This window comes from Enterococcus sp. DIV1767 (assembly GCF_050542585.1).
In the GTDB taxonomy this organism is placed as follows: domain Bacteria; phylum Bacillota; class Bacilli; order Lactobacillales; family Enterococcaceae; genus Enterococcus_D; species Enterococcus_D innesii.
The window spans coordinates 1,152,672-1,209,130 of record NZ_CP172936.1; the positions used below are offsets into that span (position 1 = coordinate 1,152,672).

60 protein-coding genes and 1 other annotated feature (2 of these 61 cut by a window edge) are annotated in these 56,459 nt (G+C 42.7%); of the genes, 45 read left to right on the forward strand and 15 right to left on the reverse strand.

Translation table 11 applies throughout. From position 1 onward, the window contains the following. The 3 genes from IGI78_RS05580 to IGI78_RS05590 form a co-directional block, all read left to right on the forward strand. Window positions 1-588: the 3' end of a CCA tRNA nucleotidyltransferase gene (locus tag IGI78_RS05580; protein WP_081118780.1), read on the forward strand. It extends 627 nt beyond the left edge of the window; only the last 588 of its 1,215 coding nucleotides appear in the window; its start codon lies off the left edge, out of view; the stop codon is at window positions 586-588. 7 nt (window positions 589-595) lie between these two features. Continuing rightward, window positions 596-964 (forward strand): thioesterase family protein, encoded by a 369-nt coding sequence (locus IGI78_RS05585; RefSeq protein ID WP_077452636.1) that lies wholly within the window; start codon window positions 596-598, stop codon window positions 962-964. 67 nt (window positions 965-1,031) lie between these two features. Further along, window positions 1,032-1,490 (forward strand): hypothetical protein, encoded by a 459-nt coding sequence (locus IGI78_RS05590; protein ID WP_008381061.1) that lies wholly within the window; start codon window positions 1,032-1,034, stop codon window positions 1,488-1,490. 33 nt (window positions 1,491-1,523) lie between these two features. Here IGI78_RS05590 and IGI78_RS05595 read toward each other — a convergent pair whose 3' ends face one another. The 6 genes from IGI78_RS05595 to IGI78_RS05620 all read right to left on the reverse strand — a co-directional run bounded on the left by IGI78_RS05595 (window position 1,524) and on the right by IGI78_RS05620 (window position 6,350). Next, window positions 1,524-1,799, reverse strand: a complete 276-nt coding sequence (locus IGI78_RS05595) for a hypothetical protein (protein ID WP_074933093.1) — start codon at window positions 1,797-1,799, stop codon at window positions 1,524-1,526. 142 nt (window positions 1,800-1,941) lie between these two features. Next, entirely contained in the window at window positions 1,942-3,336 is a 1,395-nt protein-coding gene (locus IGI78_RS05600; RefSeq protein ID WP_081118779.1) for a Y-family DNA polymerase, read from the reverse strand. Window positions 3,337-3,590: 254 nt separating this feature from the next. Continuing rightward, entirely contained in the window at window positions 3,591-3,977 is a 387-nt protein-coding gene (locus tag IGI78_RS05605) for a VOC family protein (RefSeq protein WP_077452634.1), read from the reverse strand. Window positions 3,978-4,041: 64 nt separating this feature from the next. Then, the gene (gene fosX, locus IGI78_RS05610; protein WP_081118778.1) at window positions 4,042-4,452 is read right to left on the reverse strand and encodes a FosX/FosE/FosI family fosfomycin resistance hydrolase; all 411 of its coding nucleotides are present in this window, start codon (window positions 4,450-4,452) and stop codon (window positions 4,042-4,044) included. 651 nt (window positions 4,453-5,103) lie between these two features. Beyond that, window positions 5,104-5,253: a 50S ribosomal protein L33 gene (rpmG, locus tag IGI78_RS05615; protein WP_005229384.1), complete on the reverse strand. Its 150-nt coding sequence runs from the start codon at window positions 5,251-5,253 to the stop codon at window positions 5,104-5,106. A gap of 137 nt (window positions 5,254-5,390) precedes the next feature. After that, window positions 5,391-6,350, reverse strand: coding sequence for an ABC transporter substrate-binding protein (locus tag IGI78_RS05620; protein ID WP_081118777.1), 960 nt, complete (start codon window positions 6,348-6,350; stop codon window positions 5,391-5,393). Window positions 6,351-6,552: 202 nt separating this feature from the next. Here IGI78_RS05620 and IGI78_RS05625 point away from each other — a divergent pair, with 202 nt between their 5' ends. The 9 genes from IGI78_RS05625 to IGI78_RS05665 all read left to right on the forward strand — a co-directional run bounded on the left by IGI78_RS05625 (window position 6,553) and on the right by IGI78_RS05665 (window position 12,813). Continuing rightward, window positions 6,553-7,344 carry an ABC transporter ATP-binding protein gene (locus IGI78_RS05625; RefSeq protein ID WP_081118776.1) on the forward strand — a complete coding sequence of 264 codons (792 nt, stop codon included), beginning with the start codon at window positions 6,553-6,555 and terminating at the stop codon, window positions 7,342-7,344. Next, the gene (locus IGI78_RS05630) at window positions 7,341-8,321 is read left to right on the forward strand and encodes a FecCD family ABC transporter permease (RefSeq protein ID WP_077452629.1); all 981 of its coding nucleotides are present in this window, start codon (window positions 7,341-7,343) and stop codon (window positions 8,319-8,321) included. The genes IGI78_RS05625 and IGI78_RS05630 overlap by 4 nt, the downstream gene beginning before the upstream one ends. After that, window positions 8,321-9,298, forward strand: a complete 978-nt coding sequence (locus tag IGI78_RS05635) for a FecCD family ABC transporter permease (RefSeq protein WP_081118775.1) — start codon at window positions 8,321-8,323, stop codon at window positions 9,296-9,298. The genes IGI78_RS05630 and IGI78_RS05635 overlap by 1 nt, the downstream gene beginning before the upstream one ends. A 90-nt stretch (window positions 9,299-9,388) precedes the next feature. Next, a complete protein-coding gene (locus tag IGI78_RS05640; RefSeq protein WP_081118774.1) occupies window positions 9,389-9,928 on the forward strand; it encodes a 5-formyltetrahydrofolate cyclo-ligase in 540 nt (179 codons plus the stop codon). Window positions 9,929-9,940: 12 nt separating this feature from the next. Beyond that, a complete protein-coding gene (locus IGI78_RS05645) occupies window positions 9,941-10,609 on the forward strand; it encodes a rhomboid family intramembrane serine protease (protein WP_005229393.1) in 669 nt (222 codons plus the stop codon). Window positions 10,610-10,639: 30 nt separating this feature from the next. Further along, window positions 10,640-10,849: a YqgQ family protein gene (locus tag IGI78_RS05650; RefSeq protein WP_005229394.1), complete on the forward strand. Its 210-nt coding sequence runs from the start codon at window positions 10,640-10,642 to the stop codon at window positions 10,847-10,849. After that, complete coding sequence (locus tag IGI78_RS05655) at window positions 10,849-11,820, forward strand: ROK family glucokinase (protein WP_005229395.1); 972 nt, start codon at window positions 10,849-10,851, stop codon at window positions 11,818-11,820. Before IGI78_RS05650 ends, IGI78_RS05655 begins: the two co-directional genes overlap by 1 nt. Window positions 11,821-11,903: 83 nt before the next feature. Continuing rightward, window positions 11,904-12,305, forward strand: coding sequence for a rhodanese-like domain-containing protein (locus IGI78_RS05660; RefSeq protein ID WP_016613157.1), 402 nt, complete (start codon window positions 11,904-11,906; stop codon window positions 12,303-12,305). Window positions 12,306-12,456: 151 nt separating this feature from the next. Beyond that, complete coding sequence (locus IGI78_RS05665; protein WP_077452625.1) at window positions 12,457-12,813, forward strand: DUF488 domain-containing protein; 357 nt, start codon at window positions 12,457-12,459, stop codon at window positions 12,811-12,813. A 55-nt stretch (window positions 12,814-12,868) separates the two neighbouring features. Here IGI78_RS05665 and IGI78_RS05670 read toward each other — a convergent pair whose 3' ends face one another. Next, complete coding sequence (locus IGI78_RS05670) at window positions 12,869-13,036, reverse strand: DUF3042 family protein (protein WP_017144401.1); 168 nt, start codon at window positions 13,034-13,036, stop codon at window positions 12,869-12,871. Window positions 13,037-13,186: 150 nt separating this feature from the next. Here IGI78_RS05670 and IGI78_RS05675 point away from each other — a divergent pair, with 150 nt between their 5' ends. The 10 genes from IGI78_RS05675 to argS all read left to right on the forward strand — a co-directional run bounded on the left by IGI78_RS05675 (window position 13,187) and on the right by argS (window position 24,120). Then, window positions 13,187-14,344: a galactokinase gene (locus IGI78_RS05675; protein WP_081118773.1), complete on the forward strand. Its 1,158-nt coding sequence runs from the start codon at window positions 13,187-13,189 to the stop codon at window positions 14,342-14,344. A 41-nt stretch (window positions 14,345-14,385) separates the two neighbouring features. Beyond that, complete coding sequence (gene galE, locus IGI78_RS05680; protein WP_081118772.1) at window positions 14,386-15,384, forward strand: UDP-glucose 4-epimerase GalE; 999 nt, start codon at window positions 14,386-14,388, stop codon at window positions 15,382-15,384. Window positions 15,385-15,387: 3 nt separating this feature from the next. Then, window positions 15,388-16,872, forward strand: a complete 1,485-nt coding sequence (gene galT, locus IGI78_RS05685) for a UDP-glucose--hexose-1-phosphate uridylyltransferase (RefSeq protein WP_081118771.1) — start codon at window positions 15,388-15,390, stop codon at window positions 16,870-16,872. Between the two features lie 32 nt (window positions 16,873-16,904). After that, window positions 16,905-17,885, forward strand: a complete 981-nt coding sequence (locus IGI78_RS05690; protein ID WP_081118770.1) for a LacI family DNA-binding transcriptional regulator — start codon at window positions 16,905-16,907, stop codon at window positions 17,883-17,885. Between the two features lie 263 nt (window positions 17,886-18,148). Beyond that, the gene (gene tsaB / locus IGI78_RS05695; RefSeq protein WP_081118769.1) at window positions 18,149-18,874 is read left to right on the forward strand and encodes a tRNA (adenosine(37)-N6)-threonylcarbamoyltransferase complex dimerization subunit type 1 TsaB; all 726 of its coding nucleotides are present in this window, start codon (window positions 18,149-18,151) and stop codon (window positions 18,872-18,874) included. Further along, window positions 18,858-19,400, forward strand: a complete 543-nt coding sequence (gene rimI / locus IGI78_RS05700) for a ribosomal protein S18-alanine N-acetyltransferase (protein WP_005237007.1) — start codon at window positions 18,858-18,860, stop codon at window positions 19,398-19,400. The genes tsaB and rimI (IGI78_RS05700) overlap by 17 nt, the downstream gene beginning before the upstream one ends. Next, window positions 19,393-19,866, forward strand: coding sequence for a ribosomal protein S18-alanine N-acetyltransferase (rimI, locus tag IGI78_RS05705; RefSeq protein ID WP_081118768.1), 474 nt, complete (start codon window positions 19,393-19,395; stop codon window positions 19,864-19,866). The genes rimI (IGI78_RS05700) and rimI (IGI78_RS05705) overlap by 8 nt, the downstream gene beginning before the upstream one ends. Beyond that, entirely contained in the window at window positions 19,859-20,878 is a 1,020-nt protein-coding gene (gene tsaD / locus IGI78_RS05710) for a tRNA (adenosine(37)-N6)-threonylcarbamoyltransferase complex transferase subunit TsaD (protein WP_077452619.1), read from the forward strand. The genes rimI (IGI78_RS05705) and tsaD overlap by 8 nt, the downstream gene beginning before the upstream one ends. Before the next feature lie 135 nt (window positions 20,879-21,013). Beyond that, window positions 21,014-22,027 (forward strand): ornithine carbamoyltransferase, encoded by a 1,014-nt coding sequence (argF, locus tag IGI78_RS05715; protein WP_077452618.1) that lies wholly within the window; start codon window positions 21,014-21,016, stop codon window positions 22,025-22,027. A gap of 79 nt (window positions 22,028-22,106) precedes the next feature. After that, window positions 22,107-22,300 (forward strand) — a binding site (T-box leader). A 128-nt stretch (window positions 22,301-22,428) separates the two neighbouring features. After that, window positions 22,429-24,120 carry an arginine--tRNA ligase gene (argS, locus tag IGI78_RS05720; protein ID WP_081118767.1) on the forward strand — a complete coding sequence of 564 codons (1,692 nt, stop codon included), beginning with the start codon at window positions 22,429-22,431 and terminating at the stop codon, window positions 24,118-24,120. Window positions 24,121-24,201: 81 nt separating this feature from the next. Here argS and IGI78_RS05725 read toward each other — a convergent pair whose 3' ends face one another. Continuing rightward, on the reverse strand, window positions 24,202-24,672 hold the full coding sequence (locus tag IGI78_RS05725; RefSeq protein ID WP_005236999.1) for an arginine repressor: 471 nt from the start codon (window positions 24,670-24,672) through the stop codon (window positions 24,202-24,204). A 301-nt stretch (window positions 24,673-24,973) separates the two neighbouring features. Between IGI78_RS05725 and rpsB the strand changes: the two genes are divergently transcribed. The 9 genes from rpsB (at window position 24,974) to IGI78_RS05770 (ending at window position 37,634) form a co-directional block, all read left to right on the forward strand. Further along, the gene (rpsB, locus tag IGI78_RS05730; RefSeq protein ID WP_005229426.1) at window positions 24,974-25,762 is read left to right on the forward strand and encodes a 30S ribosomal protein S2; all 789 of its coding nucleotides are present in this window, start codon (window positions 24,974-24,976) and stop codon (window positions 25,760-25,762) included. A 110-nt stretch (window positions 25,763-25,872) separates the two neighbouring features. Beyond that, window positions 25,873-26,754 carry a translation elongation factor Ts gene (tsf, locus tag IGI78_RS05735; protein ID WP_005229432.1) on the forward strand — a complete coding sequence of 294 codons (882 nt, stop codon included), beginning with the start codon at window positions 25,873-25,875 and terminating at the stop codon, window positions 26,752-26,754. A gap of 147 nt (window positions 26,755-26,901) precedes the next feature. Beyond that, a complete protein-coding gene (gene pyrH / locus IGI78_RS05740; protein WP_005229433.1) occupies window positions 26,902-27,624 on the forward strand; it encodes a UMP kinase in 723 nt (240 codons plus the stop codon). Window position 27,625: 1 nt separating this feature from the next. Continuing rightward, complete coding sequence (frr, locus tag IGI78_RS05745; protein WP_077452616.1) at window positions 27,626-28,183, forward strand: ribosome recycling factor; 558 nt, start codon at window positions 27,626-27,628, stop codon at window positions 28,181-28,183. Window positions 28,184-28,374: 191 nt separating this feature from the next. Then, window positions 28,375-29,175 carry an isoprenyl transferase gene (locus IGI78_RS05750; protein ID WP_081118766.1) on the forward strand — a complete coding sequence of 267 codons (801 nt, stop codon included), beginning with the start codon at window positions 28,375-28,377 and terminating at the stop codon, window positions 29,173-29,175. Beyond that, window positions 29,172-29,978 carry a phosphatidate cytidylyltransferase gene (locus tag IGI78_RS05755; protein WP_077452615.1) on the forward strand — a complete coding sequence of 269 codons (807 nt, stop codon included), beginning with the start codon at window positions 29,172-29,174 and terminating at the stop codon, window positions 29,976-29,978. The genes IGI78_RS05750 and IGI78_RS05755 overlap by 4 nt, the downstream gene beginning before the upstream one ends. Window positions 29,979-30,128: 150 nt before the next feature. Next, window positions 30,129-31,397: an RIP metalloprotease RseP gene (rseP, locus tag IGI78_RS05760; protein WP_081118765.1), complete on the forward strand. Its 1,269-nt coding sequence runs from the start codon at window positions 30,129-30,131 to the stop codon at window positions 31,395-31,397. 69 nt (window positions 31,398-31,466) lie between these two features. After that, on the forward strand, window positions 31,467-33,176 hold the full coding sequence (locus IGI78_RS05765; protein WP_081118764.1) for a proline--tRNA ligase: 1,710 nt from the start codon (window positions 31,467-31,469) through the stop codon (window positions 33,174-33,176). 108 nt (window positions 33,177-33,284) lie between these two features. Continuing rightward, window positions 33,285-37,634, forward strand: a complete 4,350-nt coding sequence (locus IGI78_RS05770; protein ID WP_081118763.1) for a PolC-type DNA polymerase III — start codon at window positions 33,285-33,287, stop codon at window positions 37,632-37,634. A gap of 286 nt (window positions 37,635-37,920) precedes the next feature. Here IGI78_RS05770 and IGI78_RS05775 read toward each other — a convergent pair whose 3' ends face one another. The 3 genes from IGI78_RS05775 to IGI78_RS05785 form a co-directional block, all read right to left on the reverse strand. Beyond that, a complete protein-coding gene (locus IGI78_RS05775) occupies window positions 37,921-38,862 on the reverse strand; it encodes an AEC family transporter (protein WP_077452611.1) in 942 nt (313 codons plus the stop codon). Between the two features lie 106 nt (window positions 38,863-38,968). After that, window positions 38,969-39,898 (reverse strand): membrane protein insertase YidC, encoded by a 930-nt coding sequence (yidC, locus tag IGI78_RS05780; RefSeq protein ID WP_010749323.1) that lies wholly within the window; start codon window positions 39,896-39,898, stop codon window positions 38,969-38,971. A gap of 124 nt (window positions 39,899-40,022) precedes the next feature. Next, a complete protein-coding gene (locus IGI78_RS05785; protein ID WP_005236969.1) occupies window positions 40,023-40,301 on the reverse strand; it encodes an acylphosphatase in 279 nt (92 codons plus the stop codon). Between the two features lie 95 nt (window positions 40,302-40,396). Here IGI78_RS05785 and IGI78_RS05790 point away from each other — a divergent pair, with 95 nt between their 5' ends. Beyond that, window positions 40,397-41,158 (forward strand): TrmH family RNA methyltransferase, encoded by a 762-nt coding sequence (locus tag IGI78_RS05790; protein WP_195265704.1) that lies wholly within the window; start codon window positions 40,397-40,399, stop codon window positions 41,156-41,158. Window positions 41,159-41,282: 124 nt separating this feature from the next. Next, window positions 41,283-41,792, forward strand: a complete 510-nt coding sequence (locus tag IGI78_RS05795) for an HD domain-containing protein (RefSeq protein WP_077452608.1) — start codon at window positions 41,283-41,285, stop codon at window positions 41,790-41,792. A gap of 48 nt (window positions 41,793-41,840) precedes the next feature. Here the strand turns inward: IGI78_RS05795 and IGI78_RS05800 are convergent, their stop codons facing one another. Next, window positions 41,841-43,040, reverse strand: a complete 1,200-nt coding sequence (locus tag IGI78_RS05800) for a YdcF family protein (protein ID WP_195265706.1) — start codon at window positions 43,038-43,040, stop codon at window positions 41,841-41,843. 124 nt (window positions 43,041-43,164) lie between these two features. Between IGI78_RS05800 and IGI78_RS05805 the strand changes: the two genes are divergently transcribed. Next, complete coding sequence (locus tag IGI78_RS05805) at window positions 43,165-43,677, forward strand: GyrI-like domain-containing protein (RefSeq protein ID WP_195265708.1); 513 nt, start codon at window positions 43,165-43,167, stop codon at window positions 43,675-43,677. Window positions 43,678-43,733: 56 nt separating this feature from the next. Here the strand turns inward: IGI78_RS05805 and IGI78_RS05810 are convergent, their stop codons facing one another. From IGI78_RS05810 to IGI78_RS05820, 3 genes are all read right to left on the reverse strand, one after another. Then, window positions 43,734-45,068, reverse strand: a complete 1,335-nt coding sequence (locus IGI78_RS05810; protein WP_081118758.1) for a serine hydrolase — start codon at window positions 45,066-45,068, stop codon at window positions 43,734-43,736. Between the two features lie 238 nt (window positions 45,069-45,306). After that, on the reverse strand, window positions 45,307-45,471 hold the full coding sequence (locus IGI78_RS05815) for a hypothetical protein (RefSeq protein WP_170920150.1): 165 nt from the start codon (window positions 45,469-45,471) through the stop codon (window positions 45,307-45,309). 214 nt (window positions 45,472-45,685) lie between these two features. Continuing rightward, window positions 45,686-46,030: a DUF4828 domain-containing protein gene (locus IGI78_RS05820; protein WP_077452604.1), complete on the reverse strand. Its 345-nt coding sequence runs from the start codon at window positions 46,028-46,030 to the stop codon at window positions 45,686-45,688. A 182-nt stretch (window positions 46,031-46,212) separates the two neighbouring features. On the opposite strand from IGI78_RS05820, the gene sfsA reads away from it, so the two are divergent. The 11 genes from sfsA to IGI78_RS05875 form a co-directional block, all read left to right on the forward strand. After that, entirely contained in the window at window positions 46,213-46,938 is a 726-nt protein-coding gene (gene sfsA, locus IGI78_RS05825) for a DNA/RNA nuclease SfsA (protein ID WP_140965405.1), read from the forward strand. A gap of 18 nt (window positions 46,939-46,956) precedes the next feature. Next, window positions 46,957-47,958, forward strand: coding sequence for a Gfo/Idh/MocA family protein (locus tag IGI78_RS05830; RefSeq protein WP_081118755.1), 1,002 nt, complete (start codon window positions 46,957-46,959; stop codon window positions 47,956-47,958). Window positions 47,959-47,972: 14 nt separating this feature from the next. Further along, on the forward strand, window positions 47,973-49,247 hold the full coding sequence (locus IGI78_RS05835; RefSeq protein WP_195265710.1) for a DEAD/DEAH box helicase: 1,275 nt from the start codon (window positions 47,973-47,975) through the stop codon (window positions 49,245-49,247). Between the two features lie 66 nt (window positions 49,248-49,313). Next, window positions 49,314-52,028 (forward strand): sigma 54-interacting transcriptional regulator, encoded by a 2,715-nt coding sequence (locus IGI78_RS05840; RefSeq protein ID WP_077452600.1) that lies wholly within the window; start codon window positions 49,314-49,316, stop codon window positions 52,026-52,028. Between the two features lie 134 nt (window positions 52,029-52,162). Continuing rightward, on the forward strand, window positions 52,163-52,480 hold the full coding sequence (locus IGI78_RS05845) for a PTS sugar transporter subunit IIB (protein ID WP_005229471.1): 318 nt from the start codon (window positions 52,163-52,165) through the stop codon (window positions 52,478-52,480). A gap of 38 nt (window positions 52,481-52,518) precedes the next feature. Next, a complete protein-coding gene (locus tag IGI78_RS05850; RefSeq protein ID WP_005229473.1) occupies window positions 52,519-52,836 on the forward strand; it encodes a PTS lactose/cellobiose transporter subunit IIA in 318 nt (105 codons plus the stop codon). 102 nt (window positions 52,837-52,938) lie between these two features. After that, window positions 52,939-54,354 carry a PTS sugar transporter subunit IIC gene (locus IGI78_RS05855; RefSeq protein ID WP_369907712.1) on the forward strand — a complete coding sequence of 472 codons (1,416 nt, stop codon included), beginning with the start codon at window positions 52,939-52,941 and terminating at the stop codon, window positions 54,352-54,354. Window positions 54,355-54,441: 87 nt separating this feature from the next. After that, entirely contained in the window at window positions 54,442-54,663 is a 222-nt protein-coding gene (locus IGI78_RS05860) for a hypothetical protein (protein ID WP_081118753.1), read from the forward strand. A gap of 42 nt (window positions 54,664-54,705) precedes the next feature. Beyond that, entirely contained in the window at window positions 54,706-54,891 is a 186-nt protein-coding gene (locus IGI78_RS05865; protein WP_010749336.1) for a DUF3188 domain-containing protein, read from the forward strand. Then, window positions 54,891-55,304 (forward strand): DUF3284 domain-containing protein, encoded by a 414-nt coding sequence (locus IGI78_RS05870; protein ID WP_195265714.1) that lies wholly within the window; start codon window positions 54,891-54,893, stop codon window positions 55,302-55,304. The genes IGI78_RS05865 and IGI78_RS05870 overlap by 1 nt, the downstream gene beginning before the upstream one ends. 60 nt (window positions 55,305-55,364) lie before the next feature. After that, window positions 55,365-56,459, forward strand: partial view of a GNAT family N-acetyltransferase gene (locus tag IGI78_RS05875; protein ID WP_195265716.1) — the 5' portion only. The gene runs 87 nt beyond the window's last position; 1,095 of the gene's 1,182 nt are visible here — the first part of the coding sequence; it begins with the start codon at window positions 55,365-55,367; the stop codon falls past the right edge of the window.

Genomic DNA, 56,459 nt, shown 5'->3' on the forward strand with positions numbered 1-56,459 from the left:
GGCAATCATCGTAATCAAGCATTACAGGCTTTCGTAGAAACCGAATGCTATATCTACTGCCCAGGCTTACGGGAATATGGCGAAGCGTTGTTGCGGATGGCAGACTTGCCCGCGATTCCTTTAGAAACCGAAACGGCTGCTTGGGTTTTGCTCATTGACCAAATCGGTTTAGCTCCTGAGGCAGTCCGCAGCTTTTTAAAAGCTTGGAAATGTTCCAATGACTGCATCCGCCAAGTACAAACGGTCTATCAAGCACTGCTAATGCGTCGAAACGGCGAATGGAACGATCTGCTGTTGTATCAGTTCGGTCTCGAAGCGACCTATTTAGCCGAGGGATTATTGCGTTATGACAAGCTGCCCAATGATCCTGCAAAAATCAGTCAGCGGTATCAGCAACTACCGATCCATTCTTTGAAGGAGCTGGCGATCAATGGACGCGATTTGCTGCAGACAGTTGATCGTTCTTCTGGGCCGTGGCTCAAAGAAGTCTTGGCTGCTGCCGAAGCTGCAGTCATCACACGGAAAGTTCCTAATGAGAAAGAAGCACTGTTGGCATTTGCCCAAGCATATTTAGCGAAGGAGGGATAACTGAAGAATGGAAAGTAAAAAAGACTTTCTCGTTGACCTTCAAGACACTGCGGCTGTTATGGGTTCTGGGGGCTTGGCAGTTTTAGCAACCCCTCGACTGGTAGCAATGGTGGAAAACACCTGTTGGGAAGCACTTGAGCCTACTTTAGATAAAGGGTTTACTACCGTGGGTACAAAGTTTTCGATCGATCATTTAAAACCTTCCCCAGTCGGAGCAACAATCACTGTTTTTGTCCAATGGGAAAAAGAACAAGGATTCCAGTTTGATTATCAGGTGACCGATGGGTCTCAACAACTCATTGCCAAAGGGACTCATCAACGAGCGGCGGTGGAAATCTCTCGGTTTATGAAAAAAGTCAACGAAAACCAAAGTTAATTTGTGTCCCAGTAGCGACTATGTGTTAGAATTAAAATGTATTATTAATAAAAAGGAGCGTTTTGTCATGGCTAGAGAAATGAAAGCTTTAAAATTTTATTTCCGTAATGGAGAAACATGGACGATCGAGCGCCGTTACATCGGTGACTTGTGGATCAAACAAATCACGACCAGTTTTGGCCGTATCCACGGAAGTGAATTTGTTGAGATTCATCCATGTGCTGGGTTCAAAATTGAAATCTTCCAAGAAGGCGATCATGTGGCAACACATGACATCAACTTAGGCGGACTTGAATTAGGGATGTTTGCTCGTGCGTTGAAATATGAAGATATTGAACGGATGGAAATTCTTTACCGTAACGGTACACCGGATCTTGTGTATTTCCCATACAAGGACAAAGATACGGAAGGATTGGATAATGTATACCAATCAACAAAAATCAGTGAAAAAACGAAGAGTCTGTATATCGTGATCGACCCAAATCAAACGGTTGATGACGTTTATCAAGAACATTTCGAAGAATAAGAAAAACGCAGAACCAGCTGGTTCTGCGTTTTTTTAGAATGATTCTTGGAACATATCCGTATACTTTTTCAATAAAAGATAATCTTCGGCATATTCATCTTTTAAAACGATCGTATCGCCAAAAAAACTTTTACGAGCATGTTGAATGATCCGATGCTGAATGTCTTTTTCCAGAAGGTAATCGATCTCAGACTGTTTCAGGTTTTGTGCAGCAGTCGCCCGATTCTTTTCTACATATTGCAGCAAATCGTACTCAAGGTGTCCTGCACCATTGATGACTCGTTTGTATTCGATTTTGTCAATTTTCATCTGCTCACACTCCTTGCTATTAAAGTACCTTAGAAAGGAACAAAGGGGGAGATGAATGAATCGAAATTACATAAATCTTTAAAAAATAGACCATTTGTTAATGTTATCTTAAGAATTGTGATCACAAAAGAAAGAAACAAATTTATGTAACTGTCGTTTGCGAACCATTAGCTATCGATTCTTTCTCCGTTTGCTGATGGACAGGTCCTATGTTGGCAATCCCATCTAGACCACCAGCATGACCACCAACTAATTTGCTACGGGCAATGGCACGAGCACCTTCCATCCGGCTTGTGGCGTGAACGATCGAAGTGAAGCCGTATTTTTCACGAATCTTATCGATGATCAAATCTAATTTACGTTGGCGCAACTGCGTTTCTGCTTGCTCAAAAAGATCCAACTGAACATTTTCTGTATAAACCAATTTTGAATAGGTAATACCAATGTGGCGAACGACTTGCCCGGTATAAAATTTTCGAAAGAGAAACAGGCAATGAGCAACAAGCTTGCGGGTATTGTCGGTTGGTGGGATCTTCATTTGCCGGGAAAAACCAGAGGCAGTTTCCCCAAAGGCTACGCCGATGTAAACATTGATACAAGCGGTCTGACAATGATGGCGGCGAATTCGGGCGGCAACTTGCTCCGCCATTTCCTTGATGACGATCTCGATTTCTTCTTGCAAGTAATAATTGCGGTGCAGGACCTGACTGTTGCCATAACTTTTTTCCATGACCTGCGGTGTCGGTTCAGATAAAATCGTGCGATCAATGCCGTGAGCGTGATGGTAGAGCTGCTCACCAATGATCCCCATGCGGCTGCGCAAAAGATCAGGACTGGCATGAGCCAATTGTTCGATCGTTTCAATCCCCATCAAGTGAAGTCGTTTTTCTGTGCGTCGACCGATTCCCCAAAACTCCGTCATAGGGGCGATTTGCCAAACTTTTGTCGGTACATCTTCGTAGGTCCATTCGGCAATCAAGGAACGGTTGTGTTTGGATTCGTTATCCAAAGCCAATTTTGCTAACAAAGGGTTGTCGCCAATACCGATGGTGACATACAATTTCGTTGTTTCGTAAATGTCTTTTTGAATTTGCTGGGCAATCAGCCATCGTTTTTCTTCGCGAGAAATGGTTTTATCGGGAATGAAAAGATCCAGTGTACGGGTCAGATCCATCATCGTTTCGTCAATTGAATAGATCAGTAAGTCGTCTTGTCCAACATATTTGCGAAAGACATTATTGACTTTGGTATTTTCTTTGATATAAAAACTCATACGTGGCGATGCTTTGTATAAATCGGGATGCGTCGGCAGATTGTCATTGCGAGTCACGTTTGAGATTCCTAATGCCGATTTTGCCTTGGGGGAAGCCGCTAAGATTAAGCCATTTCCAGTATTGTCAGAATGAGACATGACGACCAGCATCGCTTGGATAGGGTCTAATCCGCGCGAGATGCATTCGACAGAAGCATAAAAACTTTTAACATCGATAAATAAGATATCGCGTTTTGGCTCGAGCGCATAATTAAAACCACCCATTTTTATCACTCCTTACCGAGATTATACGAACGTTTGTTCTTTTTTGTCAAGCGAACAGGAGCGGATGGGTTAATTTGTTTTTTTATAGAGATATTATTTTCGTTTCTAATTGAGGAGAAACGTTGGTTTATAAGAAATACATTCAATTCAGATTGTCAGAATTCGATTGGACATTAAAACGGGATTTTGTCTTTTTACCCGCCGGAATGATTAAAAAAACAGCCGATCCATTGGATCGACTGTCGCTTTATGGATCAATTTTCGGCAGGTAGCGTTGCAAACAAACTTAAGAGATTGCCGTCTATATCTTTGACGATGGCATAGCGTTGCCCCCAAAAGGCAGACCAGGGTTCTTTGAAAGACTGATACCCGGCAGCTACGACTTTTGCATGAAGGGCATCAACTTCTTCAGGGGAATCACATAAAAAGGCTAATTCAATCGTATCACCCACAGTCATTGGTGGATGTCCGTAGATCCCGGCAACCATTTTGCGACTATTCAAGGAGATGCGAACACCATCATTTGCTAATTCCATATAATCTTCTGAGTGCTGACCTAATGGCGTGAAGCCAAGTACTTGATAAAAAGCCAGTGCCTGTTCCATGTTCTTTGTGATAATACCGACCATATCTAGTTTCATTTTTTTCTTCCTTTCATGTGGGAATTCTTTACATAACAGTCCATGCAGTTGCGAGCAATGAAGATTACTTAATTTCTGTCAGACGGTAATGGTGCAATCGTTCAGCCAACGTACCAGTATGCAGTTCAAACAAATGGTTGTCATCGTCGTAAAAATAAATAGAAGCACCTTCGCCTTTGATACGAGAACGATCTTTTTCAATCTTCAATCCTAGTCCTTGGATGCGCGTAATCAAGGAATCGATTTGAATTGGATCGATTTTAAAGGCAATATGGTTATACGTTTTCGGCAGCTTCTGGGAGGTATCCTCCATAACAGCAAGCCATAAGCCATCGATCAAAAAGAATTTTTCTGGGAAGTAAGAATGAGACTGGTCTCGGCTATCATAAATTTCCTCTGCTTCAAACAATGTTTCCAGCATCGTTGTCGTCTTTGCTAAATTCTGTACGATCAACGTGATATGGGAAATCTCCATCGCATCAACACTCCTTTGTTATGACGAAATAGGGGAAAGAGAAACAATTAGTATCAAAAGAAGCATTATGTTAGTGATTGTGAAATACCAAGAGGAAGAGCAGAACATAAAACAGTGCATCTGTTGCGCAAGGAATAAGTTTCTTCTTGTATTTTTTCCAAAAGAAGACATTTATTAAGAAGAGGACAATCACCGTCGGTAGGCTAAAGGTCCAAGCAGGGTGTTTGATGAAAATGAAAAGCATATTTCCAATAAGAGCAAAAAGAAAAGCGCCATAAAACAGACGATAGTTACTAGGTAGATACGTAAAATTGCCAAGCATGGGTTCACCTCCTATAGGCAGTATAGCATGAAAGGGGCGGCTGGTACTCAAAGTATATTGAAAGGACAGCTAGAAGAAAAAGCTGGTTCACGTTCTATGTGCCGCCTTTGTTGAACATTAGTTTCTTTTTTTCATTATACATTAAAAGTTATTTATACGTCGCTTCAAAGAAAAAGTTGGTTCAAAAGTTCAAAGCAAATAAGTGAAAATAGGGGAGTGGTTGTGTAAAGAGGGAAATAAAAATGCAGCAGCTATCATTGCAAAATGTCTGAAAAAAAGAAGTTCGCAAACGCCTTGGTTATCAGCGTTTGCGAACTTCTTAAATAGTATTATTTTGTTTCGCGGTGTAAAGTAACTTTTCTTTCACGTGGGCAATATTTTTTCTTTTCCAAACGATCAGGATTGTTACGTTTGTTTTTGTTTGATAAGTAGTTGCGTTCTTTACAAGAAGTGCACTCTAATGTGATGTTTACGCGCATGATTTTCCCCCCTAACGATACAAGAATCCTCTAAGAAATCTCTCAGACTAAAATATAATAGCATGTTTCGTGAGGGAATGCTAGCTTTTTCCTGAAATTTGTTAAGTAGTTTTACTTGACGAATTTCTTGAAACCCATTAGTCCAATTTGCTCTGGATATCTTCGATCATTTTGGTATAGGCGATCGGACCGTTGTAGAGCCAGCTTGATTCAGGGCCGAATTCCCATAAATGATTGTTTTTGACTGCATCGAGATTTTGCCAGACTTGTTCACTGAAAAAATCAGCGCCTTTATCACTATTCACTAAAATCAAGTAATCGGCATCCAATTCTGCCAGCTTTTCAAGAGAAACTGCAGACCAATCGGCAGTGGCACTTTCACTGATTTCTGAAACTAGTGTGGGAACTTCAAAACCGAGTTCATGATAAAGTAGCTGACCACTTGATTTTGTTTCTGAAACCATAAAGACGGAATTATTGACCACCCATAAAACAGCGATCGACTTGCCTTTGATTTGATCAGCATAAGCTTCTTTGGTAGCAGCGACTAAATCATCATAATCGGCTTCTACTTGGGCAGCTTGCTCTTCTTTGTGTAAGACCTTTGCGATATCTGTCAAGCGTTCACGCCAGGTCACGTCTTCGCCATTTGTGACCACATAAGTTGGCGCGATCTTGCTGTATTGTTCATATTTGTCACCTTCCACCATGGAACTGCTGTCCATCAGTAGCAGGTCTGGTTCAAAGCTCAAGACATCTTCATAGGGCAGATCATAATTGATTCTTGGCACATCTGCTAGTTTGTCTTGCAAGTATGCTTGATCACTGTCATTGCCGACGGTCCATTGAGCAACCGGTGTTACCCCTAAAGCAACCAAATAATCTTCCAAATAACTACCGATCACCCGTTGTGGGTTTTCGGGAACAGTGACTTCATTTCCCATCGCATCGGTAAAGGTTGTTGCTATTTCTGAAGAAGTAGTGGCTGATCCACTGCTATCCGTTGAGTCATTATTCGTGCCGCAAGCACCCAGTAGGGTAAGGGAGCAGGCAGCTAGTAGGGTAAGCCAAGTACTTCTTTTTGACCATTGTTTCATAAAAACACTTCCTCCTTTGTTACATGTTGAGCACTTATTGCTTTAATTGAGAATAGTTCTCATTTGCTGATAGCTATTATCACGAAGAATCCCTCGTTTGTCAATCATATTTTTTTATTTCCTTTTTTTAGAACTATTGACGAATAGCAGGATTACATTCATAATTGATAAGCATTATCAATCAATTATTTTGGGGACGAATATGGCGAAATTACGAACAGTTGACTTGAGTGTCGGCTATCAAAAACAAAAAATTGTGCAAAATCTAACAATCGAGATACCAGAAGGAAAAATCATCGGGTTGATTGGTCCGAATGGCAGTGGAAAATCGACATTTTTAAAGGCACTCGCCCGAATTTTACAGCCTTTGTCTGGTGAGGTCCTATTAGATACCCAAAACCTACAGAACATTAAAACCAAAGAAGTGGCTAAAAAGATTGCGCTGCTTTCTCAAGTTAGCGACTCATCGATTGGCTTGACGATTCGCGAAATCGTTTCTTACGGTCGTTTTCCCTATCAAAAAGGACTGAATAGTCTATCGGAACAAGATCTTGCAGCGATTGACTGGTCCTTGCAGGCAACGGGTTTGACGCCACTGGCAGATGAAACGATCAGTACGCTGTCAGGGGGACAAAAACAGCGCGTATGGATTGCCATGGCACTGGCGCAAGATACGGATATCGTGATTTTAGATGAACCAACGACTTTTTTAGATCCTGCGCATCAATTAGAAATTTTGCTCTTATTACAGCAAATCAATAAAACCTACGGAAAAACGATCATTATGTCGATTCATGACCTGAATCATGCGTCACGTTTTTCTGATTATATTTACGCATTAAAAGGTGGAGAGCTTTTGGTTTCCGGTACACCGGAAACAGTGCTGACCAAAGAATGGCTGCAACGTTTGTTTGAAATCGATGCCGTGTTAGGTACCTTTCCTAATAGTACAAAGCCGTTGGTCTTGACCTATGAGTTAGGAGCCCAAGCATGAAAAAATTTCCTTGGTTGCTGCTGCTTTTTAGCGGCTGCTTTATTATCTGTTTCTTTTTAGCGATCACTCAAGGAGCGGCCAACCTTTCTTTTGAAACGATTGGGGATGCTGTCTTTGCTTTTGATTATGAGAATCAGCTGCATCAAGTCTTGCGCAATATTCGGTTGCCGCGTGTTTTGGCTGCTTTTCTAGTAGGAAGCTGTTTTGCTGTTACAGGAGCCATCATGCAGGGGATTACGAGAAATCCCTTGGCAGACGGTGGTCTTTTAGGTGTCAATAGTGGGGCTGCCTTGGGACTAGCGATCGCATTTATCCTCTTTCCTAGTGTGCAACCGAGTCAAGCGGCGCTGTTTTCCTTTTTTGGTGCGTTTGCGGCAACTGGGCTGCTTTTTTTACTGACCAGATACGCCAAACTAGGCATGTCGCCCACGGGACTGATTTTGGCTGGTGTGGCATTAAGTTCTTTTTTCTCAGCCATTAGTCAAACTCTGTCATTGCAATTTGATTTAAACCAAGAGCTAGCCTTTTGGTTTATCGGTGGTGCGGCGAATGTGACTTGGCAACAGCTGCGTTTTGTGGGACCCATCTATCTGATAGCCATCGTTTTTGTGCTACGTCTAGGAAAAGCCCTCAATCTGTTAGCGCTAGGAGATGACACCGTTATTTCATTAGGGAAGTACCCGCATCTGATTCGGGCATCTGCCTTACTGTTAGTCGTAGTTTTGGCGGGAATGGCGGTTTCGCTTGTTGGACCGGTCAGTTTTGTCGGCTTAATGGTTCCTCATGTCGTGCGAGGAATGGTGGGTAAAAACTATCAACTGATTTTGCCTTTGACGATCATCGGAGGCGGGACTCTAGTGATGGCCGCTGATCTGGCAGGTCGCTTGATCAATCCCCCTTTTGAGACGCCATTTGGGATACTGATGGCGTTGATCGGTGTGCCTTTTCTATTGGTCAAGATACGGAGGGAAGACTGATGAAAAAAACACTCTTTGTTTTTTTTCTACTGGTGATGGCCGCTTTTTTAGGAAGTGTCATGGTAGGAAAAACAATCCTAACCTTTCAAACATTAGGCGCAATCTTTCAAGGAACGGCGTCTTCAAGTCAAGTACTGACGTTTACTGAGTTTCGACTGCCACGGGCTTGTCTGGCATTGATCGCCGGCGGTGCCTTTGGTTTTTCTGGGTTTGTCTTGCAAGGGGTGACGAGAAATGAGCTGGCTGATGCAAGTATCGTAGGAATCAACAATGGCGCGGGTCTCTTTGTAATGATCTACTTAGGGTTTTATACCCAAGGATCGCAGCTCTTGCCTTTTGTTGGGATCATCGGTGGTTTATTAGCTGCATTACTGGTCTATTTGATTGCCTATAAGCACCACCAATTGTTGTCGATGGAGCGAGTGCTGCTGGCGGGAATCGCTGTCAATGCAGGGTTGGCGGCGGCTACCTTACTTTTTACGGTGGAATTATCAAAAGATCGCTATCGCTTTGTAGCAGCATGGCTTTCAGGTTCGATTTGGGGAACTTCTTGGCAGCAAATCACCAGTCTGCTTCCTTGGGTCATCGTATTGTCTGCCGCAGCGTTCTGGACCGTACCAAGGCTTAATTTACTTGGCTTTGGCGAGGAGCAGGCAATTAGCTTAGGGGTTTCTTTGACCCGTTTGCGGACGTGGTTTTTAGTGATCGCGGTTGGTTTGGCTGCCAGTACGGTTGGCTATACCGGTAATTTAGCCTTTGTTGGCTTATTAGCGCCTCATATCGCCAAGGGGCTCATCGGCAGAGAATCTCGCAGTGCCTTTTTCTTAGCCGGAATGATCGGCAGTCTGCTAGTCTTAGTCAGTGATACGATCGGCCGTTTACTATTGACAAGCGGTGAGATCCCAGCTGGTATCATCATTTCTATCGTAGGGGCACCGTACTTCGTCTACTTACTGATCCGACGCAAGGGGCGATAAGCAAAAAGTCATGATCATGCCAAGAAATCTGCGATTCTAGTTTGCTATTTGGACACAGTTTTTGGTACTATTTCTGAGAGGAGTGATCCAATGGAAAAACCAGTCATTAGAGAGCACATGATCCAAACATTAAAAAAAATGCCGATCAAGCAAAAGCAGCAGAAAGAAACGGTGATTTTGCAGTTGCTGTTTTCTTCTCAGATTTGGCAAACGGCTGAGTCAGTAGGTGTGATCCGTTCGTTGCCATTTGAATTTGATACAGCGGCTATTTTTGCTAAAGGATTTGAACAAAACAAACGAATCGCAGTGCCGAAAGCACAACAAAAAAAATTGCAGTTTTATCATGTGGAGCCGGCAACGCGTTATGAAACGTCGGCATTTGGGGTTGAAGAGCCGATCAGTGAGCAAGAAGCCCATCACTTGGATTTGCTGATTGTTCCCGGTTTGGCTTTTTCGAAAACAGGCTATCGCATCGGCTTTGGCGGTGGCTATTTTGATCGTTTCTTATCAGCTTTTGATGGCAAGACCGTTTCTTTGGTTTTCGGAGAACAATTCAACGATCAATGGACACCAGATGTATTCGACATCCCAATCGATAAAATCTATACGGATTCGCTTATTCGCACGTAAAGGAGCACGTCAATGAATTCTCAAATGAAAAGATGGCTGAATCAGCCGGTCTTCACGTATCTGTTTTTAGCTATCCAAACAATTGTGTTTATCTTAGGTTATTTTAGTCCCTCTATTCAATCAGGCGGGGTGATGTTTGGTCCGTTTGTCGTCTATTTAAATGAATATTGGCGTTTCGTTACCCCAATTTTTCTACATTTCGGGTTGGCACATTTTGCGATCAACTCTGTGATTCTCTATTATATGGGGCAGCAAGTAGAAGCCATCTATGGTCATAGCCGCTTTTTTGCCTTGTATTTACTAAGCGGCATCATGGGCAATACCATGAGTTTCGCATTCAACCAAATAGGGGTTCAATCAGCAGGCGCTAGTACTTCTTTATTTGGACTTTTTGGGGCATTTTTGATCTTAGGTTGGCATTTTAGAAATGATTATCGCATCCAAGCAATGGTACGGCAATTTGCCTTATTCGTTGGATTGAACCTAGTTTTTGGGGTGTTTGATCAAACGATCGATATGTGGGGACACATTGGGGGGATCCTCGGTGGGTTATTGTTAGGGAATCTTTTGGCATTGCCAAAGAACTACGGAAAATATTCGATCCACACCAGAATCCTTTCTGGCGTACTCTTTGTTTTCTTATTGGCTATTTTTGTGATATATGGTTTTAAAAAATATTAATTACTTGTATAATAAGCAGGAAGTGGTTAAATGGAAACGTTATATGACGTACAACAATTACTGAAACAATTTGGTGTTTACGTATATGTCGGCAAGCGGATCTACGATATAGAACTGATGCAAATCGAGCTGAAGAACTTTTATGACAGTCGCTTGATAGATCGGGATGTATATCTGACTGCCCGGCGAATTCTTACGCGGGAGCATCGAATTGAAGAAAGCCGGGAGGAAAACAAGTGATGGACAAAAAAATCATCGGAATTGATTTAGGCGGAACAACTGTGAAATTCGCTATTTTAACGAGCGAAGGCGAGATTCAGCAAAAATGGAGTATTGACACCAATATTCTTGATGAAGGCTCACATATCGTGCCAGAAATCGTGGCATCGATCAATCATCGCCTAGAATTATATGGTTTACAGCCAGAAGCATTTATCGGTATTGGTATGGGGACACCAGGAAGTGTCGATCGTGACAAAGGAACCGTCATCGGTGCCTACAATCTGAACTGGAAAACACTTCAGCCAGTCAAAGAACTGATTGAAAAAGGCACAAAAATCCCATTTGCCATCGATAACGATGCCAATGTAGCAGCTTTAGGTGAGCGTTGGAAAGGGGCAGGGGATAACAATCCTGATGTCATCTTTATCACACTAGGTACAGGTGTTGGCGGCGGTATCATCATGGAAGGGCAATTGCTTCATGGGGTTGCTGGTTGTGCTGGAGAAATCGGTCATATCACTGTTGATCCTGAAGGGTTTGAATGTACTTGCGGCAAACGTGGTTGTTTAGAAACGGTTTCTAGTGCGACGGGTGTTGTGCGAGTTGCTCGACAGCTAGCAGAAGAATATGCTGGCGACTCGGCATTGAAACAACAGCTGGACAATGGGGAAGATGTTTCAAGTAAAGATATTTTTGAAGCGGCTCAAGCAAACGATCCATTTGGCTTGATGGTCGTTGATAAAGTGTGCTTCTACCTTGGGTTGGCATGCGGAAACCTAGGAAACACATTAAATCCATCAAGTATCGTTTTAGGTGGAGGCGTATCAGCAGCCGGTGAATTTTTACGTGAACGGGTTGCTGCCTACTTTGCTCAGTTTACCTTCCCACAGGTAACGGAAAGTACCGAAATCAAATTGGCAGAACTTGGGAATGACGCCGGTGTGATCGGGGCAGCATCATTAGCTTTGCAATTTGCAGCAAAAGCATAGATGACAAGCTGCTAGGCAATGATACATTCAAGCAGCATACATCAAAAAAAGAATGATTGTTACAACAGAGAGGAATAGAAGAAATGACACCAATTATGTGGCTAAACTTGGTTTTGGCATTAATTATCTTAGCAATCGCTTTGAACTGGGCGTATTTTCAAATCATGGGACGCCGTTCAGCAACGATCATCTCAGAAGATGAATTCAAAGCAGGAATGAAGAAAGCCCAAGTGATCGATGTTCGGGAAAAAAATGAGTTTGACAGTGGACATATTTTAGGGGCGCGTAATATTCCCTTTACTGTTTTGACGAATTCCTTCAGCGCATTTCGTAAAGATCAACCGATCTACTTATATGACACGCGTAAATCGTTGAGCATTCGGGCAGCAAATAAATTACGCAAAGAAGGCTTTACCAACGTCTATATCCTAAAAGAAGGGTATGAAGGCTGGAGCGGCAAGACGAAAAAGAAAAATAGTTTATAAAACAGAGAACTCAAGGCAAAAGAACACAAGCAAATTTGAATGAGCGACGAAACACCAAACGGAGTGTTTCAAGTAAGTCATTGTTCAAGTTACATTGTGGGCTTTTGCCTTTATTTATAGAACTTAGGTCTATCAGTAAGGAGAGTGTGCATTGATCAAGCGAAAAAGAATTTATGAAGCGGCGGAAACGACAGATGGCTATCGGGTATTGGTGGATCGCATCTGGCCCAGAGGAATGAAAAAGGAGACAGCACAGATCGATCTATGGCTTAAAGCAGTCGCACCAAGTACTGAATTGCGCAAATGGTTTGGGCATGATCCTGAACGTTTTGATGCGTTTAAAGACCGCTATCTACAAGAATTAGAGAAAACGCCAGCCAAAGATGCCTTGGCACAGTTAAAAACGTTGGTTGCTGAACAAGAGACCGTGACCTTACTATACGGAGCGAAAAATGAAGAACAAAATCAAGCCGTGATTTTGCAGGACTTACTGGAGAAGGAAGAATGATACCTAAAAGAGCCGCCAGCCTATTGAAGGCTGACGGCTCTTTTGTAGCAAATGATTAACGGGCAACGCTTTTACGCATCGCACGTTTCCGTTTTTCATCATGATCCGCTTGTTGTTCATCAATTGGATCAATCACTTGTTTCTTGACCGTCATAACAACACTTGCAGCTGCAGCAACCGTTGCGACTGTTCCTACTAAAAATCCTGAAAGAAATCGTTTCATCATTAAACACCTCGCCTTTAGTTATAGGTTCATTATGAATGAAAACGGAAAAAATATCAAAAAAAATCACTTTTGGGATTGAAAACGCTTGAAATGATTTAGTAAATATTTTACAATAAGTTTACTAAAAAGAAAGTAGGAGTGAGAAAAATGGAGCAATTGCAACAGATCTTTATTGATAAATTTGGAACAGCAGGCACAGGCATGTATTTTGCGCCAGGGAGAATCAACTTGATCGGTGAACACACAGATTACAATGGCGGTTATGTTTTCCCGGCGGCAATCACATTAGGGACGTATGCAGTAGCACGAGAACGTGAAGACCAGTTGATCCAACTCTATTCAGAAAACTTTCCAGAAAAAGGCGTAATTTCCTTTTCGTTAGATGAGCTGGATTACCGAAAAGAAGATGATTGGACAAACTATCCAAAAGGGGTCGTTCGTTTCCTAAAAGAAGCGGGGCAAGGGATCGATCGTGGCTTTGACATCGCTTTTTATGGCAACATTCCCAATGGCGCAGGTCTTTCTTCCTCTGCATCGATTGAATTGCTGACGGGGGTTTGTCTAAAAGATCTCTTTGATTTAACCCTGACGACCTTGGACTTAGTTAAAATCGGCAAAAAAGTCGAAAATGAGTTTATTGGCGTTAACTCAGGGATCATGGATCAATTTGCGATCGGAATGGGTCAAAAAGACCATGCATTGCTTTTAGATACGAACACTTTAAATTATGAAGTCGTACCAGCGGCATTTGGCGATTATGTCGTAGCGATCATGAATACCAATAAGCGCCGCGAATTGGCTGATTCTAAATACAATGAACGACGTGCAGAATGTGAAGAAGCATTAGCTCGTTTGCAAAAATCATTAGCCATTGATTCATTGGGCGCATTAGACGAAGCAACCTTTTTTGCAAATACAGCATTGATCGATGATCCACTCTTGATCAAACGGGCGAAACATGCAGTGACGGAAAACCAACGGACATTAAAAGCAAAAGCCGCTTTGACTGCTGGTGATCTTGAAGAATTCGGCCAATTGTTAAATGCCTCCCATGCTTCATTGCGGGATGATTATGAAGTGACAGGGCGTGAACTAGATACATTAGTCGCAGCTGCTCAAGCGCATCCTGCTGTTTTAGGTGCGCGGATGACTGGTGCGGGCTTTGGCGGCTGCGGGATCGCATTGGTCAAAGCAAGTGAATGGGCTGATTTTGAAGCGTCCGTCAAAGCAACCTATTTAGCAGAAATCGGCTACGCAACCGACATTTATCAAGCAAGTATTGATGATGGTGCACGAAAACTGTAGAATAAGAAACGATGAAGGAATGAAGAAAGAAGGCTGAAAATATGGCGATTTTAGTATTAGGAGGAGCCGGCTATATCGGTTCTCATGCAGTCGATCAATTGATCGGACAAGGAAAACAAGTCGTTGTCGTTGACAATTTGCTGACAGGACATCGCCAAGCGATCCATCCAGCAGCAACCTTTTATGAAGGAGATATTCGCGACAAAGCATTTTTACAATCGGTATTTGAAAAAGAAACGATCGATGGCGTGATTCACTTTGCTGCCAGCTCTTTGGTGGGAGAATCCGTAGAAAAACCATTGAAGTATTTCAACAATAATGTGTATGGGATGCAGGTCCTCTTAGAAGTGATGAAGGAACATCAAGTGAAACATATCGTCTTTTCCTCTACAGCAGCAACTTATGGGGAACCTGACCATAGTCCAATCACGGAAGAAACCCCAACAAATCCTAAAAATCCATATGGCGAAAGCAAGTTGATCATGGAAAAAATGATGCGTTGGTGCGATGAAGCCTATGGAATGAAGTATGTCGCATTGCGTTATTTCAATGTGGCTGGCGCGAAGTCGGATGCTTCGATCGGTGAAGACCATGATCCAGAAACACACTTAGTACCGATCATCTTGCAAGCTGCTTTAGGACAACGTAAAGAGGTAGCGATTTTTGGGGAGGATTACGATACTCCAGATGGTACTTGTGTCCGCGATTATGTTCATGTCGAAGATCTGATCGCTGCTCACCTGTTGGCATTAGAGTATTTACAAAAAGGCAATGAGAGCAATGTCTTCAATCTAGGCAGCAATCATGGGTACTCTGTGAAAGAAATGGTGGAAGCTGCCCGCAATGTAACGAAAAAAGAGATCCCAGCCAGAGTGGCGCCGCGCCGTGCCGGTGATCCAAGTACCTTAGTGGCATCGAGTGAAAAAGCACGAAAGGTTTTAGGCTGGAAACCAGTCTATACCGACGTCGAAGCAATCATCGAAACTGCTTGGAATTGGCATGTCAGCCATCCAAATGGGTATCAAGGGCAGGAGGAATAACCAATGACGATCAGCCAAACAATCAGCGATTTCGTCACTTTAGCAATCAAGGCTGGCGGCTGGATGGAAATGGATCGTATTTATTTGCAAAACCGAGTACTAGCCATGATCGGGGAAGCTGTTTTTAAGCCCAGCGAAATTCGTTCTGTTGCTCGTTCCTCGATTGAATTGATGGACGAACTAGTGGCATGCGCTTTGAGCAATCAGCAAATTGGTGATTCTCAAGCAGAAAGAGAAATCTTTGAAGCCCAGTTGATGGACTTTTTGACGCCACCACCTTCAGTAGTCAATGCTTTTTTTGCGCAGCATTATGCCAATGATCCTAAAGAAGCGACGGATTATTTCTTTGAGCTGTGCCGTCAAAATGATTACATCAAGACCCGGGCCATCGCTAAAAATATCGTCTTTCCTGTTGATACGGAGTATGGGGAGATCGAGATCACGATCAATTTGTCAAAACCTGAAAAAGATCCCAAGCAAATTGCCCAAGAAGGTGCCGCTGCTTCTGTAGATTATCCGAAATGTATGTTGTGTTTGGAAAATGAAGGCTACCAAGGACGAGTCAATTATCCAGCACGGACCAACCATCGGATCATTCGCATGAATTTGGATAATGAAGCATGGGGCTTTCAATATTCTCCATACGCCTATTACAATGAGCATTCGATTTTTCTCTCTTTAGATCATCGTCCTATGAAAATCAATTTGCAAACCTTTGCTCGCTTGTTGCAGATCATTGAAGTGATGCCGCATTATTTTGTCGGGTCCAATGCCGATCTGCCGATCGTTGGTGGTTCGATCTTGTCTCATGACCATTATCAAGGAGGACGGCACACGTTTGCCATGGCAAAAGCGCCGATCGAGCAACGCTTTTCTTTGACTGGTTTTCCTGATGTCGCTGCGGGGATCGTGAAGTGGCCAATGTCGGTGATACGACTACAAGCGAAAAACAAACAAAAATTAGCCGCCGCTTGCCAATATGTGTTAGCACAATGGCAACAGTACTCAGATCCAAGTGTTTCGATCAATGCCTTTTCAGAAGATGGAACGCCTCATCATACGGTGACACCGATCGCACGCAAGCAAGGAGAGCTGTTTGAAATGGACTTAGTCTTGCGGGATAATAATGTTTCCGAAGAACATCCTGACGGCATTTTTCATCCGCATCAAGAAGTGCAGCATATCAAAAAAGAAAATATCGGATTGATTGAAGTCATGGGCTTGGCAGTTCTCCCACCGCGTTTAGCTCCGGAACTAGAAGAAGTGACTGCTTATCTATTGGATCAGCCCAATCAGATCGCGGCATACCATATTCCTTGGGCAGATGCGATCAAAGCCCAGTACCCAGAATGCAATGCCGAAAACGTGTCGCAGATTTTACGTCATGCATTAGGGGAAGTCTTTACACAAGTATTGACGCATGCAGGCGTCTTCAAACGAGACCAGACAGGACAAGCGGCCTTTGCTCGCTTTATAGCTACTTTATAAAAAAGTTCCCCGCAAAAAAAGGAGGCTGGAAGATGGCAACGATCAAAGATATTGCACAACAGGCTGGCGTCTCGCCAGCCACTGTATCACGGGTGCTGAATTACGATTCAGAATTATCGGTCAGCTCTGAAACCAAAGAGAAAATTTTTAAAGCCGCAGAAGCACTCAATTACACAAAACATAAAAAGAAGAGTCAGCCGGAAACCAGTAGTATGCGCTTGATCCAATGGTTTGATACCGAGGAAGAATTAGCGGATCTTTACTACTTAGCGATCCGTATCGGGATTGAAAATAAAACCGAAGAATTAGGGATTCGGTTGCTGAAAGAACCTTATGAAGGATTGACTGATACCGCCGTCGATGGAACGATTGCACTAGGAAAATTCGATGATCACCAGATTCGACAATTGAAAAAAAGCCAATCCAATTTGTTGATGGTCGATTTTGACGCATTGTCCCAGGGCGTCAATTCTCTGGTGGTGGACTTTCAACAAGCGGTGGATTTAGTGATCGATGACTTTATTGCAAAAGGCCACCAAAGGATCGGTTTGTTATCAGGCGTTGAGTTTACCAAGGATCATCACCAAGAAATCGAAGACCCTCGGCGCCGGATTTTTGAGGAACGGCTCCGCCGGTTGAAGTTGCACCACCCGCAATATCATCTCAGCGCACCCTTTACAGTAGAGGGCGGTTATGAGGCGATGAAAGAGTATTTGCAGCAAAACAAAGAGTTGCCAAGTGCTCTATTTGCTTCCAGTGATGCCTTAGCGATTGGCGCTATGCGTGCTTTGCAAGAAAAAAACATCAAGATTCCTGATGAGATTGCAATTATTGGCTTCAATGATGTCAGTGTTGCAAAGTACGTCTTTCCGACTCTGTCAACTATCAAAGTTCATACGGAATGGCTGGGAGAGTTGGCAGTAACGACCTTGCTGGATATAATTACGAATGCAGCACCCGTTCCTCGCAAAGTTACGATCGCAACGGAACTGATTACGCGCCAATCTTCCTAGCAACCAGTTGAATCAACGAAGGATGTCGTTACACACGCAACTGAGTTTTAATGGAATAACAAAAAAATGCATATCGCCTTACCCGAACCTTTAAACAGCCTCGTCGGTTTGCAGCTGCAGCCGCGCTTGCTTTTTTCAAAGGTTCGGGTATTGTTGTCCTATTGCTTTTTTTCTAAACGCAGGCATCTTTTTGGAGACTTGGTTGGGCATTTGATTAGAATATGGTAGAATATGAGAGAGTTTTTTGAATGGGGAGAAGATAGATGAAAACATTAGCGATTGATACCTCAAACCAGACACTGGCGGTTGCGGTGGTCGATGGTCAAGAAGTGTTGGGACAAAGCCAGACGATGGCGATCAAAAACCACAGCACAGCATTGATGCCTGCCATTGATGGATTGATGCAAGCGGTGGGGATGGCACCTAAAGAGCTGGAGCAAATCGTTGTTGCGAAAGGTCCTGGTTCGTATACAGGTTTGCGAATCGGCGTCACAACAGCAAAAACGCTGGCACAAACATTGAACATCCCGCTGATTGGTGTTTCTAGTTTGAAAACAGTCGCTGCCAATTGCGTGGGCGTATCTCAAGTGATCGTTCCGTTGTTTGACGCTCGCCGTCAAAATGTCTACGCAGGTGCCTACCAATGGCATAATGGGACCTTAGAAACAAGGATCAAAGACCAGCATATCTCACTGTCTGAGTTATTGACCCAGCTAAAAGCAGTCGATAGTCAAGAAGTGCTATTTGTCGGCGCCGATACCATCAAATTTAAAGACATGATCGAGGCGGAGCTGCCGACAGCCCATATCAATCAAGTGTCGTTATGGAATTACCCGAATGGCGTGGTTTTAGCTGCTATTGCGAAAGAAGAAGCGCCGGTAGCTTCGATCCATGATTTTGTACCAGACTATTTAAAATTAGTTGAAGCCGAAGAAAAATGGTTAGCCTCGCATGAACCGGGAGTGGATGCCTATGTTGAAAAAATTTAAAACGATGACGGGAAAGCTGGCTCTTTTCCGTCAGATTCAATACCCAGAGCGTAAAAAAGAGATACGAGGGGAAACATATGTTGTTCGTGAATTAGTCGGTGATGACATTAAAGAGCTGTTGCAGGTGGAGCGTCTCGTGTATGCTGGGGAACTGCCTTGGACCAAAAGCGCCTTTTTGTCAGAGCTTTATTCACGGGTCAAACATCTTTATTTGGGCATCTTGCATAATGAGCGGATGATTGGGTTTATCGGGGTGCGGATTTTAGGCGCTGATGCCCATATCACCAATATCGCGATCATTCCTGATTATCAAGGAAAAGGGATCGGTTCTTTCTTGCTAGGAGAAATCGAACGTTATGCAAGGAAAAACAAATGCGACCGTTTGACATTAGAAGTTCGCCTGGGCAATCGTGATGCGCAACGTTTGTATCGGACCCTCGGGTTTGTTTCACAGGCGATCAAAACGGCGTACTACACCGAAGGCAATGAAGACGCATTGGATATGGTGAAATTTTTAAATGACTAACGAACAAGCAGATCAAACGATCCCGACACCGCAAATGCTTTGGTCATTGGCAGATCAGAGCTATCCCTTTGGCTCGCCTTGGAATCTACAGCAATTTCAACAAGATTTGCAAAACAGCAACAGTCGCTATTTGTTCCGTTATGGAAAAACTAATCAAGAGCTGATTGGGTTTCTCTGTTTTCAGCAAGTGCTGGATGAAGCAGAGCTGTTTAATGTAGCGGTTTTACCAGCATATCAAGGGCAAGGTTTGGCGAAAGAATTGTTGAAACGAATGGAAACGATCGTGGAACAAACTGATGGTCGGCGAATCTATCTTGAAGTGCGCGTGTCGAATTTGCAAGCACAAGCTCTTTATTTACGTATGGGCTATACAGTCATCGGTCGTAGAAAAAAATATTACAGTCATCCTGAAGAGGATGCGTTGATTATGGAAAAGAAAGTAGGCGGACAAAAATCAAATGAATGAGTTGATTTTAGCCATTGAAAGCAGTTGTGATGAAACAAGTGTGGCAGTGATTAAAAACGGTGACACCATTTTAAGTAACATTGTTGCTTCGCAGATCAAGAGCCACCAGCGCTTCGGCGGTGTCGTACCAGAAGTCGCTAGTCGTCACCATGTTGAACAGATTACTTTATGCATCGAGGAAGCATTGACACAGGCTGACACACAGCCTGAAGAATTATCAGCTGTTGCTGTCACCTATGGTCCAGGGTTGGTTGGGGCATTATTGATTGGACTTTCTGCAGCGAAAGCCTTTGCCTGGGCCCACAGCTTACCACTGATTCCGGTCAATCACATGGCAGGACATATTTATGCAGCTCGTCTAGTGAAGCCATTGGTTTTTCCTTTAATGGCATTATTGGTCAGCGGTGGCCACACCGAATTGGTGTATATGGCAGAAGATGGCTCTTTTGAGATCATCGGTGAAACGAGAGATGATGCCGCTGGAGAAGCCTATGACAAAGTCGGTCGTGTTCTGGGTTTGCCTTATCCTAGTGGAAAAGAAATTGATCGCCTTGCGCATCTAGGCAGTGATACGTATCACTTTCCTCGAGCAATGATACAAGAAGATAATTTTGATTTTAGTTTCAGCGGCTTGAAGAGTTCCTTTATCAATTTTGTGCATAATGCACAGCAAAGAGAGGAAGCTTTGTCAGTAGAAAATCTAGCAGCTAGTTTCCAAGCCAGCGTTGTCGAAGTATTGGTTCATAAAACGTTGCGGGCATGCCAAGCCTATCCAGTAAACCAGCTGATCGTCGCTGGCGGGGTCGCCGCGAATCAAGGGTTGCGTGACGCTTTACAAGAAGCGATGCAGGAATTGCCGGAAGTGGAATTGTTGATTCCACCATTGCGTCTTTGCGGAGATAATGCGGCCATGATTGGTGCCTATGCCCATGTTGCGTTGAAAAAGCAGCGCTTAGCAGACCTTTCATTGAATGCTGATCCAAGTGTCAGCTTTGCCCATCCGATTTCTTAAGATGATAGCACCTAAGATCCGTTCTTAGGTGTTTTTTTGTTTCATTTATGAGCAAACAGAAGATTTCGTTGTATTTTATTTCATCATTTGATATCATTGTGTATATTTATTAATTAATGGAGGGGCGGGTATGCAATGACATCGGTTTTTAAAGGACGCAGTTTTTTAGCAGAAAAGGATTTTACTAAAGAAGAACTACAATATTTGATTGATTTTTCCCAGCACTTGAAAGGGATGAAGGCCAACAATCAACCACATCGTTATTTAGATGGCAAAAACATTGCACTTTTGTTTGAAAAGAATTCGACACGGACGCGAGCAGCCTTTACGGTTGCAGCGGTAGATCTGGGGGCGCATCCGGAATTTTTAGGGGCCAATGATATTCAGTTGGGGACTAAAGAATCCGTTGAAGATACCGCCAAAGTATTCGGCCGCATGTTTGACGGGATAGAGTTTCGCGGCTTTAGTCAGCAAGTTGTCGAAGATCTGGCCAACTATTCAGGCGTACCTGTTTGGAATGGCTTAACGGATGAATGGCATCCAACACAAATGATCGCTGATTTTTTGACTATTCAAGAAAACTTTGGTGAGCTGACTGGCTTGACCATCGCATACTGTGGGGATGGGCGCAACAATGTCGCCAATTCTTTGTTAGTGACTAGTGCGATTTTAGGGGTCAATATTCATGTCGTCACCCCAAAGGCCTTGCAGCCAGAAGCAACCATCATCGCACAGGCACAAGCCTATGCCAAGGAATCTGGGGCAAAGATTTTGGTGACTGATGATGTGGATCAAGGTGTTCTAGGCGCCGATGTCGTGTATACCGATGTTTGGGTATCAATGGGTGAAGAAGAAAAATTCCAAGAACGGATCGAACAGCTGCTGCCGTATCAAGTAAACCAATCGTTGATGAAAAAAACCCAAAATGATCAAGTGATTTTTATGCACTGTTTGCCGGCTTTTCATGATGATCAGACCACGTATGGCAAAAAAGCAGCGCAGGCGTATGGAATTTCTGAGATGGAAGTCACTGATGAGGTCTTTCGCAGTAAGTATGCCCGTCAATTTGATCAAGCCGAAAATCGTTTGCACTCAATCAAAGCAATCATGGCAGTGACTGCCGGAGATCTATTTATTCCTAAAGTATAAAATAATTTTTTTTGAAAATGCCAAAATCTCGCTAGCCAAACAAACATTTCTTTGCTATACTTTCTGGGAAGTAAATAGCCTTGATTTGATGAAACAAGAGAAGTAGCGATTCGAGTATCAGTTAGCGAGTTCGGGGTGGTGGAAGCCGAATTGATCAGATTGTGAAACGCACTTGTGAGAATTTGCCAAGCAAACGGAATTCTGCCGTTATCAGAAAAAAGTGGGTCCGAAAAGGACAATCAGAGTGGTACCGCGGGAAATCTCGTCTCTAGTGCATGTTATGCGCTAGAGGCTTTTTTTGTTTTTATCAATCATTTCTTGCATAAAAAACATACAGCTGTTTGCTTGCTTCAAACAACTTTTCATCAAAACATGGGCTCAGTCATTATAGGAGGGATACTATGAATAACAAAGAAATCGTCGCACAAGCGATCCATCAAGTAGTAAAAGAAGATCTATCGATCGAACAAGTTCAGCAATTACTGGAAAATCCAAAGTCAGCCGACCATGGGGATGTGGCATTCCCAGCCTTCTCGCTAGCAAAAGTCTATCGGAAAGCGCCGCAGCAAATTGCCGCAGACTTAGCAGAAAAAATCGATCAAGCGTCTTTTGAAAAAATTGAAGTGGTCGGTCCATATTTAAACTTCTTTATGGATAAAAAAGCAATCTCTGCCCACGTCTTAGAGCTGGTTCTCAAAGAAAAAAATCATTTTGGCGATCAAACCATCGGCAATCAGCAAGCAGTACCGATCGATATGTCTTCACCAAATATTGCCAAACCCATCTCAATGGGGCATTTGCGTTCCACTGTGATTGGTAACTCGATCGGCTTTATTTTAGAAAAAATCGGTTATCAGCCAATTCGCATCAACCATTTAGGCGACTGGGGCACACAATTTGGGAAATTGATTGTTGCCTATAAAAAGTGGGGGTCAGAAGAAGCGGTCAAAGCGGAACCAATCAACGAACTATTACGTTTGTATGTTGATTTTCATGAAGCAGCCGAGACAGATAAGCAATTAGAAGATGATGCGAGAGCTTGGTTCAAGAAACTAGAAGATGGTGACCAAGAAGCAATGGATTTGTGGCAATGGTTCCGTGATGAATCATTAAAAGAATTCAATAAAATCTACGATATTTTGGAAGTTTCCTTTGATTCATTGAATGGCGAAGCTTTCTATAATGATAAGATGACAGAAGTCGTGGAATTATTAGAAGAAAAACACTTGCTGAAAGAAGACCAAGGGGCAGAAATCGTTGATTTGGCTGCCTATGACTTAAATCCAGCCTTGATCCGCAAATCCGATGGTGCGACCCTTTACATCACACGGGACATGGCTGCCGCACTGTACCGCAAACGGACCTACAACTTTGCAAAATCATTGTACGTGGTAGGGAATGAACAAAGTTATCACTTCAAACAATTAAAAGCTGTTTTGAAGGAAATGGGCTTTGAGTGGGCAGATGATATGACCCACGTACCATTTGGGTTGATCACCAAAGATGGGAAAAAACTGTCTACAAGAAAAGGCAAGATCGTTCTTTTAGAAGAAGTATTGAATGAAGCGATCGATTCAGCAAAAGAACAAATCACTGAAAAGAACCCAACCCTTGAAAACAAAGAAGAAGTAGCAAAACAAGTTGGTGTCGGGGCAGTCGTTTTCCACGATTTGAAAAATGACCGTTTGAATAATTTCGACTTTACGCTAGAAGAAGTTGTCCGTTTTGAAGGAGAGACCGGTCCTTACGTGCAATACTCTCATGCCCGTGCCATGAGCATTCTTGAAAAAGCCAACTTTGATCCCGCTGCTGTCAGCAGTCTGGCGTTGGCAGACGCTGAGAGCTGGGAAGTTATCAAATTGATCCAACGCTACCCAGAAACGGTCATGCAAGCGGCGGAAAAATATGAACCATCCGTCATTGCCAAACATGCCATCAAATTGGCACAGGCCTTTAATAAGTATTACGCCAATGTGAAAATCTTGGCTGAAGATGCGGAAAAAGACGCACGTCTGGCTCTAGTTTATGCAGTAACGACCTTATTAAAAGAAGATTTACGGTTGCTTGGTTTACATGCACCCGACAAAATGTAACAAAAAAGCTGTATCCTTGTTTCGACAAGGACACAGCTTTTTTGTAGTAAAAATACAGATAGGTCACATTTGTTCAGTGTTTTATAAGACCGCGTGGTTTCTGATAAATTGATAAAATGTTTCGGCGTCTTCGTCGCTGCGGGAAATCACCGCTACTGTATCAAAGCCCGCCAACGAGCATACTTTTTCTGGCATGGTCACTTCATCGATCGCTGCCGAAAGCAAAGGCGCATTGTCCGCAACGGTATGGATCAAGGTCATGAATTGCACACGATCTACTTTAGTGACAACGTCTTCGATCATCTGTATCAAGCGCTGCTCTTCTTCTTTTTCATCCTCAGAAGCTTGCATTCCTTGAAAAATGACAAACTTTGTCTGACCTGACTCATCAGGTACTTTCACGATTTTCAAATCACGAATATCGCGAGAAATGGTCGCTTGCGTGGCGGAGACTCCTTGGACTTCCAATTGCTGCAATAATTCTTCTTGCGTGCGTACAGTATGTTCAGTAATGATTTGTCTAATAAGTAAATGGCGATCAGCTTTTCGCATAGGTAAACTCCTTTAAGCATGATTGATTAAGTCAGCCTTATCATAGCAGATAACACCGAAAAAACCTAGATATAATAAGAAAAGAATTAGAACGTTAAAAAAAAGCCGAACCACGAATCGTAGTTTTTCATTTGAATCAGTTGCATTTCTTTTTTAGCTACTGTATACTGTTTAAGGCGTGAGTTTTTCACGTCAATCCCACATCTTGTTCCATCTGCGAAGCGGTGCTGATCGATTCAGTTCTTCAAGGAGTAAAAGAGCAAGAGAGGAAAACAAAAAACCAAATTGGAGGAAACACAACATGGCAGTAATCTCAATGAAACAATTACTAGAAGCCGGCGTACACTTTGGTCACCAAACTCGTCGCTGGAACCCAAAAATGAAGAAATATATCTTCACAGAAAGAAACGGCATCTACATCATTGATTTGCAAAAAACAGTGAAATTAGTAGACGCAGCTTACGACTACATGAAAAATGTTGCTGAAGAAGGCGGCGTTGCATTGTTCGTAGGTACTAAAAAACAAGCACAAGAAGCAATCAAAGAAGAAGCAATCCGTTCAGGTCAATACTATGTTAACCATCGTTGGTTAGGTGGAACTTTGACAAACTGGGAAACAATCCAAAAACGTGTTGCTCGTTTGAAACAAATCAACAAAATGGAAGAAGATGGCACATTTGCTGTTCTTCCTAAAAAAGAAGTCGTTGGCTTGAACAAAGAGCGCGAACGTCTTGAAAAATTCTTAGGCGGTATCGCTGATATGCCAAGAATTCCAGATGTAATGTACGTTGTTGACCCACGTAAAGAACGTATCGCGATCCAAGAAGCACGCAAATTGAATATCCCGATCGTAGCGATGGTCGATACAAACTGTGATCCAGACGAAATCGATGTTGTTATCCCATCAAACGATGACGCTATTCGTGCCGTTAAATTGATCACTGCGAAAATGGCAGATGCTTTCATCGAAGGTAACCAAGGCGAAGACCAAGTAGCAGAAGAAGATTTTGCTGCTGAATCAACAGAAAACGCAACTTCAATCGAAGAAATCGTTGATGTTGTCGAAGGCGACAACGCATCAGCTGAATAATAAATGATGGAGCTGTTTCAAAGGCTAGGCGCCAAGCCTCACTCTCCTTTGAAACAGCTTTTTTTAAAGACAAGCAATCTTGTTTAAAAACATTTAGGAGGAAACAAAAAATGGCAGAAGTAACAGCTAAATTAGTAAAAGAATTACGCGATATGACTGGTGTAGGAATGATGGACGCAAAACGTGCATTAGTTGAAGTAGAAGGCGACATCGAAAAAGCCGTAGACTTATTACGTGAAAAAGGTATGGCAAAAGCTGCGAAGAAAAACGACCGTATTGCTGCTGAAGGATTAGCATCTGTAGCGATCAACGGCAACACAGCAGCAATCGTTGAAGTGAACTCAGAAACTGACTTCGTTTCTAAAAACGAAATGTTCCAAGACTTAGTAAAAGAAATCGCTGAAGTAATCGCAGCGAACAAACCAGCTGATATGGATGCTGCTTTAAAATTAGAAACTTCTAAAGGCACAATGGATGCTGCGTTGATCGAAGCAACACAAGTAATCGGAGAAAAAATCAGCTTCCGTCGTTTTGAAGTTGTTGAAAAAGATGACAATGCTGCTTTCGGCGGTTACCTACACATGGGCGGACGTATTGCTGTATTGACTGTTCTTGAAGGAACAACTGACGAATCAGTTGCGAAAGATGTTGCGATGCACGTTGCAGCGATCAACCCTCGCTACGTGAACGAAGCACAAATCTCTCAAGAAGAATTGGATCATGAAAAACAAGTCTTGACAGAACAAGCATTGAACGAAGGCAAACCAGCGAACATCGTTGAAAAAATGGTTGAAGGACGCTTGAAGAAATTTAAAGCAGAAATCGCTTTGGTTGACCAACCATTCGTTAAAGACCCAGATATGACAGTTGAAAAATATGTTGCATCAAAAGGCGCAACTGTGAAATCTTTTGTCCGCTTTGAAGTCGGCGAAGGTATCGAAAAACGCGAAGACAACTTCGTTGAAGAAGTAATGAGCCAAGTGAAAAAATAATTCTGTTCCTCGAACAGATGGGAACGCATGGAAGTGCGCTCCCTTTTTTTAAGCAAAAACGGTTTTTGAAGAAATAGTGTAGATAATTTTCAACGAAAGAGCACCAATATGCTACAATAGTATTGGAGAATGTACGGAGGAATCATGATGGGCAAACCAAAATATCAACGTGTTGTATTAAAATTAAGTGGTGAAGCATTAGCGGGTGACGAAGGCTTTGGGATCAAACCACCGACGATCCAAGAGATCGTTAAAGAGATCAAGGAAGTCCACGAATTAGGTGTACAGATGGCAATCGTGGTCGGCGGCGGAAACATTTGGCGTGGACAAATCGGCGCGCAAATGGGGATGGAAAGAGCCCAAGCTGATTACATGGGCATGTTAGCGACTGTGATGAATGCTTTAGCATTACAAGATACACTAGAAAACGCTGGTGTACCAACGCGTGTCCAAACTTCGATCGAAATGCGTCAAATCGCAGAACCTTATATTCGTCGCAGAGCAGAACGTCACTTAGAAAAAGGGCGGGTCGTCATTTTTGCCGGCGGAACCGGAAACCCTTATTTCTCAACTGATACGACCGCAGCCTTACGGGCAGCTGAAATCAACGCCGATGTCATTTTGATGGCAAAAAACAATGTTGATGGCGTCTACTCAGCAGATCCTAAAACGGATCAAAGTGCTGTGAAATTTGAAGAATTGACTCATTTAGAAGTCATTTCTAAAGGATTGCAAGTAATGGATTCAACCGCAAGTTCATTAAGTATGGACAACGATATTCCATTAGTCGTATTCAACTTGAATGAGCATGGAAACATTCGCCGCGCCATTTTAGGTGAACATATTGGAACGACAGTAAGGGGGAAATAACATGGCTGACAAAATTTTAACAGAAGCAAAAGACAAAATGAAAAAAGCAGCAGAAAACTTGCAGCGGGAATTAGGACAAATCCGTGCTGGCCGCGCGAACGCGAGCATCTTAGACCGCGTAATGGTTACTTATTATGGTGTACCAACACCCTTGAACCAAATGGCTTCAATTACGATTCCAGAAGCAAGAATTTTGATGATCACACCTTTTGACAAAACAATGATCCAAGAAGTAGAAAAAGCTATCATGCAAAGTGATGTAGGGATTACACCTGCCAATGATGGAACGGTGATTCGTTTGGTGATTCCTCAATTAACGGAAGAACGTCGTAAAGAATTAGCAAAAGATGTGAAAAAAGAAGCTGAAAATGCGAAAATCGCCGTCCGTAACATTCGTCGGGATGCCATGGAAGCTTACAAGAAACAAGAAAAAGCTGGCGATATCACAGAAGATGATTTGCGAGAATCTGAAAAAGAAGTGCAGACTGCTACAGATAACAGCATCAAAGAAATCGATGCCATCGCAGCTGAAAAAGAACAAGAATTACTTGAAGTTTAAAAGGAATGACGAAGAGTCGCTTCAGCGGCTCTTTTTTTATGGGCGAAAGTAGCTCATGTACTTGAATATGACAGCTGTTTTTTTGTTTTTTCTTAATATAGAAATCTTTTCTTGGTTTTCATAGGCAAGAAATCTGATTATTGTTATAATGTAAAAGATGAATTTCAAGAATTGGAAGAGGAGCGAATACGATGCTGCGTTTTTTTCCACAAAAAGACAAATATATCAAAGAAGCGGCTGAACATGAATTTGATCCATCACTGCCGATTCCCCAACACATCGCGATCATTATGGATGGCAACGGCAGATGGGCGCAAAATCGGCGCTTGCCAAGAGTAGCTGGCCACAAAGAAGGCATGGAGACGGTAAAGAAAATCACGAAACACGCTTCACACTTAGGTGTGAAGGTATTGACGCTTTATGCATTTTCGACAGAGAATTGGAAACGGCCGAACGAGGAAGTAGACTTTTTGATGCAACTGCCCGTCGACTTTTTCGACACCTTTGTTCCTGATCTGATCAAAGAAAATGTTCAAGTCAAAGTGATGGGGTTCACGGATTCTTTACCCGCGCATACACAAGAAGCGGTCAAGCGAGCGATCGACCAAACCAAAGATAACACCGGGATGATCTTGAATTTTGCTTTAAATTACGGCAGCCGCGCGGAAATTTTGACAGCTGTCCAAGCACTTTATGAAGAACTCTCAGCTTCCGGCGAAGCTCTACCAGAGCTCACGGAAGACATGCTGGGGACGCATTTGATGACTGGTTTTTTACCAAACGCGTTACGTGATCCTGAATTGGTGATTCGAACGAGTGGTGAGGAACGTATCAGTAATTTCTTATTATGGCAGATTGCATACAGCGAGTTATTCTTTACAAAGGCGCTCTGGCCTGATTTCGATTCTGCGTTATTAGAGGACGCGATTGGGAGCTTTCAACAACGAAACCGGCGTTTTGGCGGTTTGAAAACGAAGGAGGAAGAAGAGTGAGACAACGTGTAATCACTGCGGTCGTCGCATTAGCCTTTTTCCTGCCAATTATTTATATTGGCGGCATTGCCGTCGAATTGCTGGCAGCAGCAATGGCAGGAATTGGTGTTTATGAATTATTTCGAATGAAAGGATTAGCTATTTTCAGTTTTGAAGGAATTCTTTCAATCCTCGGAGCGGTAATCTTAGTTTTGCCTCAAGAACGCTGGTTTTTCTTTTTGCCAGAGGGGACAGATAAAAGTGCCTTGTTTTATCTGATCGTTCTTTTGTTACTAGGGATCGCGGTTATTTCGAAAAATACGTATACCATCGATGAAGCTGGCTTTCCGGTGATCGTTAGCTTATATACCGGTGTCGGGTTTGAACGTTTTTTGACGGCACGGTCAGCAACGGATGGCTTAGTCGTTTTAGTTTTCGGTCTCTTTATCGTGTGGGCAACGGATATTGGGGCATACATGGTGGGACGACGTTACGGTCAACGAAAATTATGGCCGGAGATTTCTCCTAATAAAACCATCGAAGGGGCCCTAGGCGGGATTGCTGCTGCGGTGGTCGTAGCTGGTTTGTATCTATTAGCATTTCCTGGGAAAGATTATTTTGGACACGGTAGTGCCATGATGATTTTATTGACGGTCCTCTTTTCGATCGCTGGGCAATTTGGTGATTTAGTGGAATCGGCGATCAAACGTCATTATGGCGTAAAGGATTCAGGGAATATCCTGCCAGGTCACGGGGGAATCTTAGATCGCTTCGACAGCATGTTGTTTGTGTTTCCAATCATGTATTTATTTGGCGTCTTTTAGAAAATATTTAAGAAGTGCAGGCTTGGCTTGCGCTTCTTTTTTTAAATTCTTGTTACAACGGGAATGTGAGTTCCTCAACGGGAACCGGTGTGATAAAATAAGGAAAGGCTGCCCTGAATGAGAGGGATGCTGTGAAAGAGAGGAACGAGCATGAAAACGATACTTGTATTTATCATTATCTTTTCCGTGGTGGTAGTGATTCACGAATTCGGACACTACTTCTTTGCAAAACGGGCAGGTATTTTAGTAAGAGAGTTTGCCATCGGTATGGGGCCTAAATTGTTCGCGCATCAAGCGAAAGATGGGACGACCTACACGATTCGGATGCTGCCATTAGGCGGGTATGTCCAAATGGCAGGCTGGGGCGAAGATGAAACCGAATTAACGCCTGGTATGCCAGTCTCCTTGGTTCAAGATGCAACTGGTAAAGTCATCAAAATCAATACGAGCAAAAAGATCCAATTGCCGCAAGCGATCCCCATGGAAGTGACCGACTTTGACTTGGAGGAGAAGCTGACGATCACTGGCTTCATCAACGGCAATGAACAAGAAGCAGTTACGTACGCTGTGGATCATGACGCAACGATTATTCATGAAGATGGCGTTGAAGTTCGGATCGCACCAAAAGACGTTCAATTCCAGTCCGCAAAGCTTTGGCAACGAATGCTGACGAATTTTGCCGGACCGATGAATAACTTTATTTTATCCTTGGTTTTATTCACTGGGTTGGTGTTTGCGCAAGGTGGTGTCGCGAACCAAGATGCAACCATCGTGACAGGAATCGAAGCAGGAACCCCGGCAGCTGAAGCCGGACTGCAAAATGGCGACGAAATCCTAGCAGTTGAAGGCGTCGATGTTTCCAACTGGTCAGAATTGACGACAGAGATCCAAAAGTATCCAGATACTCAGATTGCTCTCGAAGTTAAACGAGGAGCAGAAACACTTGATTTGACGGCAACTCCTGCGAGTCAAGAATCTGGGGAGACTACGATTGGTTTCTTAGGGATCACGGCTTCGTTAAAAACTGGCATCGGAGACATCTTACTTGGCGGCTTGCAAACGACCATTGACAATTCATTGGTGATTTTTAGAGCAGTCGGCAACTTGATCGCCCAACCAGATATCAATAAATTGGGTGGACCGGTAGCGATTTTCCAACTGTCTTCTCAAGCCGCATCGCAAGGTGTCACAACGGTGATCGCCATGATGGCGATGATTTCCATCAACTTGGGGATCTTTAATTTATTGCCGATTCCTGGATTAGATGGTGGGAAACTGGTTTTAAATATTTTAGAAGGTGTGCGAGGCAAGCCAATCAGTCAAGAAAAAGAAGGCATCATTACCCTGATTGGGTTTGGGTTTTTGATGCTGCTGATGGTTCTCGTTACCTGGAATGATATCCAACGTTTCTTCTTTTAAAAATAAGACGCACAAGCAAATCAATTGTTGATCGGGTGAACATGATTTTTTGTAGCAAAGGAGAAAAAAATGAAACAGTCAAAATGTTTGATTCCGACATTGCGGGAAACCCCCAGCGATGCGGAGACGTTAAGTCATCAACTGTTAGTTAGGGCCGGGTATATTCGACAAGTGGCGGCAGGCATCTATGTCTACTTGCCGCTAGCACAAAGGGTGTTAGAAAAGATCAAGCGGGTCATTCGTGAGGAACTGGCACAAATCGATGCCGTAGAGATGGCGATGCCTTCTTTGCTTCCGTATGAACCATGGAAGGAGTCTGGACGGGCCTCATTGTATGGTGAGTCTTTGTATCGGTTGACAGATCGAAACGAACGAGAGATCGTTTTAGGGCCCACTCACGAAGAGCCGTTCACGACATTGATCAAAAACGAGATCACGTCTTATAAGCGGCTACCCTTGAGCTTGTATCAGATCCAAACGAAATATCGGGACGAACAGCGGCCGCGCTTTGGATTGATTCGCAGCCGTGAATTTATCATGCAAGATGGCTATTCTTTTCACGCCGATGAAGCCAGCTTAGATCAAACCTATAATCGCTACGAAATGGCTTACCATGCCATTTTGAAACGCTGTGGGATCGAATATCGGACAGTGGTCGGGGATAATGGCTTGATGGGTGGCCGAGATTCAAAAGAGTTTTTGGCATTGTCTGGAATCGGCGAAGAGCTGATCTGTTATTCGACTGAAAGCGACTATGTCGCCAATTGGAAACTAGCAACTAGTCAGTATATCGCTAAAAAATCTCATGAGACCTATTTAGAGTTACAAAAAGTCGTTCATGAAGAGTCTCTATCGTTAGAGGAACTGGCGAAAACATACGAAACGGATTTGCAAAAAATCGTTCAAGTATTTTTGCTACTCGTTGACGAGCAAGTCATTATGGTATTGCTTCGAGGTGATCACAGTCTTAATGAAACAAAGATCAAGCATTTTTTAGCCGCTGATCAAGTGAAGATCTTGACTGCTGAAGAAGCCGAGTCCTATCTGACCAGTGACGCACAACTTCGCAGCCCCATTGAGCTTGCTGATTCGATCCAATTGTATGCCGATCAGCATGTCCAAGATATGGCGAATCTGATCGTACCAGCGGCAGAAAAACAGAGCTATTTTCTTAATGCAAATGTAGGCCGTGATTTTCAACCACTAGCCTTTGCCGATTTTCGCTTGGTTCAAGAAGGCGATCCTTCCCCAGATGGAAAAGGGACCTTAACCTTTACGCGAGGAATCGAAGTTGGGCATATCTTCAAGTTAGGAACCAAGTACAGCGAGGCGCAAGAAGCGACGGTTGTCGATGAAAATGGCGATGAACAACCAATCATCATGGGCTGTTATGGTCTGGGGGTTTCTCGGTTGCTATCAACGATCGTTGAACAATATGGCAATGAGTTTGGGATCGATTGGCCCCAAGAAATTGCCCCATTTGATGTGCATATCATCCAAACGTCGATTGAAGATAGCTATCAAAATGCCTTAAGTGAAGAAGTAGAAGAAATGATGAACCAAGTTGGCTATCAAGTATTGGTGGATGACCGCAATGAACGTGCAGGGGTCAAATTTGCAGATGCCGATTTGATTGGTTGTCCGATTCGCTTGACCATCGGTAAAAAAGCCGTAGAAGGCATCGTGGAGATCAAAATCAAGCATACTGGCGCAACCGTTGAAGTGAGGAAAGAAGAAGTCGCTTCGACCCTAACGATTTTGTTAGCCAACCAAGAATAAATCGAAACAAATGGTAGATCGAGAAAGGAAATCCTTTCTCGATTTTTTAATGAAAGTGAAGACAAAAAGAGGTATACTAATGAGTACTGAGAAAAGGAGGATCTTCAATTGTCAAAAGAAAGAGAGACCTTTGAGATATTATTAGACCAAATTGCAGCTGCCCAAAATCTTCGGCAGCATCCATTGATGCAGACTGCCCAAATCAGACAAGTAACCGTGCATCGACAATCAAAAGCCTGGACGTTTTATTTCCAATTCGAACGTTTGTTGCCGGTGATGGTGTATCAGTCCTTTAAACAACATATTGAATTGGCATTTAAAGAGATTGCGGAAGTTCGCATTGTCATTGAAGCTCAAGACGGTTCCTTTGATGAGCAGTTCATTCAAGAATACTGGCCATTAGCGTTAGCCAATCAAAATTGCGATCGGCCGTTAGTTCATCAAGTGATCAAAAATCAAATGCCTATGATTCAAGAGAACAAGGTGATTTTACCCGTCAACAATGATGCGGTCATCACGATTTTGCAGCAACAGTACTTACCGATCATTGAGGAAAATTATGGGACTTTCGGGTTTCAAAAATTTCGGATCCTGCCACAGCTAGACAAAGAACAGGCTGAGGCAGCCTTGAAAGAACTTGAAGCACGAAAAGAAGAACAAACGGCAGCCTTCCAATTGCAAGCCGCTGAGAACTTAATGGCGCACGAGCAACGCAAAAAAGAAGTCAAAACAGTCGAATTTGACGGACCAATCGCCTTGGGACGTAATATTCCTGCTGATGAACCTGTGACACCGATGATCAATATCATCGAGGAAGAACGCCGAGTTACGATCCAAGGGTATGTCTTTGATAAAGAAGTCCGCGAATTGCGTTCAAAACGGAAGATTTTGATTTTGAAAATCACCGACTATACGTCGTCGTTTAGTGTGAAAAAATTCTCCAACAATGAAAAAGATGAACAAGTCTTTGATGCCATTGCTAAAGGTAGTTGGGTCAAAGTGCGTGGTAGTGTTCAAGAAGATACCTTTATGCGAGATCTCGTTATGAATGCGCAAGATTTGCTGGAAGTCAAACACGAGGCCCGCAAAGATTATGCACCTGAAGGCGAAAAACGGGTCGAACTTCACCTGCATTCCAATATGAGTACGATGGATGCAACCAACAATGTGGCAGACTTTGTCGCTCAAGCTGGCAAGTGGGGACATAAGGCGATTGCGATCACCGATCATGGTGGAGCACAAGGGTTTCCTGATGCCCATCACGCCGGAGAAAAAGCCGGGGTAAAAATTCTTTACGGTGTGGAAGCCAATATCGTGGATGACGGGGTAGCGGTTGCCTATAATCCGCAGCCTGTCCCACTGACTGATGCCACGTATATCGTGTTTGACGTGGAGACCACCGGATTGTCTGCAGTGTACGACACCATCATTGAATTGGCCGCTGTGCGGATGCATAAAGGCAACGTGGAAGGTTCCTTTGATGAATTCATCGATCCTGGCCATCCTTTATCACGAACGACCGTAGAATTGACGGGAATCACCGATGAAATGGTTCGGGGGTCAAAATCGGAAGAAGAAGTCTTACGTTTGTTCCGTGAGTTTTCTGAAGGAGCCATTCTAGTTGCCCACAATGCGTCATTTGATATGGGCTTCTTAAATACCAGTTATCGAAAATACGGTATCCCGGAAGCAGAAAATCCCGTCATTGATACATTGGAACTCGCTCGTTATTTGTATCCAGAGTTTAAGCGATTCGGTTTAGGTGTCCTTTCCAAAAAATTTGGCGTTAGTTTGGAGCAACATCACCGAGCGATCTACGATGCCGAGGCAACCGGTCATTTAGCGTGGATCTTTGTCAAAGAAGCGATGGAAAAACATGACATGCTACTGCACGAAGATTTGAACCGACACGTGGGGGGTGAGAACTCCTATAAAGCAGCTCGGCCTTTCCATGCCACGATCTTAGCCCGAACACAGGCGGGATTGAAGAATTTATTCAAGCTGATCTCGATGTCGAATGTGAAGTACTTCCATGATAAAGTTCCGCGGATCCCGCGCTCAGAATTGGTGAAATTGCGGGAAGGATTGTTAGTCGGAACCGCTTGTGATAAAGGAGAAGTCTTTGTCGCAATGATGCAAAAAGGGGTCGATGCAGCGCGGGAACTTGCCAAGTTTTATGACTACATCGAAGTCATGCCCAAAGCAGTTTATGCTCATCTTCTCGAAACGGAACTCGTGAAAAGTGAAAAAGATCTAGAAGACATCATTCGGAATCTGGTAAAGATGGGGGAAGAGTTAGGGAAAATCGTTGTTGCTACTGGGAATGCCCACTACCTGAACGAAGAAGATGCCATTTATCGTAAGGTCTTGATCAATTCGATGGGGGGCGCCAATCCCTTGAATCGACATAGTTTACCGGATGTACATTTCCGAACAACCGATGAGATGCTGACCGCTTTTCAGTTTTTAGGTCCAGAAGTAGCGAAAGAAATTGTAGTGACGAACCCGAATAAAATCGCTGATCTCTGTGAAAAAGTCATTCCGGTAAAAGATGATTTGTATACACCAAAGATTCCCGGATCTGAACAAGAGATCACCGACTTGAGTTACAACCGTGCCAAAGAGCTATACGGTGATCCATTACCAGAAATTGTGGAAAAACGTTTGAAAAAAGAGCTTGATTCGATCATTGGGAATGGGTTTTCCGTGATCTATTTGATCTCACAAAAACTGGTTCATAAAAGCAATGAAGACGGCTACTTAGTAGGGTCGCGGGGATCAGTCGGTTCTAGTTTTGTCGCAACTATGACTGGGATCACTGAGGTCAATCCATTAGCCCCTCATTATTATTGTCCCGATTGCCAGTATTCTGAATTTTATGAAGACGGCTCGTATGGTTCTGGTTATGATATGCCAGAGAAAAAATGTCCAAAATGCGGCACCCGTCTGAACAAAGATGGCCATGATATTCCTTTTGAAACCTTCCTTGGCTTCCATGGCGATAAAGTCCCCGATATCGATTTGAACTTTTCAGGGGAGTATCAGCCAGAAGCCCATAACTATACGAAAGTGCTCTTCGGTGAAGAGTATGTCTATCGTGCCGGAACGATCGGTACCGTAGCGGACAAAACAGCCTTTGGGTTCGTAAAAGGCTTTGAGCGCGATCATAATCTTCATTATCGTGCAGCCGAAGTCGATCGTTTGGCAAAAGGCGCCACTGGCGTCAAACGGACGACTGGTCAGCATCCGGGGGGGATTATCGTTATTCCAGACTATATGGATGTCTATGATTTCACCCCGATTCAATACCCAGCAGATGATCAAAATTCAGAATGGAAAACGACCCACTTTGATTTCCATTCGATTCATGACAATATTTTAAAACTGGATATCCTGGGACACGATGACCCAACGGTGATTCGGATGCTACAGGATTTATCAGGAATCGATCCTAAAACGATCCCCACGGATGATCCGGAAGTGATGCGTATTTTTGGTGGTACGGATGTGCTAGGTGTAACTGAAGAGCAGATCTACTCAAAAACAGGTACATTAGGCATCCCAGAATTTGGTACCCGATTTGTGCGAGGGATGTTGGATCAAACCCATCCATCGACCTTTGCAGAGCTCTTGCAGATCTCTGGTCTTTCCCATGGTACCGATGTATGGCTGGGCAATGCCGAAGAACTGATTCGTCGTGGAGATGCCAGTCTAGCAGAAGTAATCGGCTGTCGGGATGACATCATGGTGTATTTGATCCATGCTGGCCTAGATGACGGGATGGCCTTTAAAATCATGGAGACGGTTCGTAAAGGGCAATGGAACAAGATCCCTGACGACTTGCGGGACACTTACTTGCAAGCGATGCGGGAGAACAATGTCCCTGAATGGTATATCGATTCTTGTTCGAAGATCAAGTACATGTTCCCGAAAGCCCATGCGGCGGCGTATGTTTTGATGGCGTTGCGGGTGGCTTACTTTAAAGTGTACTTCCCAATTCTCTATTACTGTGCTTATTTCTCTGTCCGGGCGGATGATTTTGATTTGATTGCTATGTCAAAAGGAAAAGACGCCGTAAAAGAACGGATGCAAGAAATCACTGACAAAGGATTGGATGCGTCAACGAAAGAAAAGAATCTGTTAACGGTTCTGGAGTTAGCCAATGAAATGTTAGAGCGCGGTTATGAATTTGGGATGATCGATCTGTATAAATCGGATGCGGAAAACTTCGTGATCGACGGGAAAAAATTGATCGCACCGTTTCGAGCCGTGCCGAGTTTGGGACTAAACGTAGCGAAACAAATCGTGGAAGCACGAAAAGACGGTCCCTTCTTATCGAAAGAAGACCTCGCCAATCGCGGGAAAGTTTCTAAGACCTTGATTGAATACATGACGGATAACGGTGTTCTTAAAGATCTACCAGATGAAAATCAGTTGTCGTTGTTTGATATGTTATAAGTCAACAGCTGTTCACTTAAAAAAAATAAGCACATCATCGCAGCATCTAGTATAGTTAGTTTCTGCATGATGGGCTTTTTGTCTTGTTTGTGAGGGCAACCTAAGCAGTCACAATCTTGCGAAAATCAAAAGGATCGTGACTTTATAGTGAGAAATCATAAGGGGGGTGCCGCTTGGATAGCGAATCAATCGAACCATTGGCTTACAAAGAGGAGAAAAATACTCGTTACCGAAAGAAGCGAATGTCTTCGGTAACGAGTATTTTTCGACAAAGTTCGTTAAATAGCTAAAAAAAGAAAAAAAGCAAAACAGGCAAATACACCATGTACAGTAAGACGGAATACCCTAAACATGAAGTTGCAAATTCTTCGTCCCCTTGGTAGTTTCGTACAAGAATCGGGACAGAGTTTTGGACGGGCATAGAGGCTTGAATAATAAACACAGAAAGCATCAATTCAGGAACAGGGATGATTCTGCTTAACAACCACACGACTAGGGGCGAGAGAACGAACCGACCAAACAAGACACCGGCAATGTCTTTGGTCATTCGCAAGTTCTTGAGCCCGCCAAAGTAGACAATGATCCCGATGATAAACATTGATAGGGGCGTCGTTAAATCTGCTAGGTAGCTTCCAAGGCCATCAACAAATGAGGGCAGTGGTAAGGTGAACAGCATCCAGATCAAACCGATGATGAAACCAATCAAGGCTGGTGAAAAAATCTTTTTTAGCATGACCAATGGATGAAAGGAAATCCGGGCTTCACCAAAATCAGGATTGTCTTTTGCTAACTCAAAAATACCGATGGTCCAAAATAATGTCGTATTTACAATATAGTACAACAACACATAAGGAACGGCTTTTTCACCAAAAATGGCTAAATTGATCGGTAAGCCGATGAAGATCGTATTGGAAAAGGTAAACATGGCGGAAAATGCGCCTTGGTGTTTGGTTTCAACTTGCGCGAAACGGCGCCATAAATAACCGGCGAAGTAAGTGATCATCATGGAAAGCAAAGGGATGATCATCCCGGAAACTAATGAGAGAAACTCGTCTTTCGTAAAGTTTTTAATGATCGTCAAAAACATATTGGCGGGTAATGAGACATTTAACACCAGTTTTGAAAATGTGTCGGCGGTTCGATTAGAAAACCATTGTTTGTAAGACAACCAATAACCGATAAACATGAGACTGAAAATGACAAAAATATTGATATATGCTTGAAACATGCGCTCACCTCTCATTTACTATAGCGAAAGGCGCTAGAAGAAGCAACTGATTCCCATTTGAAAACAACAAAAAACCAAACCGCCCAATGAGCGATTTGGTCAAGAATTACTTCCGTTGCTGCTTGCCAGCGTTACGACCTTTTCCGTTAGGCTTTGTCGTATTTAGCGCCTTTTTGACAGCTTCTGTTTTTTCAGGCGTTACGTCTTTACGAGGCGTAACTACCGTTTTAGGCGGATTTGCTTTCATTTCCGCTTCGACTTGGGCACGAATTTTTGGTTTCATGATGACATTTGTGATAAACGTTTGGATACAACTGAAGACCCCACCAACTACCCAGTAAAGTGTCACACCAGCTGGTGCACTCATGGACATGAAAACGATCATCAATGGAGAAACGATCAACATGGTTTTCATCGTTTTTTTCTGTTCTTCAGGAATCCCGATGGTTGAGATATATCCTTGTGCCAAGTAGGAAAGACCAGCAATCGCCACAAAGAGAATGCTTGGGTCGCCTAAAGATACGCCAAAGAATTCAGAGTTTTGGATTCCTTGTGTGTAACGAGCGGTGAAATAAAGAGCAGAGAAGATCGGCATCTGAATCAGCAAAGGGAGACATCCGATACCGCCAAACATGCTGACGTTGTTTTCAGAGTAAATTTTTTGCATCTCCGCTTGCGCTTGCATTTGTTCTTCCCGAGTGGTTGCTTTTTTCAAATTGGCTTGCGCAATATCCACTTGGGGTTTCAGAAACTGCATTTTTTCACTTTGAACCATCGTTTTTCGAGACTGATGGATCCCTAATGGTAAGATAATGACACGGACAACGATCGTTACGGCGATGATCGCCCAGCCGTAAGACCAGTTGAAGTTTTCAACGAGCATCGTGATCATATCACCTAATGGTTTCACCAAAAAGCGATAAATCATTCCTGTTTCTTTCGGCGTACCATCAGCATTGGTACTGACACAGCCTGATAATGCTAATAACAGGCCAAATAATCCTGATGAAAGCAGCCATTTATTCATTTTAGACATTCTATTCTTCCTCTTCACAATAAATTTAGACAAAAATAACTATACTAAAAAAGACCGACTATTTCAATGTACAAAGAGAAATTCATTGAAAAATCAATCTTTCGACTTAGAAAACATTCAATTATCAATAATAGACTACGTCAAAGCTAGTACGTTCTTTAATGGTATCGTCTGGTTGGATGTCGATTTGGTTAACTTTCCCAGCGGGAGAAGGAGAATCTTTCACTCCGGCAACAAAGGCATCGATGATTTTTTCATCTCCCATCGCTTCAATCGAAACAGAACCATCTGCCTCATTTTTTACAGATCCTGTGACCCCCAACTGATCGGCAAGCATTTTCGTGGTATAACGAAAGCCGACACCTTGGACACGCCCTTGAACATGGATTCGTAGTTTCTTCATGGACAATCCCTCCTCTGCTTATAATGATAGCGTTTTTTCAGTAAAAGAACAAGTTAGATCGATTGACTCATGCTATAATAAATCGAGGTGACCACATGAAAGAAATTCAATCGAAAAAAAATACCTTTATCAAGGAAATCAAAAAACTAACACAAAAAAAACACCGTACACAGACCAATACGTATTTGATCGATGGCTGGCATTTAGTGCAAGAAGCGCTGCAGGCCAAAGTATCTATCAAAGCGTTGTTGGTAACACCGCGAGGGTTAAGCGAAGCCAACGGGCAGCTCGATGATTATCAGGAAGAAAGCTATTTGATTACAGAGGAGATCGCAGCGATGCTTTCTGATTTACCAACTCCACAAGGAATTTTTGCCGTGGTGGAAAAGCAAGAGCAAGACTTACAGACATTGACGGGCAACTGGTTGATTTTAGATAATGTGCAAGATCCCGGGAACGTTGGCACCATGATTCGAACAGCAGATGCCGCTGGATTTAGCGGGGTATTTCTCGGTGAAGGAACAGCAGATCTTTACAGCACAAAAGTCTTGCGCAGTATGCAAGGAAGCAACTATCATTTACCAATTTTAGAAGGAGCGATCCCGTCATTTCTCCAACAGCTACGCTCAGCTGGCGTGGCGATTTATGGCACCGAATTAAATAAAGAAGCCGTTCCTTATACCGAGCTTCCTAAACAACAAACAGCTGCCTTCATTTTAGGTAACGAGGGACAAGGGGTTCACCCAGAACTGTTGGCTTTGACTGACAAAAATGTGTATATTCCCATCTATGGTCAGGCAGAATCATTGAATGTCGCCATTGCAGCCGGGATTTTGATGTATTTTGCTGTCAGTTAGATTTTTAAGGAACTGTTAAACTATTAGAATCTGTTGCACCTCACCTAGAATCTTCGATGAATAGGTGCTATACTTTGTCTTGTAACAATCAAGCAGATCAAAAAAAGGTGGCAGACAAAAATTTATGACAGAAAAATGGCAAGAAGATAGCGAATATATGTCTTACGTGGCTGACCTGTTAGAAACAGAAGCTGTAAAAAAATTAGCCAACTTTGTGCAGCATATGAACTCCACACGTTTGGAACATTCGATCAGCGTCTCTTATTATAGTTACAAATTGGCCAAGAAATGGGGCGGCGATGCTCGTGCAACAGCTCGTGCAGGACTCCTTCATGATTTATTCTACTATGACTGGCGTACCACAAAGTTTGATGAAGGTACCCATGCGTATATGCATCCACGAATTGCAGTAAAAAATGCTGAAAAAATCACTGAACTAAGTGATCTAGAAAAAGATATCATCTTGAAACATATGTGGGGAGCAACGATTGCGCCGCCACGTTATAAAGAAAGCTATATTGTTACAATGGTTGACAAATATTGTGCGATCAAAGAAGCATCAGAACCACTTACAGAAAGTATGAAAGAAAAATGGCAACAACGTTTCTGGAAGAAACATCGTACGATGCAATAAGAAAAAAGTTCTTCGAACCAGCCGGTTCAAAGAACTTTTTTTGTTTGCTTAGCCAAAAATAAGTTGGAGGATCGCTGCACCTACATAAAGGATCAGCAAGGTGATCAATACCGTTAAGTGTCGTCTTTTGTGCATAAAAAGGATCGCTACGAATTCTCGTAAGAAGGCATTGGGTAAATAGTAAAAGGCGGTAGGTGCTCCGATACCATCTGCTTTAAGTTGTGCTTGATCTGCATAGAGACCGGCACGAAAAATATGGTAATTGTTGGAGGAAAAAATTACTTTGTAGCCATTTGGCTTTAAGGAATCCATGATTTCTTTCGAAAACTTCATGTTTTCATAAGTAGTCGTGGAATTTGTTTCTACTAAAATCTCTCCTTCGGGCACTCCTTGCGCAACTGCATATTCTTTCATCGCGACAGCTTCTGGCAGCTTTTCATCGCTTCCTTGGCCGCCTGACATCAGTAACCGAGGAGCCGTTTTTTTCGCTTTAAATTGCGCTTCGTAGAACGAGATTGCTTTATTGATACGCTTGGCCAATAAAGGGGAGACCGTGGTGCCATTCAAAAGACCTGCTCCTAAGACGATGATAAAATCTTGATTGTAACGAGGATGATTGAACTGATAAATGACTGAAATCGATAAAAAGTTCAAAAAGACCACAAATAGATACATCAGACTTAGGGGAACCACGCCAAATAAGGTTCGGATCCAATCCGGGAAAAAGTGCAAAAGGGGATCTGAAAATAATAAAACGGTCAAAACTACCGCTAAGATCAGGGTCAATAGATTGGCGATCGATCGCGATTCTCTTCGTAAAACAATAATGGAATTCCAGTAAAGAAAGACCACGAGGATGGCCAATCCGAATAATAATACAGCAAGGAAAATCGCTAGTAAAACAGCCAATAGACCACCTACAAGAATATCTTGTGTTCGGTATAGATTAATGACTAAGTAGCCACCAAATGCTAAGACAAACAAATTAAAGAGCAAGCCATTTACGAGTCGGTGCTTGTTGCGCCGATAAGAAAATAAAAAAAAGCCGGCGAAGGCGACTGGTATTAAAATAAAGAAACTGCCTGTCCGTAATTCTGAGACGGCTAAATAAATCAGCAGGGCTAAAATCGTCCAACAGCACTCAAAAAAGAAAATATCTGGCTCATCTTTTTTCTTGCGCCATTTTTGAACGACGATCACACCCGTCAAATAGCTGATAGCAAAAATCAGCAATTGCGTAAAATCCATGTTTTTCACTCCTTTAACGATACACCTAGTATACCGAAAAATGACAAAAATTGCTTGTTGCTAAGGTCAAAGTTGCTGAATTTCTTGCAATTCGCTAAAATGAAGAAAAGAAGGAGGAAGGAACATGCAATTAGGTGAAGTGATTCGCGTTGAACGGCCCGCTTTTTATGTGATCGGAAAAGAAGGCAAGGGATTAGCGGAAGAAGGAGCTTCTTGGGTACCAGCGCTATGGGAACTTGCAACAAAGGATTTTGAAGAGATCGAATTTCTAGTGAGCGATCAAAAGGCAGAAGAACTGGAATTTTGGGGCTTAATGAGTGATGGCACCAATTGGTTAGAGCCTTGGCAAGAAACCGGCCGTTATTTGGCAGGCGTTCAAGTCCATACAGAAAATTTTCCTCCCGTCGGTTGGGTCCGTTGGGAAATGCCCGCAATGACCTATCTCGTTGTCAAAACGGATGAAAAAAACTTGACCATGATGACTGAAAAAATGTTGATGGAAGTTTTACCAGAAAACAACGTCCACTTGTCAGCAGCGATCCAAGAAAGATATCTTCCTCATTTTAAAGAAGGGGAAGTTGAATTGTTTTTCCCTGTTGAGCCTTTGTCAGCAGCAACGGTGGAAACGGTAGAATAAAAAAATCTGTCCGTGAAGCAATCTTTGCTCAGGACAGATTTTTTCTATGGTTTGGATTAAAAAAGATTCTCGAAAAAGTTAGACACACCGCGCCAAGCACGAACAAAGATGTTGGCTTTTTCCACCGTTTGTGTTGTAACTAATCCTGCAGTTTCGTCATGATCAGAATCATCAATATAACCAAGCGTATCAGCTGGAATCGAAGCACTTACAGTACCGACTTCTGTGCCCTCAGTCAATGGCGCTTGCAAGGCAGAATCACGATAATGCTCATTAAAGTCAATGGTTGTTTCAAAGGCTGTTGCATCCATATCTCCACGTACCCATAAGGTCAAACCTTGATTTAAGGCAACGGGAACACTCAATTCTTTCCCATCTTTGACTGCCACCGTTTGTGTATCTTCTAACTGTGCATTTTCTGGTAGAATTTCTACTTGTTCCCAAGCGTCGAAGGAGTAGTCCATCAACCGACCTGTTTCGATAAAGCGTACGCTTGGATTTTCCGCATGACCATTGACGTTTAGCACGACGGTGATAATTCGTTGACCATCCTTGACGGCGGTTCCGACAAAGCATGCCCCTGCCATATCTGTCGTACCAGTCTTAAGACCATCAACACCATCTTTCGTATTCGTAAAACCTGGAAGCATCCAGTTCCAATTGACCATCTCGACAGGCGAATAGGAACCTTCACCAAATTGTTTGGTGGAAAGACTCGTTACTTCTAAAACGTCTGGAAAGTCTTGCAGCAAATGACGAGCAATCAGGGCGACATCTTTTGCGGATAGTTCGTTTTCGTCAGTGGAAGTTGACCCGGGATAAATATTGTCCCCTAAATAAGTATTGTTCAAGCCAGAAGCATTGACGATCTTTGCATCGGTAATGCCCCATGATTGCACTTTTTCTTGCATTTGATCAACAAAGGCACTTTCAGACCCAGCAATCAGTTCCGCGAGTGCGACGATTGCAGCATTTGCAGATTGGATATAACTGGCATCATACAAATCTTTTACTGTATAGGTGACGTCTTGATGCAAAGGGACATTCGATAAGTTTGGCGACACGCTGAGATTCGCGGCATAATCTGAAATAGGGACAGGATCATCCCAAGCGATGGTTCCTTGCTCTACTTGCTCAGCTACGAGGTAGAGACTGATGATCTTGGTAATGGAGGCGATGCCCATGGCAGTCTCACCATCTTGATCATACAACACTTTGCCTGTGTCAAAATCAATGGAGTAAGCGGCTTTTGCATCGACTGAAAAATCTTGGATCTCTTCGGCGCTCATAGCTGTATCATCAGCATACGAAACGAGGGGTAAGCCGGCAGCAGCAAAGAGGATTGCCAAAGCAGCAACGAAGGAATACCCGAACTTGGTTATTTTCTGCATATATGTAGTAGCTCCTTTAAAGTTGTATCTAAGCAAAAATTTTAACAAAGAGTATCCACCGTTGCAATACTCTAAGAGAAAACTTAGCATTTAATTGCGTAAGACCGATCCTTCAGTAGACAAACTGAGACGTTACGTGACTAAGGTTGTTTACTGTAAATACCAGCAAAAAAACTTGCCTTCCTATATTATATAGAAGGCAAGTTTTTTGAATTGACATAGGGTCAAACTATTTCCCTTAGCGACGATTGGAATGGATTCTTGGGTTTTGGTTTTGGGCTCTGACGGGAACTTTCACCGCCTTCGTTTCTTGTTGCATGGCCAATTTTGCTAAAAAGAATGTCCCAGCTAACAATGCAGCTAAAGCAAAGATGGAAAAGAGTGAAATAAAGGTCGTTAACATAAAAATCCCTTCTTTCTATTTAAAATAAATGTGGAAGGTAGGAATCGAACCTACACCTTAATCTATGAACGATCAAACATCACTCAACGGAACACCTTGTTCAACCACTTGTTAAGTTAATGATAGCATGGATTGCCAAGAAATGCTGATAAAAAGTCTGAGAATTGACCGAAGAAAATGTGAAGAAAACATGAACTTGGCTTTCTCAGCGATCTTAGATGATTTTTGTCAAAGAATAGTGGCAATCTTCTGCTTCATCATATAAAGTAATGACGGAGCCTTTTTGTTCAAGAACTAAATGATAGCCAAATGTGTCCAGTAAAACTAACCGCGTCGGAGTCAATTCAACGATGGAAGCAGTCAAAGGCTTGCCTTCGATGGTCAATGAATAGTCATTGGCTATTTCTAACGTGACATCTTCTTTTGTCTTGGAAGTAAAACGCCAATTACCAATGAAATTCTGGCGATTCTCATTTTTTTGTTTTTCTTTTCGCAGCAGCAAAGAGCTGACCACGCCCGTTGCAAGAGATAAACCAATCAAAATAGACCTTTTCTTCATTTATACACGTCCTATCATTTACGATTCATCAAGTTGCGCCTTGTGGACAGGTGTCCACTTTTTCGCACTAGAAAATAATTGCCATAAGTATACCATGAGAAGGTAAAAAAGCATGGTACTTTAGTTTGAAGTTTAGAAGTTTTTATCAAAATATGCTATGATTCAAAAGAGCAGGTGAGAAAATGAATTATCCGAATACCCTTTTAGCCACATTTCTCGTGCGAGACAACCGGTTCATTGCCCGATGTCTCGTTGACGATCAAGAAGTAATCGTCCATGTAAAAAATACCGGACGAGGAAAAGAGCTCTTGCACAAAGGTGCGCTTGTTACCCTGCAATATTGGGACAATCCGAAACGCAAAACCAATTACGACTTGATCTCAGTCAAGAAACAAGACCAATGGATCAATATTGATAGTCAAGTACCGAATCGATTAGGCTATGAAGGCCTCTTGGATGGCACAATCCAGTTGCCGAATATCAAAGGGAGAATCTCGCTTTTGCGAAGGGAAGTTGTCTATGGGACATCAAAATTCGATCTTTATTTTGAAACAGATGAACAAGAAAAAGGCTTTTTGGAAATCAAGGGAATGACCCTTGAAAACAAGCAAGTCGGTGCTTTTCCAGATGCACCAACCATTCGCGGCTTGAAACACGTCAATGAATTGATCCATGCCAAAGAAGCTGGCTATTATGCGGCGGTTTTGTTTATGATCCAATTTGAAGCGGTGCAAATCGCCACGATCCATCGACAGATGCAGCCGGATCTGGCCGCTAAAATCGCCGAAGCGCAAAGCAAGGGTGTCGAAGTGTTTGCCTATAATTGCCAAGTAAACCAAGGGATGATCACGGTCAAAGAACCGATCCCTTTTGATTTGAATGTCGTCTTTGACGACCCTAATCTATAGAAGAAAGAAGGAAAAAACATGATTCATTTAGGGATTATCGGCACAAATTGGATCACCGATCAATTTGTACAAGCAGCCCACGAAACAAAACGCTATCAATTGGTTGCTGTATACTCAAGAAAGTTAGCAACGGCACAACGCTTTGGAGAAAAATATGGGGACATCGAGTATGCGACCGATCTGGACACTTTTTTTGGCTTAGCTCATATGGACACGGTCTACATCGCGTCACCGAATAGTTTGCACTTTGAACAAGCCAAGCAAGGTATTTTAGCAGGAAAAAATGTCATTGTGGAGAAACCAGCCTTTTCAACGCCTGAGGAAATGGCGGAGATCATCGAATTGGCAAATCAGCAACAGGTATTATTCTTTGAAGCAGCTCGCAACATTCATGAAGCAAGTTTTTCGACCGTAGCCGAATTCTTACCCACACGGGGTGCCATTCTTGGGGCGAACTTTTCTTATATGAAATATTCGTCTCGTTATGACGCTGTATTAGCTGGGGAGGAACCAAATATCTTTTCTCCACATTTTTCTGGTGGTGCTTTGGCGGATTTGGGCGTCTATCCGATTTATGCCGCGGTTGCTTGGTTTGGCAAACCGCAAGATGTTCATTATTTTGCCCGTAAATTACCGACTGGTGTAGATGGTATCGGGACTGCAGTGTTGCGCTATGCTGACTTTGATGTCACGATCCAAACAGGCAAAATCGCTGATTCAGAGTTGCGTTCAGAAATCTATTTTGAGGACGGTACATTAGACCTAAATGCCGTCAATGCCATCGAAGAAGCCGCATTTTATGAGCGAAAAACAAAACAAACCCAGGCATTAGCAGTAAGTGCCTTAGAAAACCCGATGATTGAAGAAGCACAAGATTTTGCAGACATCATCGAAAACAAAAATGATCCCCAACAAGGACAACGCTATGAGGAATGGGTAGAACTTGCCCGCAGTGTCAATGAAACCGTTGCTCTCATGCGTAAACAAGCAGGCATCGTTTTTGATGCAGATAAAAAATAAGGAATGGAACATTTATGACAGTATTTGAATTGACACAACTGCCAGACATCTGGCAGGAAAAATGGCAAGCGGCAGGGTATCACGCACCGTCCTTGATTCAAGAAAAAACCTTTGGTCCTTTAAAAGATGGCGAGTCTGTCATTGGGGTCTCACCGACCGGTTCTGGTAAAACATTGGCATACCTTTTGCCACTGTTAACAAAGGTCGAAGCAAAGAAAGGCAATCAGCTGTTGATTTTGACTTCTTCACAAGAATTAGCGATGCAAGTCACAGAAGTAGCACGAGAATGGGCTCAAGCCATTGGACTGACCGTTCTGCCACTTATTGGCGGCGCGAGCACGAAACGACAAGTGGAAAAATTAAAAGACAAACCTGAGGTCTTGATCGGTACCCCAGGCCGTGTGTTAGAATTGATCAAAGCAAAAAAAATCAAGACCCAACAGTTGCAATCGTTGGTATTAGATGAGGTTGACCAATTATTGAAAGAAGGGGCCTTTACGCTAGCTGCCAAAATCAATCAAACATTGCCAAAACAAATCCAGCGTAGCTTCTTTTCAGCAACCGCTAATGAAGTAATTGATGAGATTCGACCATTGGTGACAAAAGAGCCACTGATCATTGATGTTACCCAAGAAGATCAGAGCAAAGGCGTGATCCATCACTACTATTTGAATTATCCGCAACGACGAATTGTGGATGCTTTAAGACGCTTTGCTCATTTACCAAACTTTCAAGCCTTGGTTTTCTTCAATGAATTAAGCGCAATGGGGAATGCGGAAGAAAAACTACTGTTTCATGGCTTACCGGTGGCATCATTAGCATCTGATCAAAACAAACTTGCCCGAAAAGGCGCACTGGAGAGCTTCCGTCAAGGAAAACTAGTAGAATTATTGACGACTGATGTCGCTTCTCGTGGCTTAGATGTCGTGGATCTGCCTTATGTCATCAATACGGAAGTCCCGTTAGAAAAAGAATCCTATCTGCACCGAGCTGGACGTGTCGGAAGAATGGGCAAAGAGGGAACCGTTGTCACGATCGTTCAAGACCATTCGGTAAAGGATTTGAAAAAAATCACGAATCAATTGTCCATAGAGCTTAAAGAAGTCTTTTTACACGGCGGTCAGTTACACACAGAAGCACCTGTTGTCGATAAAGAAAGCAAGAAAGAAATGAAAACAACAAGTGTGCAGAAAATTTCCAAGAAAACGCCTGAAAATTTACACACTCCTATCAAAAAGACCAAGAAAAAGACGAAAAAGCAAAAAGACAAAGGAAAAAGACGCCATTGAGCGTCTTTTTGTGTTACCATTAACGTTGTTTATTATTAGTGTGTAAAAAAATGAGGGGGCTATTGAATGAATTCGCGAAAAGAAGAGATTTTTCAAACGATTGAACTGCATAAGCAAGGGTTGACCGCAGTTGATGTCGCTAAAATCTTACAAATCGATCGCAGCAATGCAAGCCGTTATCTCAGTGAGCTTTATAAAGAAAAGAAAATCGGCAAACGTTCCGGCCGTCCGGTCGTTTATGAGCCATTAGAAGAAACGGTGCATGTGGATGTTTCCTCTGAAGTGAGTTTTGAAAGTCTTGTTGGGGTTCAAGCTTCTTTAAAAGTAAGTATCCAGCAAGCCAAAGCAGCAATTTTATATCCGCCTAGAGGACTTCATACCATCATTTTTGGAGAGACAGGTACGGGTAAATCATTATTTGCTGAATGTATGTATCACTTTGCGGTTGAATCAAATATGTTAGAAAAAGATGCTCCTTTCGTGTCCTTTAATTGTGCGGATTATGCACAAAATCCGCAATTATTGTTTGGACATATCTTTGGCATCAAAAAAGGCGCCTACACAGGTGCTGCAGAAGATAGTCCAGGACTGATGGCAAAAGCCGATGGCGGTATATTGTTTTTGGATGAGATCCATCGACTGCCGCCAGAAGGCCAAGAAATGCTCTTTACCTTCATTGATAAAGGGATCTACCGCCCATTAGGGGAAAGCAACCAAGTTCATGAAGCCGCTGTGCAGATCATCGGTGCTACCACGGAATCATCAGAAACCTTTTTGACGACCTTCAATCGGCGAATTCCCATGGCTATTACTTTGCCAAATGTGGAAAGTCGTTCCCTAGATGAACGATATGAAATCATTTCCTTGTTTATCAAGCAAGAGGCGACTCGTCTAAATCAGCGGATCGATGTCGAGCGAGATGCGATATTGGCCTTTATGCTCTATGATGCAGAAGGCAACATCGGTCAAATCAAGCGCGACCTGAAACTCGTCTGTGCGAAGGCATTCTTACATTATCGGACCTATGGAAAAAAACACCTGCTGATTCGAAAAGGCGATTGCTCCTTACAAGTTCAAAAAGGCTTGCTGAAGATCAAAGAAATGTCAGAACGCTTGGATCGGTTTTTAGATGGCAAAGGCGACTTTCTGAGTTTCGAACCCGGTGATCCAGATGTTGTCTGGTCTCGTGATCCGCAACGGAATATGCAAGTTTACAACGAGATCGAAGAAAAAGTCAGCTCACTGATTGAAACGGGCGTAGCCAATGTCGATTTAGAAAACTTGATCTCTAAGGATGTGGATGCCTACTTTGAAAAATATGTCGAAGAATTGATCCAAAACCCTGTTCATAAAGAATTGATTCCAGAAGACATTTGGAAACTGACAAATGTTCTTTATGACTTGGCAGGACAGAGGTTAGATCGAACTTATAGTGAAAAAGCCCGTTTTGCCTTTGCGTTGCATTTGCAAAGTACGCTGGAACGTGTTAAAGAGGGACATATGATCGTTCATCCGGATTTGAACACGGTTAGAAAAAACTTAAAATCCGAATTTCAAGTGGCAATGGATTTATCGACGATCATTGAAGAAGAACGTCATGTCGAGATTCCATTTGATGAAATTGGCTTTATCAGTATGTTTTTAGCGATTCAAGTCAAACAACCTTCGCCTTTGCCCCTTGAAAAAATCGAGATCATTGTCTTGATGCATGGCAAGGCGACTGCCAGCAGTATGTTGGAGACAGCCCAAGAACTTCTGGAAACCGATCACGGCAAGGCGATGAATATGTCTTTGGATATGGAAGTCGGGCAAATGTATGACCAGCTGTTGAATTATATCAATGAAAACAAAGAGAAGATGAGCAATGGCTTATTGCTTTTAACCGATATGGGCTCCCTCAATTCCTTTGCAAATTTGATTTCAGAAGAGACGGGGATTCGTACGAAAGCTATTTCGATGGTCAGTACGATGATTGTTTTAGAAGCCTTGCGGATGGCAGAGAGTGGGCGCAGTTTAGAAGACGTCTACCAAAACATTCAACGTTCTTTTGAAACCATCGTACAAGAACAGTTCCGTACGGTTCGTGAGGCAAAAGGAAATAAAAAGGCAGTCATCGTTACTTGCTTTACTGGGGAAGGTGTCGCTGCCAAACTTTATCAACGAATTTATCCCGTCGTTGATCAGTCAAAAGTCGAGATCATCCAAATGCAGTTTATTGAAAAAGAAACCTTCAAAAAACATATTGACGGCTTGCTAGAAGAATATGAGATCAAAGCCATTGCTGGCACCGTCGAGATCGATTATCAAAACATTCCGTTTTTCTCCGCCTATGATGTTTTTGATGACAATCGCTTGAATGTGCTAAAACGAATCGCTTCAGATGAAGTCCCGATTGAAAAGATCGTGCGTTCATTGGAAAATACGATAACTCATGTTGGGTCCGTCTATCATCTGATCGAGAGCCTGCAACGCATCGTTCATCAGATTCAAAATCAATTGCATGTGATTGTAGAACCAACCGTCGATGCAGGATTAGTTATTCATTTAGCCTTTTTGGTAGAAAGTTTATTGAAGAAGGAACCTTCCCGTACTTTCGCCAACCTGACTACTTTCCAAAAACGGTACCGAATCGAAATGGATGTTTTACGAACCCATTTATTACAAATTGAAAAAAATTACCAAATCAAATTTTCTGAAGATGAGATCGCCTATTTAACTCAAATGTTTTTAGAAAACAAAATCAAAAATTATGATGAATCCGCACACAATCTTAGTGTGTAACGAAAAAAACGTGAGTGTGTAAACAAGAAATTGGTTCAGACCATTGATAGATAAAGGTCTGAACTTATTTTTTTTTGGCACGCTTTTTGCTTTATAGTAAAGTGTAACTTACAACAGAAAGGAGCAGATACGCGATGGCGAAAAAAACGATTATGCTAGTTTGTTCAGCAGGAATGAGTACCAGTCTATTGGTGACAAAAATGCAAAAAGCAGCCGAAGCTAAAGGAATGGAAGCAGATATCTTTGCTGTTTCAGCTTCAGAAGCCGACCAACATTTGGAGTCAAAACCAGTCGATGTTCTATTGTTAGGACCACAAGTACGTTTCATGAAATCACAATTTGAACAAAAATTAGCACCAAAAGGCATTCCTTTGGACGTGATCAACATGGCAGACTATGGCATGATGAACGGCGAAAAAGTATTGCAACAAGCAGAAACATTAATGAACTAAGATTTTTTAGGATCGAAGTGTAAGGAGGATTTTTAAAGATGGATGAGCAAAATTTGGAAGCCATTATGGGATTGATCATGTATGGTGGTAATGCAAAAAGTGACGCAATGGAAGCAATCGCGGCAGCAAAAGAAGGGGACTTCGAATTAGCTGACCAAAAAATCAAAGATGCTGAAGCATCTCTTGTGGAAGCGCATCATTCGCAAACAGGATTGTTGACACAAGAAGCGCAAGGCAATCATATGACTGTGACATTGTTGACTGTGCATTCACAAGATCACCTAATGACGTCAATCGCATTTACCGATTTAGCGAAAGAAATCATTGATGTCTATCGACGTCTAAATAACGAATAATCTTTGAACGGATAGAAGTAGTTATTGTCGATGAATCAAAAAATCTTCTTTGACGAATAGAACTTATAGGAGGAATTAAGAATGGATGGATTAACAAGTTGGATGGAGAAGTACATTCTCCCTGTAGCTGCAAAAATTGGAGCCCAGAAGCACTTAGTTGCATTACGTGATGCCTTTATTGGAACAATGCCTGCTACTATGGCTGGTTCGATCGCAGTAATGATCAACGCGATCATTCGTGACTTACCACCGCAATTTTGGCCGAGTTATGATGCCAGTACCATTCCAGTTATTCGTGAAATTATTAGTATCAATGGCTTCGTATGGAATGGTACATTGGCTGTTGCTGGTTTAGTATTTGCCTTTTCTTGGGGATATAATCTGGCTCGTGCTTATCGAGTGAATGATCTCGCAGGTGGGATCGTTGGAGTAGCGACACTGATTCAAGGAATTGCTTTTTCATACAGCACTTCTGTGGCGACAGCTGTTCCAACAGCTTTGATGGATGAAATCAATGCTGAGTCAGCAACTTCCGGATGGTCTGCAACAGCAGATGCAATTACAGCAGGTGGATGGGGTTGGTTGAAACTTGATCATCTAAACGGAAACGCTTATTTTACCGTAATGATCATGGGGGCTATTTCAGTTATTATTTTCTGTAAATTGATGTTAGCTGATATCACTATCAAAATGCCTGATTCAGTGCCGCCAGCAGTATCGAAAGCGTTCGCTGCGATTTTGCCGGCAACAATTGCCTTATATGTCATTGCTATTATTAACTTTATTGTCGGTAAACTGACTGATGGACAATTAATTATTGATCTTGTCCAAAAATATATTGCAGAACCATTCCTAGGCTTGTCTCAAGGGCTTGGTGCAGTACTGATCGTAACTGTTTTTGTTCAAATTTTCTGGTTCTTCGGAATCCATGGTCCAAACGTACTAGCTCCAGTTTTAGAAGGTATTTGGGGACAAGCGCAGTTGATCAATATCGATATTTTCCAAAAAGGATATGAAGGACAAACCGGTACAAACGCGGTTCTTGCTGCAATCGAAGATGGCAAGGCATATATGTGGGTACGCGGATCCTTTGACTCATTTGCTTGGTTTGGTGGTTCAGGCGGTACAATTGTATTGCTGATTGCTATTTTGATCCTATCAAAACGTGCGGATTATCTAACTGTTGCAAAATTGTCAATCGGACCTGGTGTGTTTAATATCAATGAGCCGGTAATGTTCGGTCTGCCAATCGTATTGAATGCGATCATGTTTATTCCGTTCATTATTGCTCCGCTAGTAGCCACTTCAATCGGTTGGTTAGCAACGTACTTTGGTTTAGTAGCACCTGTTTCACAACAAGTAACGTGGGTCGTTCCACCAATGTTGCTATCATTCTTGGCAACAGGAGCTGACTGGCGTGCCCCAATCGTAACGTTGGTATGTATGGTCGTTACATTCTTCATTTGGGCGCCATTCGTTATTTCAGCAAATAAAATTGATCCAAAACTAGGCGAATAGACCTGTAGATTGTGAGGAACTGCTATGGCTTCGCTTGAAGTAAAGCAGTTCCTCCTTTTATTATTGATTATTTAGGAGGAAAAGAATATGATTTCAATAGCAAGTGCAATGCAGCAAGATGCCATCAAAGAATTACTTGAAGGATATAACGAAGATGGAATGTCTTTTACATTCAAAGAAAAACAAGGAATTAAACTTATTTTTACTACGACAGCTTCCGATTCAGAAGCGGCGGCAAAAAAAGCAAAAGAATTGATCAAAGCACAGCCTTGGGGTTCTGTTTTATACTTTCAAGCAGTTAGTGTTTGAGTAGGTTCTCTGTGGATCAACGAATAGATAGGATGATTGAAAATGATAAAAAACGGCTTGTTTATATGTAGTATAGGTCTACTCGTAGTCCTATACAGTATGAATCCAAGTAATCAGCAGTTAGATATATTCAGTTTTACAACAGGTATTTTCTTGCTTATTTCTGGCAGTCTTCTGTTCATGAAAGGAAAGAAGAAAGCCGAAGAGTCAGATAGGAGGAAGTCTTAATGAGAATTGAAAAAGATTTATCGATTCCAGCAAATGTCTTTTACGATCAAATTATGGATTCTGTTATCTTTGACATACGAAAAGCAACTGGAAAAACACTTTCTAGAAAGCAACTGGCAGGATTTCAATATGTAAAGGAATTTTCTACTACGAGTCGTGCGAAGATCGAAATCGAAGAAATCATTGAAAATCAAGTTTATCAATTCAAAACAGAAACGACAAAAAATGAATTTGTCGCTCGCTATGAAGTAACGTCACTTGATGGAAAGAGTAGCAAAGTCATTTATACGGAAACCATGAAATCACATGGGTTCATGCAGCAATTAAATGACATGCTCTTAGGCACGATTCTAGGATATTTCAAACGCAAGCAGTTTAAAAAAATGTTGAGTATGATGGAAGAAGCATATTAAGGGGTCGACTGACGCCTTTTTTGCGTTTCTTGCGTGTTTTTAAGTAGAGGAGATGAAGGAATGACAGATGTCAAAAAAATGACCGAATTCGGTTCGCAAGAAGTACTGGACTTGGTTTCTTATGCCTTTCAGTGGGAATTGAATGAAACAAATATCAAGCGCTATCGCAAGCTTGCGGAAAATTCTTGGAATTATGGTTCCTACGATGGGGATGGAAAATTAGCGAGCCAAATTATGGCAACGATTTTTGATGTGAATTTTCATGGAACGACCTATCCAATGGCAGGGATCGGTTTTGTGGCTTCGTATCCAGAGTATCGCAGCCAAGGTCGGATCGATCGGATCATGAAACAAATCGTTAAAGATTGCTATGAACAAAAAATCGTTCTTTCCTATCTGGCACCTTTCTCCTTTGCGTTTTATCGCAGATATGGGTATGAGTACACTTTTGAACGGACGGTTTATGAAGTCGATGCGCATCAATGGCCCGATGGCAAGAAAGTGAATGGAACGATTCAACGCATGGATTGGGAGGAAGCACAGCCGATCATTCACGAGATTTATCATCAATTGCCACGCCATCAAAAGGGCGGACTGATTCGCCAACCCTGGTGGGAAGAAATCAAGTTTGTTTTGCGCCGACCGTATACATTTGCGATTTATCGCAATGAAGCTGGGGTCCCTGAAGGTTACTTGATTTACTTTATCGATGGGGGACGTTTCGATATTCAAGAGTGGGGCTATTTGACCGCTGACGCGTATCAAGGATTTAATCGGTTTATTGTCTCTCATGCAGATTCAGTAGCACAGATTAACTATCGACCAGGGTTTGATGGGGAAGTCCTACAAGCAAACGCGGCCAAACCATTGGCTAACTACCAAGTGCGCCCGGACATGATGGCGCGCGTCATCGATGTGGAAGGGTTTCTAAAAAGTTATCCTTTCACATTGAAAAAAGCCGGCGGTTTTGCCATAGAAATTCAAGGGGATGAATATGCCCCATGGAATAATGGCTGTTATGAAGTGACAATCGAAAACGCTCAGCATCAGGTCACGAAAACGACGGCTACCAAGCTGCCAAAAGCAACCTTGTCGATTCAGCGTTTTGTGCAGCTGTTCATGCAGGCACAATCCCTCGATTCTCTGGTCTTTTTC

Excerpts from the sequence above, each read along its gene's own strand:
- IGI78_RS05660 (WP_016613157.1), top strand. The coding sequence starts at position 11,904 with ATGACACCAATTATGTGGCTAAACTTGGTTTTGGCATTAATTATCTTA.
- IGI78_RS05630 (WP_077452629.1), top strand. The coding sequence starts at position 7,341 with ATGAAAAAATTTCCTTGGTTGCTGCTGCTTTTTAGCGGCTGCTTTATT.
- IGI78_RS05650 (WP_005229394.1), top strand. The coding sequence starts at position 10,640 with ATGGAAACGTTATATGACGTACAACAATTACTGAAACAATTTGGTGTT.
- rseP (WP_081118765.1), top strand. The coding sequence starts at position 30,129 with ATGAAAACGATACTTGTATTTATCATTATCTTTTCCGTGGTGGTAGTG.
- tsaB (WP_081118769.1), top strand. The coding sequence starts at position 18,149 with ATGAAAACATTAGCGATTGATACCTCAAACCAGACACTGGCGGTTGCG.
- tsaD (WP_077452619.1), top strand. The coding sequence starts at position 19,859 with ATGAATGAGTTGATTTTAGCCATTGAAAGCAGTTGTGATGAAACAAGT.
- rpmG (WP_005229384.1), bottom strand. The coding sequence starts at position 5,253 with ATGCGCGTAAACATCACATTAGAGTGCACTTCTTGTAAAGAACGCAAC.
- IGI78_RS05620 (WP_081118777.1), bottom strand. The coding sequence starts at position 6,350 with ATGAAACAATGGTCAAAAAGAAGTACTTGGCTTACCCTACTAGCTGCC.
- IGI78_RS05725 (WP_005236999.1), bottom strand. The coding sequence starts at position 24,672 with ATGCGAAAAGCTGATCGCCATTTACTTATTAGACAAATCATTACTGAA.
- IGI78_RS05600 (WP_081118779.1), bottom strand. The coding sequence starts at position 3,336 with ATGGGTGGTTTTAATTATGCGCTCGAGCCAAAACGCGATATCTTATTT.
- IGI78_RS05870 (WP_195265714.1), top strand. The coding sequence starts at position 54,891 with ATGAGAATTGAAAAAGATTTATCGATTCCAGCAAATGTCTTTTACGAT.
- IGI78_RS05585 (WP_077452636.1), top strand. The coding sequence starts at position 596 with ATGGAAAGTAAAAAAGACTTTCTCGTTGACCTTCAAGACACTGCGGCT.
- IGI78_RS05670 (WP_017144401.1), bottom strand. The coding sequence starts at position 13,036 with ATGAAACGATTTCTTTCAGGATTTTTAGTAGGAACAGTCGCAACGGTT.
- IGI78_RS05765 (WP_081118764.1), top strand. The coding sequence starts at position 31,467 with ATGAAACAGTCAAAATGTTTGATTCCGACATTGCGGGAAACCCCCAGC.
- IGI78_RS05635 (WP_081118775.1), top strand. The coding sequence starts at position 8,321 with ATGAAAAAAACACTCTTTGTTTTTTTTCTACTGGTGATGGCCGCTTTT.
- pyrH (WP_005229433.1), top strand. The coding sequence starts at position 26,902 with ATGGGCAAACCAAAATATCAACGTGTTGTATTAAAATTAAGTGGTGAA.
- IGI78_RS05810 (WP_081118758.1), bottom strand. The coding sequence starts at position 45,068 with ATGCAGAAAATAACCAAGTTCGGGTATTCCTTCGTTGCTGCTTTGGCA.
- IGI78_RS05595 (WP_074933093.1), bottom strand. The coding sequence starts at position 1,799 with ATGAAAATTGACAAAATCGAATACAAACGAGTCATCAATGGTGCAGGA.
- argS (WP_081118767.1), top strand. The coding sequence starts at position 22,429 with ATGAATAACAAAGAAATCGTCGCACAAGCGATCCATCAAGTAGTAAAA.
- IGI78_RS05790 (WP_195265704.1), top strand. The coding sequence starts at position 40,397 with ATGAAAGAAATTCAATCGAAAAAAAATACCTTTATCAAGGAAATCAAA.
- IGI78_RS05830 (WP_081118755.1), top strand. The coding sequence starts at position 46,957 with ATGATTCATTTAGGGATTATCGGCACAAATTGGATCACCGATCAATTT.
- IGI78_RS05840 (WP_077452600.1), top strand. The coding sequence starts at position 49,314 with ATGAATTCGCGAAAAGAAGAGATTTTTCAAACGATTGAACTGCATAAG.
- sfsA (WP_140965405.1), top strand. The coding sequence starts at position 46,213 with ATGAATTATCCGAATACCCTTTTAGCCACATTTCTCGTGCGAGACAAC.
- IGI78_RS05655 (WP_005229395.1), top strand. The coding sequence starts at position 10,849 with ATGGACAAAAAAATCATCGGAATTGATTTAGGCGGAACAACTGTGAAA.
- IGI78_RS05865 (WP_010749336.1), top strand. The coding sequence starts at position 54,706 with ATGATAAAAAACGGCTTGTTTATATGTAGTATAGGTCTACTCGTAGTC.
- frr (WP_077452616.1), top strand. The coding sequence starts at position 27,626 with ATGGCTGACAAAATTTTAACAGAAGCAAAAGACAAAATGAAAAAAGCA.
- IGI78_RS05800 (WP_195265706.1), bottom strand. The coding sequence starts at position 43,040 with ATGGATTTTACGCAATTGCTGATTTTTGCTATCAGCTATTTGACGGGT.
- IGI78_RS05690 (WP_081118770.1), top strand. The coding sequence starts at position 16,905 with ATGGCAACGATCAAAGATATTGCACAACAGGCTGGCGTCTCGCCAGCC.
- IGI78_RS05775 (WP_077452611.1), bottom strand. The coding sequence starts at position 38,862 with ATGTTTCAAGCATATATCAATATTTTTGTCATTTTCAGTCTCATGTTT.
- rpsB (WP_005229426.1), top strand. The coding sequence starts at position 24,974 with ATGGCAGTAATCTCAATGAAACAATTACTAGAAGCCGGCGTACACTTT.
- IGI78_RS05640 (WP_081118774.1), top strand. The coding sequence starts at position 9,389 with ATGGAAAAACCAGTCATTAGAGAGCACATGATCCAAACATTAAAAAAA.
- galT (WP_081118771.1), top strand. The coding sequence starts at position 15,388 with ATGACGATCAGCCAAACAATCAGCGATTTCGTCACTTTAGCAATCAAG.
- IGI78_RS05750 (WP_081118766.1), top strand. The coding sequence starts at position 28,375 with ATGCTGCGTTTTTTTCCACAAAAAGACAAATATATCAAAGAAGCGGCT.
- IGI78_RS05820 (WP_077452604.1), bottom strand. The coding sequence starts at position 46,030 with ATGAAGAAAAGGTCTATTTTGATTGGTTTATCTCTTGCAACGGGCGTG.
- fosX (WP_081118778.1), bottom strand. The coding sequence starts at position 4,452 with ATGGAGATTTCCCATATCACGTTGATCGTACAGAATTTAGCAAAGACG.
- IGI78_RS05805 (WP_195265708.1), top strand. The coding sequence starts at position 43,165 with ATGCAATTAGGTGAAGTGATTCGCGTTGAACGGCCCGCTTTTTATGTG.
- IGI78_RS05785 (WP_005236969.1), bottom strand. The coding sequence starts at position 40,301 with ATGAAGAAACTACGAATCCATGTTCAAGGGCGTGTCCAAGGTGTCGGC.
- rimI (WP_081118768.1), top strand. The coding sequence starts at position 19,393 with ATGACTAACGAACAAGCAGATCAAACGATCCCGACACCGCAAATGCTT.
- tsf (WP_005229432.1), top strand. The coding sequence starts at position 25,873 with ATGGCAGAAGTAACAGCTAAATTAGTAAAAGAATTACGCGATATGACT.
- IGI78_RS05815 (WP_170920150.1), bottom strand. The coding sequence starts at position 45,471 with ATGTTAACGACCTTTATTTCACTCTTTTCCATCTTTGCTTTAGCTGCA.
- IGI78_RS05645 (WP_005229393.1), top strand. The coding sequence starts at position 9,941 with ATGAATTCTCAAATGAAAAGATGGCTGAATCAGCCGGTCTTCACGTAT.
- IGI78_RS05625 (WP_081118776.1), top strand. The coding sequence starts at position 6,553 with ATGGCGAAATTACGAACAGTTGACTTGAGTGTCGGCTATCAAAAACAA.
- IGI78_RS05835 (WP_195265710.1), top strand. The coding sequence starts at position 47,973 with ATGACAGTATTTGAATTGACACAACTGCCAGACATCTGGCAGGAAAAA.
- yidC (WP_010749323.1), bottom strand. The coding sequence starts at position 39,898 with ATGTCTAAAATGAATAAATGGCTGCTTTCATCAGGATTATTTGGCCTG.
- argF (WP_077452618.1), top strand. The coding sequence starts at position 21,014 with ATGACATCGGTTTTTAAAGGACGCAGTTTTTTAGCAGAAAAGGATTTT.
- IGI78_RS05845 (WP_005229471.1), top strand. The coding sequence starts at position 52,163 with ATGGCGAAAAAAACGATTATGCTAGTTTGTTCAGCAGGAATGAGTACC.
- IGI78_RS05860 (WP_081118753.1), top strand. The coding sequence starts at position 54,442 with ATGATTTCAATAGCAAGTGCAATGCAGCAAGATGCCATCAAAGAATTA.
- IGI78_RS05590 (WP_008381061.1), top strand. The coding sequence starts at position 1,032 with ATGGCTAGAGAAATGAAAGCTTTAAAATTTTATTTCCGTAATGGAGAA.
- IGI78_RS05675 (WP_081118773.1), top strand. The coding sequence starts at position 13,187 with ATGGAGCAATTGCAACAGATCTTTATTGATAAATTTGGAACAGCAGGC.
- IGI78_RS05850 (WP_005229473.1), top strand. The coding sequence starts at position 52,519 with ATGGATGAGCAAAATTTGGAAGCCATTATGGGATTGATCATGTATGGT.
- rimI (WP_005237007.1), top strand. The coding sequence starts at position 18,858 with ATGTTGAAAAAATTTAAAACGATGACGGGAAAGCTGGCTCTTTTCCGT.
- galE (WP_081118772.1), top strand. The coding sequence starts at position 14,386 with ATGGCGATTTTAGTATTAGGAGGAGCCGGCTATATCGGTTCTCATGCA.
- IGI78_RS05605 (WP_077452634.1), bottom strand. The coding sequence starts at position 3,977 with ATGAAACTAGATATGGTCGGTATTATCACAAAGAACATGGAACAGGCA.
- IGI78_RS05795 (WP_077452608.1), top strand. The coding sequence starts at position 41,283 with ATGACAGAAAAATGGCAAGAAGATAGCGAATATATGTCTTACGTGGCT.
- IGI78_RS05855 (WP_369907712.1), top strand. The coding sequence starts at position 52,939 with ATGGAGAAGTACATTCTCCCTGTAGCTGCAAAAATTGGAGCCCAGAAG.